Source organism: Leisingera aquaemixtae, assembly GCF_019801145.1.
Classification (GTDB): domain Bacteria; phylum Pseudomonadota; class Alphaproteobacteria; order Rhodobacterales; family Rhodobacteraceae; genus Leisingera; species Leisingera aquaemixtae_A.
The window spans coordinates 389,700-443,996 of the sequence record NZ_JAHVJQ010000004.1 but is presented as its reverse complement, the minus strand read 5'-3'; the positions used below and the strand labels follow the sequence as shown (position 1 = coordinate 443,996).

The following is a 54,297-nucleotide window of genomic DNA, read 5'->3' as shown; positions in this document are numbered from 1 at the left end:
ACCATGGTGCCGTCGGTGCGCTACTCCACCGTTGCAGGCATCCCGCTGCCCGACCTGGTCCAGATGGGCTGGACCACCCAGGAGCGCCTGGACGCGATCCTGCAGCGCACCCGTGACGGCGGCGCCGAGATCGTCGGCCTGCTGAAAACCGGCTCCGCCTTCTATGCGCCGGCCACCTCCGCCATCGAAATGGCCGAAGCCTATCTGAAAGACCAGAAGCGCGTGCTGCCCTGCGCCGCCTATTGCGACGGCGAGCTGGGCGTCAAGGACATGTATGTGGGCGTGCCTACCGTGATCGGCGCCGGCGGCATCGAGAAGGTGGTGAACATCCAGCTGAACGAGGAAGAGCAGTTGATGTTCGACAACTCGGTCAACGCTGTGAAGGGCCTGGTCGAGGCCTGCAAGGGCATCGACGCCTCGCTGGCCTAAGGCCCGCCTCCCGGAACAGACCAAGGGCCCGCGCCGTGCGGGCCCTTTTCTTTTGCCGCGGCGCCCCGCTGTCCGGCGCTGACGGTTTTGATGCATGATGCGGCGGAGCCAGCCTTTGGCCGCCGGTTCGAATCACCCGCACCAGGCTTCCGCCGGTTTGTGATCACACCCCCAAAACCTGTGATCACAAAGTCTGGAAATCTTCGGCATTTCTGCGCTGCCCGTCAAAAAAACCTTTAACACTTGGCTTTAAGACGGCCTATTGAACAACGACAATTGCAGCCAGACGGGACAGTTTCAAATGAACATCCACGAATATCAGGCCAAAGCCCTCCTTCGCAGCTACGGTGCTCCGGTGTCCGACGGACGCGTGGTGCTTCGGGCCGAAGAAGCCAAAACCGCCGCCGGTGAACTCGACGGCCCGCTGTGGGTGGTCAAAGCGCAGATCCACGCGGGCGGCCGTGGCAAGGGCTCCTTCAAGGAGGCTGACGCCGGCGAAAAGGGCGGCGTGCGCCTGACCAAATCGGTGGAGGAAGCGGCCGAGGAAGCCAAGAAGATGCTGGGCCGCACCCTGGTCACTCATCAGACCGGCCCGGCGGGCAAGCAGGTGAACCGCATCTACATCGAGGCGGGCTCCGGCATCCAGACCGAACTGTACCTGGCGCTGCTGGTCGACCGCCAGACCTCGCGCATCTCCTTTGTCTGCTCCACCGAGGGCGGCATGGATATCGAGGAAGTGGCCGCCGCCACCCCTGAGAAGATCCTGTCCTTCTCCGTCGATCCGGCCACCGGCTACCAGGCCTACCACGGCCGCCGCATCGCCTTCTCGCTGGGCCTCGAAGGCCAGCAGGTCAAGCAGTGCGTCAAGCTGATGGGCCAGCTGTACAAAGCCTTCGTCGAGAAGGACATGGAGATGCTGGAGATCAACCCGCTGATCATCGGCGACGACGGCAACCTCAAGGTGCTGGACGCCAAGGTCGGTTTCGACGGCAACGCGGTCTACCGCCACGCCGACGTGGCAGAGCTGCGCGACACCACCGAGGAAGACCCGAAAGAGCTGGAAGCCTCCAAGTACGACCTGAACTACATCGCGCTCGACGGCGAGATCGGCTGCATGGTGAACGGCGCGGGCCTGGCGATGGCCACCATGGACATCATCAAGCTCTACGGCGCCGAGCCCGCCAACTTCCTCGATGTGGGCGGCGGCGCCACCAAGGAGAAGGTGACCGAGGCGTTCAAGATCATCACCTCCGACCCCAACGTCAAAGGCATCCTGGTCAACATCTTCGGCGGCATCATGCGCTGCGACGTGATCGCAGAAGGCGTGGTTGCCGCGGTGAAGGAAGTCGGCCTGAAGGTGCCGCTGGTGGTCCGGCTTGAGGGCACCAACGTCGAGAAGGGCAAGGAGATCATCAACACCTCCGGCCTCGACGTCATCGCCGCCGACAACCTGAAGGACGGCGCCGAGAAGATCGTGAAGGCGGTCAAGGGCTAAGGACCTGATCCGGTGAAAGCGGCTGTCTACCTCATAGGCTTGCAGCAGGCAGTGGGCCGGGCGGAGCTGATGCAGCGGGAGCTGGATCAGGCCGGGCTCACGGCCACGCGGATCGACGCGGTGGACAGCACCGCCGTCAGCCGCGAGGAGATGCTCGAGCAGTGCCGGGACGAGGGCAACTGGGGCTATTTCCAGACCAAGGACATGGCCTGCACCCTCAGCCATGCCAAGGCCTGGGAAGCGCTGCTGGCCTCTGACGCCGATGTGGCGCTGATCCTGGAGGACGACGTTTTCCTGTCGCCCGACACCGGCGCCTGGCTAAACGATCTGTCCTGGTGGCCTGCCGACGCCGGCATCGTCAAGTTCGAACGCTGGCGGGCCAAAAGGCTGCAGGTGGCGCTTGGCAAGGGCGGCTTCACCCATCTCGGCCGCGAGGTGCGCCAGCTGATGTCCCGCCACTCGGGCGGCGCGGCTTACGTGATCTCGCGCCAGGCTGCGCAGCACTTTCTCGACAGCCGCCCGTTCGACATCACGCTGGACAACCTGCTGTTCAACTTCGATGCCTCCAAGCCTGCGCGCGGCATCAAGATTTATCAGGTTCAGCCGGCGCTGGCCGAACAGGGCAATGATGTGCGCGGCGAAAGAGGCATCGGCCCCAAGCGCCACCGGCCCAAGGGCTGGCCGCTGATCCGCCAGAAACTCCGGCGCGGGATTTTCGAGTTCCGCGGCGGTTTCCGAATACTTCCCAATGTGGTCCTGGGGCGGGCCACCCTCGAAAAAATCCGCTTCGACGGCCGATCCCTGGCCACCCCGCAGACCCAACACACACATACCGCTTGAAGGAACCGACAACATGGCAGTCCTCATCGACGAAAACACCAAGGTTATCTGTCAGGGCTTTACCGGCTCGCAGGGCACTTTCCACTCCGAACAGGCCATCGCCTACGGCACCAAGATGGTCGGCGGCGTGACCCCCGGCAAGGGCGGCCAGACCCACCTGAACCTGCCGGTCTTCAACTCCGTGCATGAGGCTAAGGCGGTGACCGAGGCCAATGCCTCGGTGATCTACGTGCCGCCGCCGTTTGCCGCGGACTCGATCCTCGAGGCCATCGACGCCGAGATGGAAGTGATCGTGGCAATCACCGAGGGCATCCCGGTTCTCGACATGATGAAGGTGAAGCGGGCGCTGGAGAACTCCAAGTCGATCCTGATCGGCCCCAACTGCCCCGGCGTGATCACCCCGGACGCCTGCAAGATCGGCATCATGCCCGGCCACATCCACCGCCGCGGCTCCGTCGGCGTTGTGTCCCGCTCCGGCACCCTGACCTATGAGGCGGTGAAGCAGACCACCGACGTCGGGCTCGGCCAGTCGACCTGCGTCGGCATCGGCGGCGACCCGATCAAGGGCACCGAGCATATCGACGTGCTGGAATGGTTCCTGGCCGACGACGAGACCGAAAGCATCATCATGATCGGCGAAATCGGCGGCTCTGCCGAGGAAGAAGCGGCCCAGTTCCTGGCCGATGAGGCCAAGAAGGGCCGCAAGAAGCCGGTTGCAGGCTTCATTGCCGGCCGCACCGCCCCTCCGGGCCGCCGCATGGGCCACGCGGGCGCGATTGTCGCCGGCGGCAAAGGCGGCGCCGAGGACAAGATCGAAGCGATGAAATCCGCGGGCATCGTGGTCGCCGAAAGCCCGGCCGGGCTGGGCGAAGCGGTGCTGAAAGCGATCGGCAAGTAAATGTCTCCCGCAGCGCGTCACGGCAGTGTCCAGCGCCCGTCCCGGCGGGGAGGGTGCGAAGCGCCCGCCCCGTGGGGGGCGGGACGGGCGCTGCCCGGCGCTCTGCGCCGGGCGGGTGCGCTCGCAATTGCAGTTCTACTCAGCACCACCTTTGGAGCTTCGCAAACCAGTGCTGCTCAAGAGCTAACAAACCCCGTTAAGGATGTTGTTGACCTCTGCTCACACCAAGTAGGAAACCGCAAAGCTATCGTCCAATTGTTCGTTGATCGCGGATGGGAAAATGTTGCCAGGCCCGTGCCAACAGCGATGCCAAATTTAATGGCTGATGGTGATCTCATTCACACCTTCGTTTCAAAACAAGCAAACTTCTCAGGCATTGATACAGCAACTGCAACTATTCCAGACATGGCCCCGACAGTGGAGGCATTTCTTAGCACGACAGAGCGCGGTATTTTTGACGCCTTATGGTGGGACGGTTCAAGCAATGCCCTGTTGCTCATCAACGATGGCATCAGTGGAAGTGAAGAACTGAGATGCCGACTATATGGCGGCAAACACGATGGCGCATCTGAATTAGTTGCTGCTATTCGTGATTTCCAAGGTGATGAAGATGAAAAGCAATACGGGCCGGTTTCGGCTATCGACGCACTTTTCTTTGGCGACCCACCCTATCGCCCGTTCTCAGGAGGCTTAGGTTTTCTTGCCAAACTTGGCGTAATTCAAAACCCTCCGCTAACCGAACCGCAAATTGGAGCCGGACGTTCCAACTTCACAATTTATTATTTGAATGCTGATGAATTCGGTGACCGTTTCGAGCGGGAACCACACGCGTCCTACATCCTTTGGGTAATCCGCCCTTCCTCAAAGTGAGGCACTAAAATGACCGAACAAAGCCCCAACGACCTCTTCCACGCCTCTTCCTTCATGCAGGGGCACAATGCGGAGTATCTGGAGCAGCTCTATGCCCAGTACGCCAATGACCCGAACGCGGTGGATGCCGCCTGGGCGGAGTTCTTCCGCCAGATGGGCGACGCCGAACTGGACGTGAAGGCTGAGGCCACAGGCCCCTCCTGGGCGCGCAAGGACTGGCCGCCGGCGCTGGACGACGATCTGACCGGCGCGCTGACCGGCGAATGGCCGGCCCCGGCCGAGGCCAAAGGCGCCGCCAAGAAAATCCGCGGCAAGGCCGCCGCCAAGGGCGTCGAGGTCACCGACGACCAGGTGCAGCGCGCAGTGCTGGACTCGATCCGCGCCCTGATGCTGATCCGCGCCTACCGGATCCGCGGCCATCTGGCCGCCGACCTCGATCCGCTGGGCATGCGCGCCGCCACGCCGCATCCGGAGCTGGATCCCAAGAGCTACGGCTTCACCGATGCCGACATGGACCGGCCGATCTTCATCGACAACGTGCTGGGCCTGCAGGTTGCGACCATGCGCCAGATCGTCGACATCGTGAAACGCACCTACTGCGGCACCTTCGCGCTGCAGTACATGCACATTTCCGACCCTGAGCAATCCGCCTGGCTGAAGGAGCGGATCGAGGGCTACAACAAGGAAATCACCTTCACCCGAGAGGGCCGCAAAGCGATCCTCAACAAGATGGTCGAGGCCGAGGGCTTCGAGAAATTCCTGCACGTCAAATACACCGGCACCAAGCGGTTCGGCCTCGACGGCGGCGAAAGCCTGATCCCGGCAATGGAGCAGATCATCAAGCGCGGCGGCGCGCTGGGGGTGAAGGACATCGTGATCGGCATGCCGCACCGCGGCCGCCTCAACATCCTCGCCAACGTCATGCAGAAGCCCTACCGGGCGATCTTCAACGAATTCCAGGGCGGCAGCTTCAAACCCGAAGACGTGGACGGCTCCGGCGACGTGAAATACCACCTCGGCGCCTCCTCCGACCGCGAGTTCGACGGCAACACCGTGCACCTCAGCCTGACCGCCAACCCGTCCCACCTGGAGGCGGTGAACCCGGTGGTTCTGGGCAAGGTCCGCGCCAAGCAGGACCAGCTGGGCGACAGCGACCGCAGCCAGGTGCTGCCGGTGCTGCTGCACGGCGACGCGGCCTTTGCCGGCCAGGGCGTGGTGGCGGAATGCTTTGCGCTCTCCGGCCTGCGCGGCCACAAGACCGGCGGCACCATGCACCTTGTGGTGAACAACCAGATCGGCTTTACCACCGCGCCGCATTTCTCGCGCTCCTCGCCCTACCCCACGGACAACGCGCTGGTGGTTGAGGCGCCGATCTTCCATGTGAACGGCGACGACCCGGAGGCAGTGGTGCACGCCGCCAAGGTCGCCACCGAGTTCCGCCAGAAGTTCCACAAGGACGTGGTCATCGACATCTTCTGCTACCGCCGCTTCGGTCACAACGAAGGCGACGAGCCGATGTTCACCAACCCCTTGATGTACAAGAAGATCAAGGGCCACAAGACCACGCTCACCCTCTACACCGACCGGCTGGTCAAGGACGGGCTGATCCCGGAGGGCGAGATCGAGGACATGAAGGCCGCGTTCCAGGCTCATCTCAACGAGGAGTTCGAGACCGGCAAGGACTACAAGCCGAACAAGGCCGACTGGCTGGACGGGCGCTGGTCGCACCTGAACAAGAAAGACGCCGACTACCAGCGCGGCAGCACCGCCATTGCGCCGGAAACCATGGCCGAAATCGGCACCGCCCTCAGCCGGGTGCCGGACGGCTTCCCGCTGCACCGGACGGTGGGCCGCTTCCTGGACGCCCGCGGCAAGATGTTCGAGAGCGGCGAAGGCTTTGACTGGGCCACCGGCGAGGCGCTGGCCTTCGGCTCGCTGATGCTGGAAGGCTACCCGGTGCGCCTGGCAGGCCAGGACGCCACCCGCGGCACCTTCTCGCAGCGCCATTCCGGCATCGTCAACCAGGAGACCGAGGAGCGCTACTACCCGCTCAACAACATCCGCGCGGGCCAGTCCCAGTACGAGGTGATCGACTCGGCCCTGTCGGAATACGCGGTGCTGGGCTTTGAGTACGGCTATTCGCTGGCCGAACCCAACGCGCTGACCTTGTGGGAAGCCCAGTTCGGCGATTTCGCCAACGGCGCCCAGATCATGTTCGACCAGTTCATCTCCTCGGGCGAAAGCAAATGGCTCAGGATGTCGGGCCTGGTCTGCCTGCTGCCGCACGGCTTTGAGGGCCAGGGGCCGGAGCACTCCTCCGCCCGCTTGGAGCGCTTCCTGCAGATGTGCGGCCAGGACAACTGGATCGTCGCCAACTGCACCACGCCCGCGAACTACTTCCACATCCTGCGCCGCCAGCTGCACCGCACCTTCCGCAAGCCGCTGATCCTGGTGACCCCGAAATCGCTGCTGCGCCACAAGCTGGCGATCAGCAACGCCGAGGACTTCACCACCGGCTCCAGCTTCCACCGGGTTCTGTGGGATGACGCGCAGAAGGGCAACTCCGTCACCCGGCTGGTGGCGGACGACAAGATCAAGCGCGTCGTCATGTGCTCGGGCAAGGTGTACTACGACCTGCTGGAAGAGCGCGACGCCCGCGGCATCGATGACGTCTACCTGATGCGGATCGAGCAGTTCTACCCGTTCCCGGCCATCTCCATGGTGAAGGAGCTTGAGCGCTTCAAGCAGGCCGAGATGGTCTGGTGCCAGGAAGAGCCCAAGAACCAGGGCGCCTGGACCTTCATCGAGCCCAACATCGAATGGGTGCTGAGCCGCATCGGCGCCAAGCACACCCGGCCGGTCTATGCGGGCCGCGCCACCTCGGCCTCGCCGGCAACCGGCCTGGCCAGCGAACACAAAGCCCAACAAGCAGCCCTCGTGAACGAAGCGCTGAGCATCTGAGGATAAAGAGACATGACAACCGAAGTCCGCGTACCCACTCTGGGCGAATCCGTGACCGAGGCCACCGTGGCCACCTGGTTCAAGAAACCCGGCGACGCCGTCAGCGCCGATGAAATGCTCTGCGAGCTGGAAACCGACAAGGTGACGGTCGAGGTCCCCTCGCCCGCCGCCGGCACCCTGGGCGAGATTGTCGCCGCAGAAGGCGAGACCGTCGGCGTCGACGCGCTGCTTGCAACCCTGTCCGAGGCCAATGGCGCCGCCACCGCCCCGGCCGCTGCTGCGGCTGCACCGGCTCCTGCTGCTGCGCCCTCCGGCGATGCCGGCGCACCGGTGCCGGTCATGGTCCCCTCGCTTGGCGAGTCGGTGTCCGAGGCAACCGTTTCGTCCTGGTTCAAGAAAGTGGGCGACACCGTCGCGCAGGACGAAATGCTGTGCGAACTGGAAACCGACAAGGTTTCCGTCGAAGTGCCCGCGCCCGCAGCGGGTGTGCTGACCGAAATCCTGGCCGCCGAAGGCGACACCGTGCAGGCCGCCGCGCAGCTGGGCGTGATCGCGGGCGGCGCAGCGGGCGCAGCCCCCGCCCCGGCCGCCGCAGCAGCCCCGGCGGCTTCCGCTCCGGCCAAGGATGTCGCCAACGCGCCCTCTGCTGAGAAGGCGATGGCGGAGGCCGGCATCGACGGCTCGCAGGTCACCGGCACCGGCCGCGACGGCCGCATCATGAAGGAAGACGTTGCCGCGGCCCTCGCCGCCGCCAAATCCGCGCCTGCCGCAGCCCCGGCGCCCGCCCAGGTACGCGGCCCGGTAACCGCCGATGACGCCGCCCGCGAGGAGCGGGTCAAGATGACCCGCCTGCGCCAGACCATTGCCAAGCGCCTGAAAGACGCCCAGAACACCGCCGCCATCCTGACCACCTACAACGAGGTGGACATGACCGAGGTGATGGCGCTGCGCAACCAGTACAAGGACCAGTTCGAGAAGAAGCACGGCGTCCGCCTCGGCTTCATGTCGTTCTTCACCAAGGCCTGCTGCCACGCGCTGAAGGAGGTGCCGGAAGTCAACGCCGAGATCGACGGCACCGACATCGTCTACAAGAACTTCGTGCACATGGGCGTTGCCGCGGGCACCCCGCAGGGCCTGGTGGTGCCGGTGATCCGCGACGCCGACCGGATGTCCTTTGCCGAGATCGAAAAGGCGATTTCCGAGAAGGGCAAGCGCGCCCGCGACGGCAAGCTCAGCATGGCCGAGATGCAGGGCGGCACCTTCACCATCTCCAACGGCGGCGTCTACGGCTCGCTGATGTCCTCGCCGATCCTGAACCCGCCGCAGTCCGGCATCCTGGGCATGCACAAGATCCAGGACCGCCCGATGGTGGTGAACGGCGAGATCAAGATCCGCCCGATGATGTATCTGGCCCTGTCCTACGACCACCGCATCGTCGACGGCAAAGGCGCCGTGACCTTCCTGGTCCGCGTCAAGGAAGCCCTCGAGGATCCGCGCCGCTTGCTGATGGATTTGTAAGCTAAAGCAAGGGGCCGCTCGGTTGTATACTGGGCGGCCGTTTTTGCGGAGATAAGTTTTGAGAAATTTTCCAGCAGTCAGCCAGAAGGAGATCCGAAAAGCTTGGTTTCTCCAACTGACAAAATTCCCATTGTATGCCTTTGGGTTGATCTATTCGCTGTCCAATATTTTGTCGGTCGGCCTCTTAGAAACACAGCCTAACGGTCCAAAGTGGTTTACCGTGTACGCGCTCTGCACCTGTGCGTCGATTTTCTGCTACAAATCCGACCTAATGGTGGCCGCTTACAAAGCCCACCATTTTCTAGGGTCCATTTTTGGCGAAGCCCGGCTTTTAGTTGAAATTGCGATCTTGGTTCCCCTGACCTGTGCAGGGCTAGACTATGCATATAACGCAGGCTTATCCGACTCAGTCTTGCTTCCAACTGTGTCAAGTCTGCTTGCAGCACCGTACTTTGCGCTTCTTCTTTATGGCAATATTAACGGCATTTTGACTCCGTTTTTGCCTGCAGCATTTAAAAAGGAACTGAAGTCTTTGGCGCGGAAAAAGAGGACATGACCCTCCCGCTCTGGGGCCTTGTCTGCCTCTCGATCCTCGCCCTGATCCACGTGAGCTGCGACAGCTTCCTGCTGAAACTCTCCGTTGGCAACGCCTGGACCGCAGGTCCGCGCGACAGTTCCGTCAGCCGCAGCGCGCTGGCGGGCCGGGCGCGGCGCGCCTTCACCAATTTCCTGGAAACCGCCCCGGTCTTCATCAGCCTGGCGCTGGTGGCCGAACTGGGTGGTCTGCAAAGTGCGCTGATCACCGGCGGCCTTTACACCTATCTCGGGGGCCGCGCCCTCTACCTGCCCGCCTACCTCAGCGGCGTGCCCTACCTGCGCACCGCCATCTGGCTCATCGCCACCAGCGGCCTTGCCGCAATGCTCGCGGGGGTGCTCCTCGCATGAGCTTTCATCTTTCCGAAAATACTCAAAATGGCTCCGCCCAAGCCGGGGGCAGCGCCCCTTTTCTTCGGAAACTGCTGCAACACCTGCCTTTCTTGAGTGGAATCAAAGCGCTCCTTACCCTTGCCAGGGCATCCTGCCTTCAATACGGAAAAGGAGTATAACCAATGGCAACCCATGTTCTCTGGCAGGCCGATGTGGCCGATTTCGATGCCTGGCTCACCGTGTTCCGGCAGGACAAGCGCAACCGGCAGGCCGCGGGCATCACCGATTTGAACGTCTGGAGCGATCCGGACCAGAAAAACCACGCCGTGGCGCTGTTCGCGATCACCGATCTGGAAAAGGCCCGCGCCTTCTTCGGATCGGAGGAACTGGCCATGCACCTTGAACGCGACGGGGTCATCAATATCTCGATCAAGATGTTGACCCCCGTCTGATCCTAAGACCACTATCCCTTAACGCGTGTTCCGGAAAACGGAACCAGGGAGAACAGAGGAAGACAGACCCATGTCCCAATATGACGTCATCGTAATCGGCGCCGGCCCCGGCGGCTATGTCTGCGCCATCCGCTGCGCCCAGCTGGGACTGAAAACAGCTGTTGTCGAGGGCCGCGAGACCCTCGGCGGCACCTGCCTGAACGTCGGCTGCATCCCCTCCAAGGCGCTGCTGCACTCGACCCACCTGCTGCATGAGGCAGAGCACAACTTTGCCCATATGGGCCTCAAGGGCAAAAGCCCCTCGGTCGACTGGGACCAGATGAAGGCCTACAAGGACGAGGTGATCGGCCAGAACACCGGCGGCATCGAATTCCTGTTCAAGAAGAACAAGATCGACTGGATCAAGGGCTGGGCGTCCATTCCGGCGGCCGGCAAGGTGCAGGTCGGCGACGAGGTGCACGAGGCCAAGAGCATCGTGATCGCCTCCGGCTCGGTGCCCGCCTCCATTCCGGGCGTCGAGATCGACGAGAAGATCGTGGTCTCCTCCACCGGCGCGCTGGAGCTGCCGAAGATCCCGAAGAAACTGGCGGTGATCGGCGCCGGCGTGATCGGTCTGGAACTGGGCTCGGTCTATGCCCGCCTCGGCTCCGAGGTGACCGTGGTGGAATACATGGACGCGGTCTGCCCCGGCATGGACAAGGACGTGCAGCGCTCCTTCAAGCGGATCCTGGAAAAGCAGGGCCTCAACATCATCCTGGGCGCTGCGGTGCAGGGGGTGGAAACCTCCAAGACCAAGGCCAAGGTCAAGTATCAGCCCAAGAAAGGCGGCGACGAGGTGGTGCTGGACGCCGACGTGGTGCTGGTTGCGACCGGACGCAAGCCCTACTCGGAGGGGCTGGGGCTCGATGCGCTGGGGATCAAGATGACCGAGCGCGGCCAGATCGCCACCGACAACCACTGGCGCACCAATATCCCCGGCATCTATGCCATCGGCGACGTGATCGAAGGCCCGATGCTGGCGCATAAGGCCGAGGATGAGGGCATGGCGGTGGCCGAGGAGATCGCCGGCAAGCACGGCCATGTGAACTATGGCGTGATCCCCGGCGTCGTCTACACCACGCCAGAGGTTGCCACCGTCGGCGCCACCGAGGACGCGCTGAAGGCCGAGGGCCGCAAAATCAAAGTTGGCAAGTTCATGTTCATGGGCAACGCCCGCGCCAAGGCGGTGAACCAGGCCGAGGGCGGCTTCGTCAAGATCATCGCCGACAAGGACACCGACCGCATCCTGGGCGCCGCGATCATCGGCCCGGCGGCGGGCGACATGATCCACGAGCTGTGCGTGGCAATGGAATTCGGCGCCTCGGCCGAGGATGTGGCGCTCACCTGCCATGCGCATCCGACCTATTCCGAGGCAGTGCGCGAGGCCGCGCTGGCCTGCGGCGACGGGCCAATCCACAGCTAAGAAAGATGAGGCGGTGCAATTGCACCGCCTCTAATTGTTCACCGGTAGAGAACCGCAGTTCAGGCTTCTTCTTCCGTCGCCTTCGGCTTTTCCGCTACAGGTGCTTGGAACACAATTCCACAATTTTTCTGTATCGAAATCTGCTCAAGTGCTTCGAGCTCGCCTTTCAGACGGGCGAGTTCCGCTGCATTTTCTTTGTTTCCCTTGATAAAGAATGCAGCTGGCCAGAAGAGTACAAGCGCCACGCCTGTTGCGACGGCGTCATTCGAGGCATTCTTATCCTGGATACCTGAAACGGATGCTGCCCGCGAGGAAACACGCCGAGCTTCGGATTCGATCTGGTGGCAACTCAGCCCTTGATAGGCGAGAGGCGAAACATATGCACCTGCTACATTTTCACTTTTTTGGGCACAGCCTGAGGCAAGCATCGCAGAGACGCACGCAGCAGCGCCAATCTTTTTCAGCATCATATTGTTCCATTAATTGATATTTTCCAGCGGTCTTGCACCGCCCCTTCACGTAATTAATCCGAACGGTCAAAATCCAGTTATCAAAAACGCCCAAAAGGAGAAAGTAGAGTTTTTCAACCACTAAGAGCTGTTCTTAAGTAACTTCTTGCATCCGAGACTATTCGCTGAAAACCCATTTTTTCCTTTGGAGCAGCGGAAAACCAACCTACAAGCAGCTGCAGCTTTTCAACCCCCAGGAGACACACCATGGCCATTTCATTGCAAGTCATCTACCCGGCTGCCGAAGGCAAGACCTTCGACCACGCCTACTACGCAGACACCCACATGCAGATCGTGGACCAGCACATGGGGCCGCACATCCAATCGGCTGTGGTGACCAAGGGGCTGGCGGGCGGACCGCATGTCCCGGCGCCGTTCTTTGCCATTGCCACATTCGTCTTTGCCGATCAGGCCGCGATGGACGCGGCGATGCAGGCGGCTGGGCCTGCGCTGGACGACATTCCGAATTTCACCGATGTTCAGCCGCAGATCCTGATCGGCGAAGTGATCCGCTGATCTCCCAGGCGACGCCGGACAGTCCCTGCGCCGCGGCGGTCCGTACCGCGATCATCCGGCATCTGTCCGGCTGCTGGCCCCGGCCGCCTTGCCGTTCCGTTTCAAACGGCGCGCAGCCTTGACGAAGGGGATGGAATAGAGCTTCCAGCAGGTGTCCATCTCCATCGGTTTCATGCCCGCGACTCCGAATTTCACATCGCGGTTGTCCTCCGGCATCTCATAGGTGCCGAAAATCACGTCCCAGACCGGGAACATGAAGGCAAAGTTCTTGTCGAAATGATCCGGGTGGCAGCTGTGGTGCACGTGATGATGGGCGGGCGACGGAAACACCTTGGACCAGACGCCGGGCCAGCGCAGCCAGACGTGGGAATGGCGCAGGTTATAGGCCAGGATGTTGAAGGCAAACATCAGCACGGGCACGCCCAGAATGCTGGGAACGCTCGGCACCACTGCGGCATACTGGTAGACACCGCCCGCTACTGCCCCGTAGCCCGCGCCGATCAGAAGCAGGTAGAAGAAATTGTCCACCGGGTGCTCGCGGTAGTTGGACAGCGGATGCATCACCTCGGCGCTGTGGTGCACCTTGTGGAATTCCCACAGGATCGGCACCTTGTGCTGCAGGTAGTGCACGGTATAGCCGATCAGATCGAGGACAATTGTGCTGACCAGCATGTAGCCGATCACAATCCCCCACCCTGCGGCGCCCTCAGCGGTGGCGGGCAGAGAGGTGATCGCATGGCCGGTGATCCACCGGAACACCGTGGCTGCGGAACCGGCAAAAAGGCCCAGCAGCAGGAAATGGGCCAGCAGTTTGTGAAAGAAGAAATAGCGCACGTCGAGCCAGGCGGAGGGGTGCGACCATACAGACTTGGGAAACAGGAAAGCCAGGAAAGAGCCCCGTCCGGCAGAACGGCTCTGCCTGCGCTGGAACAGGTAAACCCCGTATGCCGCCAGAACGGAGGTCGCGATATACAGGTAAAAAACACGCTGCCCGGGGTCGAGAAAATAAAGGACGACATCTCTGGCATAGGCCAGATAGGAAGCCAGAAAATCGCTCATTCGTTCACTGCCCGTTGTTGGCTCTTGTTGTCCACGGCCGGCCGCGCTGCCGCAAAGCTGCAGCCCGCTGCGCCTTTGCCATGACGCTAACCTGTTTCTGGCAAGGCGTCACCCCGGCAATTCGACAGCTGGTTTGCCCCGGCCCGCCGCCTTGGCGGCAGGTTAGGCCTGAACCGCTGCCTGCTCCGGGTCGAACCCGGCTTCGCGCATCAGATCGTCGGAGCGGTTTTCGACACGCGCTTCCAGCTGCTCCATGAAGTCGCCGCGGGCGATCCCCGGCTGCATCGGCTCCAGAAACTCCACCACCGCCAGCCCCGGCTTGCGGTAGATGCCGGTGCGCGGCCAGAACACGCCGACATTGGTGGCGGCGGGGATGCAAGGCTGCTTCAGCCCCTCGTAAAGCACCGCGGTGCCGATCTTGTACGGCTTCCGGGCGCCGGGGGCCACGCGGGTGCCCTGCGAATAGATGATCAGCTGGCCCGGCTCCTTGGTCTCCTTGGCGACATCCTTGACCATCTTGGCGATCGCCGCACCGCGCTTGCCGCGGTCGACCGGCACGCAGCCCAGCCGCTTGGCATAGACGCCGATCACCGGGGTCCACATCAGCTCGCGCTTCATGATGAACCGGGCCGAGGGCACCGCGTTGAAGATGATGATGATGTCCAGAAAGCTTTGGTGCTTGGCCGCGATGATCACCTCGCCTGAGGGCACCAGCCCGCGCACCTCGGTGCGGATGCCGACCATCCAGCGGGCGGTCCACAGCGCCCAGCGGGCAAAGCTCTTGCAGGCCACGCGCGCGCCTTTGGGGGAGGCCATTGCCCAGGGCGCGAACACGATCCCCAGAACCAGCATCGCCAGGTACATCTGCACGATGAACACAAAGGAGCGCAGCCATTGGACGGGATTTTTCACGACAGTTCCCCCAGACGTTTGGTGGCCGCACGGGTGGTGGCGGCAAAGGCCACCAGCGCGCCCAGCGGCGGTATCAAAAGCGGCACCAGCCAGCCCCAGCCCTGAAAGCCGAGACCGGTGAGGAAGCCGCCCTCATCGGAAGCTTCAGGCATCAGCCAGACGCCGATCATGCCCAGCAGCATGCCCGCGGCAGCGCCGGTCAGCGCCCGCAAGGTGAAGCGGCGGATGAAGGCCTGGGCGATATAGCTGTCCAGCGCGCCGACCAGCCGCAGCACCTCGATCACCTGGGCGTTGGCCGCCAGCGCCGCGTTGGCGGCCAGGGTGATCATTGCCGCAGTTGCGCCGCCGATCAGCAGGATCGACACCCAGGCCAGGCGGCGCAGCGCCCGTGCGGCATCCACCAGCGGCGCCCGCCAGCGGGTGTGGTCATCCAGCACCGCGCCCGGAACCTCGGCCTGCAGCCGCAGCCGCAAACCTTGGGCGTCATAGCCGGCGTCGTCGCCGGTCACCTCAATCAGCTGCGGCAGCGGCAGATCGCCCACCGGAACGCTGGCGCCGAACCAGGGCGCCAGCAGCGCTGCCTGCTCCTCGCCCGTCAGCGCCCGCGCAGTGGCGACGCCGGGCGTCTGGCGCAGGATCTCCAGCACCGCCTCGGTCTGGGCGGCACGCTGCTCTGCCGGGGCGTTGATGCGCAGGGTGGCGGCCCGCGCCAGCTCAGACGCCCATTGATCCGCCAGCCGCCCCGACGCCATCGACAGCGCCAGCGCAAAAACCGTGAGGAAGGCCATGGCGCCGGAGACAAACAGGGTCAGCTGGGCGGTAAAGCCGCTCGGCGGCACCACACGGTCGGCCTGGGTATCGCCCAGGATCAGCTTGCGCAGCCTGCCCTCGCTCATAGGTCGGCCCCCGCCAGTTGCAGCTGCCGGTTGGAAATCCGCAGCACCCGCGCCTGCACCTGGTTCTTGGCGGCCCGGATCAGCGACAGGTCATGAGTGGCGACCAGGATGGTCTTGCCCATCCGGTTCAGCTCCACCAGCAGCTGCAGCAGCCGCTGCGACATTTCCCAGTCGACGTTGCCGGTCGGCTCATCGGCAATGATCACATCCGGCGACAGGATCACCGAGCGTGCCAGGGCAGCCCGCTGGCGCTCGCCGCCCGACAGTTCCGGCGGCAGCGCATGGGCGCGCTCGCTGAGGCCGACCCAGTTCAGCAGTTCCTGAAGGTTGGCCTCCTCATGGCTCAGCTCCCGGCCGGACACCAGCAGCGGCAGCGCGATATTCTCGATCACCGGCAGGTGGTCCAGGAACCGGCAGTCCTGGTGCACCACGCCGACCCGGCGGCGCAGATAGGCCATCTGGTCGCGGTCCAGCCCGTGCACATCCATGTTGAAGGCGCGCACCCGGCCCGCGGTCGGCATCAGCGCGCCGTAGCACAGTTTCAGAAGCGTGGTCTTGCCTGCCCCGGAGGGGCCGGTCAGGAAATGGAAGGAGCCCGGTGCCAGCTGCACCGACACCGCATTCAGCAGCTCGCCGCCGCCGTAATTGTAGCCCACATTTTCCAGCTCGATCACTGCTGCCCCCTGAACGCGCCCGTTATTTGCGCCCGGCTGTTTTGCCCCAAGGGGCCGGCAGTTTCAATGGGGGCTCTGTTGCCGGGAAACCCGGTGCCCGGATGCCGCCGCAAATGGCACTTTCACCAGCCGCTGCGGATGCCTATAGTCCCTTAAAAAACAACCTGCCGCCGCCAGGGCGGCGGGATGGTGCCGAGGAGAGCATGATGCGCCTGACCTGCCCGAACTGTGCAGCCCAGTACGAAGTGCCTGAGGATGTGATCCCTGCCGAAGGGCGGGATGTGCAATGCTCTAACTGCGGCCAGACCTGGTTCCAGCAGGCCGCAGGCTCGGCGGCGGAAGATGCGCCTGCCGGCACCGGCCCCGAAGACGCCTCCCCGCAGCCGGCTGAAGCAGAGCCCGAACGGGAACCCGAGGACATCACGCCGGAACCACAAGCCATTTCGCCGGAGCCGGAGCCGGAGCCGGAGCCGGAGCCGGAAGACAGCGCGCCGGAGGAGGTTTTGCAAGAGGCAGAGGCTGCGCCGCAGGAAGAGCCGGAAAACGCCGGCGCGGCAATGGACAGCTCAGTTGAGGAAGAGGCCGGGCAGCCCGCTACTGCTGCCGAGGACGGCGGCGCGGGTCCCGCCGCGGCGGCGCAACGGCCGCGGTCGCTGGATCCGGCCATGACCGACATCCTGCGCGAAGAGGCCGAGCGGGAAGCCTCGCTGCGGGCTGCGGAACGCCAGAACCTGGAAACCCAGCCCGATCTGGGGCTGGACACCGCCGCGGCCGAGGAAGATGCCGCAGAGCGCAGCCGCCAGGCCCGCGACCGGATGGCCCGCATCCGGGGCGAGGATCCGCGCCAGATCGCCGCTGCCGAAAGCGGCTCGCGCAAGGAACTGCTGCCGGACATCGAAGAGATCAATTCCACCCTGCGCTCCGGCACCGCTGCGGCCCCCGCCCCGCAAGCGCCCACCTATGCGTCGACAGCGCCGCGCAAGAGCAACTTCGCCCGCGGGTTCACCCTGTCGCTGATCGCGGCCCTGGTGCTGGTCCTGGTCTATGACAACGCGCCGCTGATCGCGGAGAAACTGCCGTCGGCGGATCCCGCCCTTCAGAGCTATGTTGTCTGGGTCGATCAGGCGCGGCTGTGGCTGGACGGGCAGGTGAAATCACTGATCAGCGTGCAGTAACACCCGCTTTTCCGCGCTCAGCCTCCCGCGCCCCGCAGCAGGGGCGGCCAGTTGCCGGGGCTCAGAAACGGTCCAGCAGCCGCTGCAGGTAGCTGCGCTCGCGCTCGCTGCGTTCGCGCTCGCCGGCGCGGCGGCGGATGTCCTCCAGAAGATCCCAGGCGCGGCGGTAGGCATTGCCCTCGCCCACCTTGCCGCCGTCATCCACGGTGCCGTTGCCGCGGCCCAGCGGATCCAGCCTTTCGCCCTGCGCGGTGGCGGAAGGCTGCCCCTGGCCGTTGCGCTGCCCGTCATCGCGCTGCGCCAGCGCCTCGCCAAGGCTGCGCATGCCCTCGCGCAATGCCTCCATCGCGTCGGACTGGCGGTCGATGGCTTCGGCATTGTCGCCGCCGCGCAGCGCATCCTCCGCCCCCTCCATGGCGCGACCTGCGCGGTCCAGCGCCTCGCGCGCGGCGTCACCGGCCTCGCCGCCCAGGTAGGGCAGCCCGTCGCGCTGCTGCTGCAGCTGCTGGCGCAGGGCCTGCTGGCGGTCCGCCAGCGATCCGCCCTGCCCCAACTGTTCGCGCCCGTTGCCGCCCTGGCCATCGGGATTGCGGCTCTGTGCCCCTTCGCCGCCCTGGCCGTCCTGGCCGCTGTCACCGCCCTGGCCGCCCTGATGGCTCTGGCCGCGGCCCAATCCGCCGTCGCGGCCCTCGTTGCCCTGGCTCTCGCCGCTGCGGGCGCCGGGGTTGAACTGCTCCTGCAGGTCGCGGAACGCCTCATCCGACAGCCCCTGCTGCTCGCGCAGGGTCTCGGCCAGCCCCTCCATCGCCTGGCGGCCCTCATCGCCCTGGCCCTGGCCCTGCTGCGAGCGGGTCATCCGCATGTTCTCCATCATCTGCTGAAACTCGCGCAGCGCCTGTTCGGCCTCGGCCATGCGGCCCTGCTCCATCAGCTCCTGGATGCGGTCCATCATCGCCTGCAGGTCGTCCTGGCTGAGGGTCATCATATCCCCGGACATCTCGCCCGGGTCCATCATCTCGCCGTTGGCCTCGGCCTGGCGGCTAAGCTGGCGCAGGTAGTCCTGGGTCGCTTCGCGCAGCTCCTGCATCAGCCGGGCGATCTCCTGGTCGCTTGCTCCGTCGCGCATCGCCTGGCTCAGCCGCTCCTGCGCCCGCTGCATCCGCTCCAGCGCGTCGCCGACATCGCCCTCTTCCAGCTGGATCGCCAGGTCCCACAGCGCAGCGGCGATCTCCTCCTGCCGCGGTTCCGGGATCGTGCCCTTCACGGTATAGCTTTCCAGCCGCCGCAGGATGGTGCGCAGCCGAAGGTAATCGCCGTAATCGCGGTAGAGCCCCTCCGGCCGGTGCGACAGGGTGCGCAGGATCTGGGCCACCCGCGGCGCATTGGCGCGCGTCCACAACAGGTCGCGGCGCTGTTCGATCACCGCAGCGGCCAGCGGATCAAAGAAGCGGCGGGTCAGAAGGCTGGCGCCAAAGCCCGCGGCGGCTGCGGACTGCCCCGCTTCATCCACCGCGGAAAAGGTGAAGACCACAGGCAGGTTGGCCCAGGGATGCTCGGCGAAATCCTCGATCAGCTTCTCGGTGAATTCCTTGCGCGAACCGGACAGGGGCAGCGGCAGATCCAGCACCAGCGCCTCGCGCGGGTCCGGGGCGGCGGCCAGACCGTGGCTCCGCTCCACCGCTGGCAGGTCCAGCGTGATCCGCACCTGCCCGGCGGCAACGCCGTAGTCATCGCGCGCAGCAAAGGCCAGCGAGGTGTAGCCGTCGTTTTCCAGTTCCGGCTGGCCCGCAACCGCCACCTTGGGCGGGCTGTCGGGGATCACTTCCACCTGCCAGCTGCGGCCGCCGCTGCCTTCGATTGAGACGGCGCCGCTGCGGGCGACGTCAAACTCCATAGCGGCCTGAGGGGTTTCCGGTTCGCCTCCGCCCTGGCCCGACACACTTTCCGCCAGCTCAAGCGCTCCTGCCTCGCCATAGAACCGCAGGGTCACGCGGCTGCCTTCCGGCAGATGCAGAAGGCCGCCGTCCTGGTCGTTCAGGTAAAGCACCGGCAGCCGGGTGTAGGCGGGCGGCTCCGCCCAGCCCTCCCACGCCGGGCCGTTCAGCGCGGCACCGCTGCCCGAACCCAAGTCCTTCACCGCGGCCACCTGCCAGATCGAGCCGAACAGCACCGCCACCGCCAGCAGCAGCCCGGCCATATAGCGCAGGGCGTAGGGATCATTGGACGCAATATTCAGATCAGGCGCCGGCGCTCTGGCCTTGGCCGCAGCTGCGGCCATCCGGCGCTGGTGCGCCCGCCACAGCGCGGCTGAGGCGGCATCCTCTGCGCCGATGGCCTGGGTGTCCAAGAGTGCGGTGACCGGGCGGCCCGGCAGGGTGCTGTCAAGCCGCTCCAGCGCCGCGGCCCGGCTGGGCCAGCGAAAGCGCCAGAGGCCCCGCCCCAGCGCCGCAGTGGCGGCAATCAGCACCGCCATCGCGCCGGTCCAGACCAACCGCTCCGGCAGCATCTGGTGCAGCCCCAGCATCAGCGCCGCCAGCGCCGCCATCAGCACCGAGGCCAGCGGCCAGAAGGCGCGCAAGGCACGTTCCGCCACCAGCCCGGCCCGCGTCAGGCGCAGGGGCCAGCCCAGCTGTTTCAGAACCGGATCGGCCTGCTGGCCGGCCCGGCGGTCAGTTCGGCGAAGAAAGGGCATTCGGGCCTCATGATCTGATGGCCCGCGCCGGATCGCGCCCGGATCGCTTCAGAGCCACTCCGGGATGGTATCGCGGTTTATCATCTCTTCATAGTCCGGCCGCCGGCGAATAACCGCGAATTGATCCCCGTGCACAAGCACTTCGGGGATCAGCGGGCGCGAATTGTACTCGCTCGCCATCACCGCGCCATAGGCGCCGGCGCTGCGGAAGGAGACCAGATCGCCGGCAGCAAGCGGCGGCAGATCGCGCTGCTTGGCAAAGGTATCGCCGGTTTCGCAGACCGGGCCGACGATGTCATAGGGCTGGCTTTCGGTGCCTGCCGCAGGTTCCTGCACAGGGATGATGTCGTGATGCGCCTCATACATCGCCGGGCGGATCAGGTCGTTCATCGCGGCATCCAGGATCAGGAAATCGCGCCCCTCGCCCGATTTCACATAGATCACTTTCGACACCAGCTGGCCCGCGTTGCCCGCGATCAGCCGCCCCGGCTCGATCTCGATTTCGCATCCCAGGTGGCCCAGAGTCTCCTTGACCATCTGGCCGTACTCCACCGGTAGGGGCGGTGCCGAATTGGAGCGCTCATAAGGAATGCCAAGCCCGCCGCCCAGGTCGAGGCGGCGGATATCGTGGCCATCGGCGCGCAAGGTTTCCGTCAGCTCGGCCACCTTCTGATAGGCCAGACGGAACGGCTCCAGATCGGTCAGCTGCGACCCGATATGGACGTCGATCCCCACCACCTCCAGCCCCGGCAGCGCGGCAGCGCGGGCGTAGACCTCGCGGGCGCGGGCAATCGGGATGCCGAACTTGTTCTCGGATTTTCCGGTGGCGATCTTGGCGTGGGTCTTGGCGTCCACGTCCGGATTGACCCGGATGGTGACCGGGGCCACTGCGCCCAGTTCCACAGCCACGGCGCTGATCACTTCCATTTCCGGCTCGGATTCCACGTTGAACTGGCGGATACCGCCGGTCAGAGCTGTGCGGATTTCCTCTGCCGTCTTGCCGACGCCGGAAAACACGATCCTGTCACCCGGCACGCCTGCCGCCTTGGCGCGCAGGTATTCGCCCTGACTGACAACGTCCATGCCCGCGCCTGCCTGCGCCAGGGTCTTCAGGATCGCCTGGTTGGAGGCCGCTTTCATCGCAAAGCAGACCAGGTGGTCGGTGCCTTCCAGCGCCTCGTCGAACAGGCGGAAATGGCGCAAGAGGGTGGCGGTGGAATAGACATAGAACGGGGTGCCCACCGCCGCGGCGATCTCGGAGATGGGAACGTCTTCGGCGCAGAGCGCGCCGTCACGGTAGAGAAAATGATCCATGACCCCGCGTTTAGGGCAAAAGGGGCAGATGGATCAAATGATTCCGACCCGCGCGCCTTGCCGGAAACAAAGCGGCTCTCCCGCCCGCCGCAGACGCATCAAAGATGCGCCCCCGCCGGTTGGGCCCGCCGCCGCGCTGGTGCGCGGCGGGCCGCATCCCCCGCTGGCGTTCCGTTCCGCGCGGGCGGCAGTATTTGAGTATTTGGGGAAAGATGAAAACACCGGGCCTGCGCCTTCATCTTTCCAAAAATACTCACTGCGCGGCATCAGCGGCACACGCGGCGCCTGTGGTGTTGCGCATCCGGCGCACGCCGCTGTCACGGCATATTAAGCCCGGGTTGGCATAGTAACCTCTGATCGCGATCACCGCCGGGCCTGACAAACCCGGCACTTTGGAACAGGGCCCATTGGCACGGGCACGCACAGACGACGTTTCGCGTGCGGGAGAAACCCTCCCGTCCCACCTCCGCCCCTTGGCGGCGCCGCCACTCCTAACTGCTGATGTTCAGCATATCAGATACGGAACACACCAAAGCAGGCTGCAACCGGACGGGAAAGATACCCGCTCCGGCCATTATCTGTGTTTTTTAGAACGTTCCGGACACCCCGGCGCGGGCATAACCGGACACTTTGATACCGGTTGCCGCGGGTTCATGCTTTTGCGGCGGGTTTGCCGCCGGCGCGCCGGTTTCACAGGCCGCCAGGCCAATAAGGGCCAGCACAGCAAACGTTGTTTTCATCGCAACATCCTCAAATGAAAACCGCCCCGGCACAGCGGCGGGGGCGGTTCTGAAGTGGTTGTTCAGCTGCGCTGCATCAAGGGCGCCGGGCGCTAGAAGCCCAGAAAGACGCTGAGCGGCCCCTTGTGCAGTCCCACAGCGCCGCCGACGTGGACGCCGCCGCCGCTGCCGACGCCAACACCTGCGTTCAGGGTCGGCTGCACCGGCTCGCCGTCCGCCCCGCAGGCGGACAGCACCATCAGCCCCAGCAAAGCAAAGATCATGTTGCGCATTGTCTGCCTCCTTGCCGAGATCCGGCCTTCAACGGGCGGCCCTTGCGGGCTCAGCCTGCCAGCACCTCTTTCCAGCGGGCGATCTGCGCGCGCACCTGGGCGGGCGCGGTGCCGCCGTAAGACATACGCGAGTTTACCGAGTTTTCGACGCCGAGCACAGAGAAGATGTCCTCGGTGATGCCTGCGTGCACGCCCTGCATGTCCGCCAGCGAAAGGTCCGGCAGGTCGCAGCCGCGCTGCTCGGCCATCGCAACCAGGGTGCCGGTCACGTGATGGGCATCGCGGAACGGCACCTTCAGCACCCGCACCAGCCAGTCGGCCAGGTCGGTGGCGGTGGAGAAGCCGGAGCCCGCCGCAGCGGCCAGCGACTCGCGGTTGCCGGTCATGTCCTTGACCATGCCTTCCATCGCCGCCAGTGCCAGCATCCAGTTGTCGGCTGCATCGAAGACCTGCTCCTTGTCTTCCTGCATGTCCTTGGAATAGGCCAGCGGCAGGCCTTTCATCACCATCATCAGCGCGGTGTTGGCGCCAAAGATCCGGCCCACCTTGGCGCGGATCAGCTCAGCCGCATCCGGGTTCTTCTTCTGCGGCATGATCGAAGAACCGGTGGAGAAGCGGTCGCTGAGCGTCACGAAGCGGAACTGGGCGGAGGACCAGATCACCAGCTCCTCGGCAAAGCGCGACAGGTGCACGGCGCTGATCGAGGCGGTGCTGAGGAATTCCAGCGCGAAGTCGCGGTCGGAAACCGCATCCAGAGAGTTGGCGGCGGGGCGGTCAAAGCCCAGCGCCGATGCCGTCATCTCCCGGTCGATCGGGAAGGAGGTGCCGGCCAGCGCCGCTGCGCCCAGCGGCGATTCGTTCATGCGCGCGCGGGCGTCGCGGACGCGGGACAGATCGCGGCCGAACATCTCGACGTAAGCCATCATATGGTGGCCCCAGGTCACCGGCTGCGCGGTCTGCAGATGGGTGAAGCCCGGCATCACCCAATCGGCGCCGGCCTCGGCCTGCGACAGAAGCGCGCGGATCAGCGCCAAGAGGCCGCTTTCGGCTGCGTCCAGCTGGTCGCGCACCCAGAGTTTGAAATCGGTTGCGACCTGGTCATTGCGGCTGCGGCCGGTATGCAGGCGGCCCGCAGGCTCGCCGATGATCTCCTTCAGGCGGGCCTCCACATTCATGTGGATGTCTTCAAGTGCTGTGGAAAACTGGAAGGTTCCGCCCTCGATCTCTGACAAAACGGTGAGCAGCCCTTCCCGAATGGCCTCAGCATCATTATCCGTAATGACGCCTGTGGCGGCCAGCATCGCCGCATGGGCCCTGGAGCCGGCAATGTCCTGTGCTGCCATCCGCTTGTCGAACCCGATCGAGGCGTTGATCGCCTCCATGATCGCGTCCGGGCCAGCGGCAAAGCGGCCGCCCCACATCTGGTTCGAGGATTGATCTGTCATGGTGTGGAACCCCGGAGATAATATGCGTCTGTTTCGTCAGCTTTCCCTTTATATGGCCCTGACCTTGGGTGCAAATGCCGCCTTTGCGGCGGATCAGGCGCAGCTGGAAGCGCTGCGCGACGGCTCGATGAAGAAACTGGTGGTGCATGCCGAGCCCAAGCCGGTTTCCGCCACAGCCTTCAACCTGGAGGACGAACAGGGCACCGCAACCCTGGGAGATTACCAGGGCAAGATCGTGCTATTGAACTTCTGGGCCACCTGGTGCGCCCCCTGCCGCAAGGAAATGCCGCAGCTGGAGGAGCTGCAGCAGGAGTTTGGCGGCGAGGATTTCCAGGTGCTGACCATCGCGACAGGGCGCAATTCTCCGGCAGGCATCCAGAAATTCTTTGACGAGAACGGCATCAACAGCCTGCCCCGCCACCAGGACCCGCAACAGGCGCTGGCGCGGGAGATGGCGGTGATCGGTCTGCCCATCACGGTGCTGCTGGACCGTGACGGCAACGAGGTGGCGCGGCTCTTGGGCGATGCCGAGTGGAACTCTGACAGTGCCAAGGCGATTTTGAAGGCGATGATCGCCTCAAAGTAGCTTGCGCTTGAAATTCAATTGAGTAGCTTGGGGCCGGAATACCGGCTCCAGGAGACTACTTTGGAAAAGCACTTCTTAAAAACCGCATTGACCACAGCTGCATTTCTTTCAGTTTCCGTCGGCGCTTGGGCAGAAGAGATTTTGCTTGAAGGTTTTCGACCCAAACTCACCATTCATTCCGATGAACGTTTAAAGGGCGGCGTTAAAAGAGAGTTCGGCTACTTCAAAAAAAATGCTGACTTCTATGGTGCCCTGTATGTCAACTTGCAAGAAGACATAGCCGCCGAGTTTTGGAACGCCCCAAACATGGCGATGGCCAAGCAAAGCGCCAAGAAATCTTGTGTCCTGAAATCCCAAGATCCCTCTCTTTGCAAACTTTACGCCACCGTTGGCCCCAAGCACCCGGCAACCGGAGAGGGTATCACTCTGAGCCAAACCGGGAACCGCTACTTCAAAAAGTACCAGCAGAGCCAAAAAGCCGGCAAATATGGTGCTTTCGCAACGTCCGGGTACGGAGCGCCTGGGTATAGCTGGGGATATGCTTCTGAAATCGAAGCGAAAACGTCAGCTATACGGGCCTGCGAATCAAAAGTCGAACAGATGAACAGTGATACTTCTGCGCATATCGTACGGAATGTCATTGAAGCAGAAGACCTCACTTGTCGAGTAATACATGTGACCAAGTCATAACAGCAGCAGGGACTGACCCGGCAGACTTTCGCACTACCCTTTAACCGAGGGGCGCCCGCACAGGGTGCCCGGCTGTATGGTGGAGAGTGATATGAAACCTGTTGTGTTACTGATCGGAAAGCTGCCGCATGTGATCGGCAATGTGGCCGAGCAGCTGGACCATCTGCCGATCCAATGGCTGGGCGCGCATGACCATTCCGAAGTGGTGCGCCAGCTGGAAACCGAGCCGCGCATCGGCTGCGTGATCATGGGGGCCGGGCTGGACGACCAGATCCGCGGCGATCTGATCGGCATCATCGCGTCGCTCAGGCCCGATGTCTGCATCCACCTCAAGGACCGCGCCTCCGGGCCGGAGGGGCTGGTGCCCTTTGTCGAACGGGTGGTGCAAATGGAAGTGCTGCCGCAGTACCATCACGCAGTCACGGCGCCGGACTAGGCAGCACCGCCCTTCGCCTGACTGCTTGACCCCACGCCACCTTTGACAGCTTCCCGGCGGGCCGCCAGTCTGCCTGCGGGAGGACGCGATGCCGCTGGAACTGCTGCTGGCCCTGGTTCTGGGCGGGATATCTGGAATTGCCGTGCTGCTGCATCTGACCGGGTGTTCCCGGCAGGTGGTTCTGACCGCTGCCAGCGCCCGCGCCGCCTGGCTGCGCCACTTTCCCGGGGACAGTGTGATCACCGTGCTGCCCGCCGCCAGCGGACGGGCCGCGCTGGTGCAGACCGAAGGCGGGCCAGGGCTGCTCTGGGCCTTTGGCGCCGACACCGTTGGCCGCCATCTGGCCGTCGGCCAGGTCCGCGAAACCGGCACCGGTCTGCGCTTTGATTTCAATGACTTCGCGGCCCCCGGCCTCTCGCTGCCCTTGCCGGAGCGCGAACGCCGAACCTGGCTGGCGCAGATTGCTACCGCAGCGGAGGCCGCATGACCGATCCCGTCCATTACCCCGATGCGACCCAGCTGGCGGTGCCGTTCTTCATTGCCGCGATCCTGGCTGAGTTCCTGTGGATCGCCCTGAAAAAGCGCGGCGGCCGGTACGAGACCCGCGATGCCGTGACCTCATTGATCATGGGGGCTGGCAGCGTTGCCGAGGGGCTGTTGCTGGGTTTCGTCGCCTGGGCGCTGTTCATGTTCCTGTGGCAGCTGACGCCCTTGGACATGGGAACCTCGGTCTGGGCATTGCTGGCCTGCTTCGTGCTGGATGACCTGCGCTATTACTGGGTGCACCGGTTCGGCCACCGGGTGCGCTGGGTCTGGGCGTCCCATGTGAATCACCACTCCAGCCAGCACTACAACCTGACCACCGCCCTGCGGCAGACCTGGACCGGCACCTTTACCTTCATGATGATCGTGAAGGCGCCGATGGTGCTGCTGGGGTTCCACCCGGCGCTGGTGCTGTTCTGCGGCGGGCTGAACCTGATCTACCAGTTCTGGATCCACACCGAAGCGGTCACACGCCTGCCGCGCTGGTTCGAGGCGGTGATGAACACCCCCAGCCACCACCGCGCCCACCATGGCAGGAACCCGCGCTACCTGGACTGCAACTATGCCGGCGTCTTCATCATCTGGGACAAGATGTTCGGCACCTTCGTGCCGGAGCAGGACCACGACCGCCCCGATTACGGCCTGGTCCATAACATCGCCACCTTCAATCCGCTGCGCGTCGCCTTCCATGAATGGGCGGGCATTTTCAAGGACATGAGCCAGCCCGGCCTGACCCTGAAGCAGCGGTTGCTTTATGCCTTTGCGCCGCCCGGCTACAGCCACGACGGCAGCCGCGACACCTCGGCCGGGATCAAGGCCGCGCATCTGGCGCGCCACCCCGAGGATGCGGGCACCCCCGGCTTCGGCGGCTGACCGCCGGCGCCGCCGCGGGCAGATCATTCAAATTCGATCTTTAATCCTGCCTCAACCCTTTTGCGGCAGGCTGCCGGGAGCATCATACTGCCCCCAATCTTGCCGCAAACAGGGTCCCGGAAACACATGAGCAAACGACATGCGATGGCAGATCTTCCCGAAGGCGCCGAAAGCCCGCTGAACGCGGCGGTTGCGGGCCGCGACCGGTCGACCCTGGACATGGTCGCGGAGGCTGTGCGCCACAATCAAACCGTGCTGGCCTATCAGCCCATCATGCAGGCGATGCCGCCGCACGGCGTCGCCTTTTACGAGGGCTACATCCGGGTGCTGGATCCAACCGGCCGGGTGATCCCCGCGCGCGAATTCATCCATGTGGTCGAGGACAAGGAAATCGGCCGCGAAATGGACTGCCTGGCGCTGCAGCACGGGCTGCGGGCGCTGGAGAAATATCCGCAGATCCGCCTGTCGGTGAACATGTCCGCCCGCTCAATCGGCTATCAGCGCTGGAACAAAGTGCTGGACCGCTTCCTGAAACGCGACGCCACGCTGGGCGAACGGCTGGTGCTGGAAATCACCGAGGCCTCTGCCATGGCGGCGCCGGAGCTGGTCACCGATTTCATGGGCCGGATGCAGCCGCACGGGATCTCCTTCGCGCTCGACAACTTCGGCGCCAGCACCACCGCGATCGGGCATTTCCGCCAGTTCTTCTTCGACGCGGTCAAGATCGACGGCCAGTTCGTGCGCGGCATCCACGCCAGCCACGACAACCAGTCGGTTGTCCGCGCCCTGATCGGCATTGCCAAGCAGTTCGACATGTTCGTGGTCGCGGAATCAGTCGAAAGCCGCGAGGACGCGGAGTTTCTGGTGGAAAACGGCGTCGACTGCCTGCAGGGCTACTTGTTCGGCGCGCCCTCGGTCTCGCCGCCCTGGATCGAGGACATGAAGCAGGGCAAGAAAGCCGGCTAGGCGCCGCGCCGGGGCCAACGCGCGGGGCGACATCGCCTGCCAGCGCGAACTGTGCCGTGCGGCCTGCCGCCGCAGCCGCGGCCCAAGCCCTGGCCCGCCCCGCTGACCGGCTGAGCGGGTATCAGCGTATCAAAAACGCGCCGCCAACTGCAGTTTGAGGCTGGCACCGCCTATCCCGCCTGCGGCCAACCCGATGTTTTCCCATAGGCTTTCCGGCAGCCCACCCGGTCACTGGCTGCGGCGGCCCCGGCCGTTTTGCCGCCCGCCCGCCCCGGCTGACGGAAATCCTGCAAGCCATGGCGTATCTCGCGGTTGACTCTTCCGCCCCGCCTGAGACAGGCTGTCAATTGCTGCAGGTGCAGCAATAGATTATGTCGGCACCCGCAGGACTCGGGAAAGATTCTTGCGCAAACACCGCATATTTGTTTGCGCGGCGCTCGCCGTGAGACCTGAATTGATGGCAGAGGACCAGAAATCAATGACCAATGTTGTAATCGCATCCGCCGCGCGCACCGCCGTCGGCTCCTTTGGCGGCTCGTTCGCCAACACCCCGGCCCATGACCTGGGCGCTGCGGTGCTGGAAGCCGTGGTGGAACGCGCCGGCGTGGATAAATCCGAGGTGTCCGAGACCATCCTCGGCCAGGTGCTGACCGCGGCCCAGGGCCAGAACCCGGCCCGCCAGGCGCACATCAACGCAGGCCTGCCCAAGGAAAGCGCCGCCTGGGGCATCAACCAGGTCTGCGGTTCCGGCCTGCGCGCCGTGGCGCTGGGTGCACAGCACATCCAGCTGGGTGACGCCTCCATCGTGGCGGCCGGCGGCCAGGAGAACATGACCCTGTCCCCCCATGCCGCGCATCTGCGCGCCGGCCACAAGATGGGCGACATGAAATACATCGACACCATGATCCGCGACGGGCTGTGGGACGCCTTCAACGGCTACCACATGGGCCAGACCGCCGAAAACGTGGCCGAACAGTGGCAGATCTCCCGCGACATGCAGGACGAGTTTGCGGTTGCTTCGCAGAACAAGGCGGAAGCAGCGCAGAAGGCTGGCAAGTTCGCCGATGAGATCGCCGCCTTCACCGTCAAGACCCGCAAGGGCGACATCGTGGTGGATCAGGACGAGTACATCCGTCATGGCGCCACCATCGAAGCGATGCAGAAGCTGCGCCCGGCCTTCACCAAGGACGGCTCGGTCACCGCGGCCAACGCCTCCGGCCTGAACGACGGCGCCGCCGCCACCCTGCTGATGAGCGCCGATGAGGCCGAGCGCCGCGGCATTGAGCCGCTGGCCCGCATCGCCTCCTATGCCACCGCGGGCCTGGACCCGTCGATCATGGGCGTCGGCCCGGTCTATGCCTCCCGCAAGGCGCTGGAAAAGGCCGGCTGGTCGGTCAATGACCTGGATCTGGTCGAAGCCAACGAAGCCTTTGCCGCTCAGGCCTGCGCCGTGAACAAGGACATGGGCTGGGATCCGTCGATTGTCAACGTGAACGGCGGCGCCATCGCCATCGGCCACCCGATCGGCGCTTCCGGCTGCCGGGTGCTGAACACCCTGCTGTTCGAAATGAAGCGCCGCGGCGCCAAAAAAGGCCTGGCCACCCTTTGCATCGGTGGCGGCATGGGCGTTGCGATGTGCGTTGAGCGCCCGTAATCGGCGCAAAACCGCAAAAAGTGAAGGACGCCCTCGCGGCGTCCTTTTTCTTTTACAATCAAAGGCTATAATGCAACTGCAGCAAGACCTGCGCGGCGGGTGCGACAATTTTTACGCGGCACCGCAGCGAATGCCCTGCGCAATATTGTTGCTCCCCGGCAGTGAAAACTGTAGCAAGATTACCAAGTGACCAATACTGGAGGATTCTCGAATGGCACGTACTGCACTCGTCACCGGCGGTTCCCGCGGCATCGGCGCAGCAATTTCCCAGGCGCTGAAGGCGCAGGGCTGCAACGTCGCTGCGACCTATGCCGGCAATGACGAAGCCGCGGCTAAATTCACCGAGGAAACCGGCATCAAGACCTACAAGTGGAACGTCGGCAGCTATGAGGACAGCGCTGCGGGCATCGCCAAGGTCGAAGAGGAAATGGGCCCGATCGACATCGTGGTGGCCAATGCCGGCATCACCCGCGACGCGCCGTTCCACAAGATGACGCCGCAGCAGTGGCAGGAGGTGATCGACACCAACCTGACCGGCGTCTTCAACACCGTGCACCCGATCTGGCCCGGCATGCGCGAGCGCAAGTTCGGCCGCGTCATCGTGATCTCCTCGATCAACGGCCAGAAAGGCCAGTTCGCGCAGGTGAACTATGCCGCCACCAAGGCAGGCGACCTGGGCATCGTGAAGTCGCTGGCCCAGGAAGGCGCCCGCGCCGGCATCACCGCCAACGCGGTCTGCCCCGGCTATATCGCCACCGAGATGGTGATGGCGGTGCCGGAGAAGGTGCGCGAAGCGATCATCGGCCAGATCCCGGCCGGCCGCCTGGGCGAGCCGGAAGAGATTGCCCGCTGCGTGGCTTTCCTGGCGTCCGACGACTCGGGCTTCATCAACGGCTCGACCATTTCCGCCAACGGCGCGCAGTTCTTCGTCTGATCCAATTCATCAGCAGAAACGGCAAGGGCCGGTCCAGATGGACCGGCCCTTTTCCTATCCCGTAAGGACGCTTGCGCGCTCAGGCCCAGCGGGAAACCTTGGGGCGGAGGGCTGGCACCGGGCGCTTGCCGAACAGCCAGGTCCAGGCCCGTTTCAGCGCCTGGCCGCGTTCATCGTGGGCGCGGGCCATGGCGGACTTCACGGCGGCATCAGCAGAATATTCCAGCATTTCAGGCCTCCTTTCGGATCAGTATCCTTTACCTGGACCCAATATGAGGACGTTCCGTCAAAGTGACAAACGAGACTTTGCAGAGCTTCAGTTAAGGTATACTTATGTGAAATGTCTGACCGCCTGCCCCCTCTCACTGCCTTGCGCGCCTTTGACGCTGCAGCCCGCCACATGTCCTTTGCCAAGGCGGCGGAGGAGCTGAACGTGACCCCTGCCGCGCTGTCCTTTCAGATCAAATCGCTTGAGGAGCATCTGGGACAGCCGCTGTTCCGCCGCCTGAACCGCGCGGTGGAGCTGACCGAGGCGGGCCGGACGCTGGCGCCCGGCGCGGACGAGGGGTTCCGCCTGCTGAGCCAGGCCTGGCAGGACACCCGGCGGCTCTTGGACGAAACCACGCTGACGGTGACCGCAGGGCCCGCGCTGACGGCAAAATGGCTGGCGCCGCGGCTGTTCGAATTTGCCCGCAGCCATCCGGAGATCGAGCTGCGGCTGTCGGCGTCGCTCAAGGTGGTGGACCTGCGCCGCGGCGATGTAGATGTGGCGATCCGTTTCGGGGTGTCGGATGACGCGGGACTCGCCTCCTATGGCACCCGGCCGGACTGGCTGACGCCGGTGATGACGCCAGAACTGCATGAACAGTTTCCCACCCCCGAGTCGCTGATGGGGGCGCCGCTGATCTTTGACGATTCCATCAGCAAGGTGGCCCCGGGCTGCGACTGGCCGACCTGGTTCCAGGCGGCGGGGGTTGGCTTCACCCCCACCAGCGGCACCCATTTTTCCGCCCCCGATCATGCCATCGATGCGGCCTGCGCAGGGCTGGGCGTTGCGCTGGGGCGGCGGCCGCTGATCATCAAGGACGTGCGGGAGGGGCGGCTGGTGGCCCCCTTCAAGATCGCCATCCAGTCAGACGCGCGGTTCCGCTTCCTGTGCCTACCGGAAGCCAAGGACCGGCCGCAGATCGCAGCCTTCCGCGAGTGGTACTTTGCGGAGATCGAGAAAACCGCGCATATGTGGGGCGACATCAAGATTATCCCGATTCAGGATCTGCAATCCCAATGACCAAGACCCGTGCGACCGCCATCGGTTTCATCGCTGTATTGCTGTGGGCGCTGCTGGCGCTTTTGACCGTCGGCTCGGAACCAACCCCGCCGCTGCTGCTGAATGCGCTGTGCTTCACCATCGGCGGCACGCTGGGGATGATCTGGACCGCGGCGGCGGGCAAGCTGGGGCAGCTGCGCCATGTGCCGCTGAGGGTCTATCTCTTCGGCACCCTGGGGCTGTTCGGCTATCACGCGCTCTATTTCTCGGCGCTGCGGCTGGCCCCGGCGGCGGAGGCCGGGCTGATCGCCTATTTGTGGCCGCTGCTGATCGTGCTGTTTTCCGGCCTGCTGCCCGGCGAGAAGCTGAAGGCGGGACATCTGATCGGGGCTGGCTTGGGTTTTGCCGGGGCGGCCACCATCATTTCCGGCGGCGGAGGCGGGTTTGAGGCGCAGTATCTGCCGGGCTACGGGCTGGCGCTCTTATGTGCGCTGACATGGTCCGGCTACTCGGTGCTGTCGCGGCTGGTGGGCGGGGCGCCGACCAGTTCGGTCGCGGTGTTCTGCCTGGCCACTGCCGTGGCTTCCTGGGGGCTGCATTTCGCGCTGGAGGAGACCGTGTGGCCCGATGGCACGCTGGGCTGGGTCTCGACCCTGCTGCTGGGGCTCGGCCCTGTCGGGCTGGCGTTCTATGTCTGGGACATCGGCGTCAAGCAGGGCGACATTCAGATGCTCGGCACCAGCTCATACGCTGCGCCACTGCTGTCGACGCTAATCCTGGTGCTGGCGGGGATTGCCGCGGCATCCTGGGGGCTGGCGCTGGCAGCGGCGCTGATCACTGGCGGCGCGCTGATTGCGGCACGGGCGAGCGCCACCAAGTAACTCCGGAAACGAAAGGAGGGCCGCCGCGCTGGCAGGCCCTCCGTTTTGCTGTGCCGGTTATCCGCACCGGCGGGAACTCTTTAGACTGCTTCGGCTGTCAGGCGCGTAATCTCTTCCTTCAGCTTCAGCTTCTGCTTTTTCATTGCTGCGATTTCTAGATCGTCGCTACTAGGCGATCGTTGGGCCTGTTCCACTTCCATGCTCAGATGCTCGTGCTTCTTCTTAAGTTCGGTCAGATGCGAGCTGAGGCTCATGGCAACCCTCCTTTATTGAGCTAGATGTGTTTGACAGAAAGAGTGGAGCACATGTTTACGCGTCTGTCACGCTGCAGCCGCACTATTTTTGTCATGAAATTTTCATATCGGCTATGCGCCGCGCATTTTGCCGCAGGCGGCGGCGCATTCCGGCAGAAACCAGCTGATTTTGATTCGCCAAAGGTTGAAACCGGCAGAGCGCGCGCCTAACTTTGCGCCGCCGGAAAACTGCGCCTCAGAGGGGCCAGGGCAAGGGGGCCGCGTCGCGCAGAACGGCGCGGATTCCGGGCCGGTAGCTGTCCCCGTCGCGTTCGTGCCGGGCGCCTTCATGCAGAATCAGCGGCGCATGCAGCCGGAAATCCGCCCGCCCGCCCTTGCGCGCGCGCAGGATCACCAGCTCCGCTGCGCGGGCCTCGCGCGGCGCCAGCGGCAGCACCTCTACCGAGCCAAGCACGCTGCCGCAGCCCGCCAGCATGTCCGGCAGCCGGTCGGCGCGCTGGATCATGTGCAGGTAGCCCTTGGGCGCAAGGCGGCGGGCGGCGGCGGCGATCCAGTCCGCCAGCGGCGTGCCCTCCCCCAGTGCAACCTTGCGGCCGTCGTCGCGGGCCTGGCTGTGGGCGCCGGCCTTGTAATAGGGTGGGTTGGCGATGACGTGGCCGAACTGGCGCTGTTTCAATGCCTCCGGCAGGGCGGAAAGGTCGGCCTCGAAAACTTCGATATCCTGACCGTTGGCTTGGGCGTTGCGCCGGGCAAGGTCCGCATAAGGCGCCTGCAGCTCCACTCCGGCCAGCGTCAGTCCGGGCACGCGCGCGCCCAGGCACAGCAGCGCCTGGCCCGCGCCGCAGCCAAGCTCCAGCACGGCTTCCCCTGCCCTTGCGGGCACCGCCGCTGCCAGCAGCACCGGGTCCACCCCGGCGCGGTAGCCGCGCACCGGCTGCCACAGCTGCACCCTGCCGCCGAGGAAACCGTTGCGGGTCAGCTCATCCTCGCGGAAGCCGGTCATCGCACGGGCCTCATCTGCCAAGCGGGATTTCATTGTCGCGCATCACGATCACGGCAGCGTCGTAGTCATCCTCGTGAACCATCAGACGGCGCGGGAAAATTCCGATCCCGCCTTCCAGGATGCTCATATTTACGTCCATTTGAAAGCAGTCTATATCCTCACCCTCAAGGAGGGCGGAGGCAAAGGCCATGATCGTCGGATCGGTGCTGCGCAGAAGCTCTTTCATGGGGATGGATCTAAGGGCAAGGCGTCCCCCTTGTCGAGACTTGCGAGCGGGAAAGTGATGGACCAAGTGATGACCAGGAAACCGCATGAGATGCTGGCCGCAACGCTGAGCCAGGAGCTGGACGCGGTGAACGCGCTGATCCGCACTCGGATGGCCTCCAAGCACGCGCCGCGCATTCCCGAGGTGACCGCGCATCTGGTCGAGGCGGGGGGCAAGCGGCTGCGGCCGATGCTGACGCTGGCCGCGGCGCGGCTGTGCGGCTACGAGGGCGACCATCACCTGAAACTGGCGGCGACGGTCGAGTTCATCCACACCGCCACCCTGCTGCATGACGATGTGGTCGATGAAAGCGCCCAGCGGCGCGGCCGGCCGACCGCAAACCTGCTGTGGGACAACAAGAGCTCAGTACTGGTGGGCGATTACCTGTTTGCCCGCAGCTTCCAGCTGATGGTGGAGACGGAAAGCCTGCGTGTGCTGGATATTCTGGCCAATGCCTCTGCCACCATTGCCGAGGGCGAGGTGCTGCAGATGACCGCGGCGTCGAACTTGAAGACCGACGAGGAGGTCTATCTGCAGGTGGTGCGCGGCAAGACCGCGGCGCTGTTCTCGGCCGCGACCGAGGTGGGCGGGGTGATTGCCGGCGCACCAGAGGATCAAGTAAAGGCGCTGTTCGAGTACGGCGACGCGCTGGGGATCGCCTTTCAGATTGCCGATGACCTGCTGGACTACCAGGGCGACAGCAAGGCAACCGGCAAGAACGTCGGCGACGATTTCCGCGAGCGCAAGCTGACGCTGCCAGTGATCAAGGCAGTGGCGCAGGCCACGGACGAGGAGCGCGCTTTCTGGACCCGCACCATCGAGAAGGGCAAGCAGGAAGACGGAGACCTGGAGCAGGCGCTGGCGCTGATGGCGAAATACAAGACGCTGGAAGCCACCCGCGAGGACGCCTATGGCTGGGCCGCCAAGGCGCGGGCTGCGTTGGAGGTGCTGCCCGACCACGAGATCCGCACCATGCTGAGCGATCTGGCCGACTACGTGGTGTCGCGGCTGAATTGACACCGGGCCAGGGGGCGCTGCCCCCTCGGCCTTTCGGCCTCACCCCCGGAGTATTTCCACAAAGGTGAATAGGCATGGCCGTGCCGCGCCGTGCGTTAGCGCGGCGCCGGGTCCAACGGCGGGCAAGCATCTGTGATGCGCCGGCCCGCAGGCGGGAGGGCCGTGTCCACGGCAAGCCGCGGATTGTCAGCTCAGGGTAACAGCGCTGCACCACCACTCGGGATGCTCTGCGCCGATTTCATAGGCGGCCATATGGGCCGCCTTTTTCGTAGGATAGAGCGCAAAGCAGGTGGCGCCCGAGCCGGACATGCGTGCCAGCAAGGACTGGCGGGAGCTTTGCAGGTCCGCGAGGGTCCGGTCGATAACGGGGGCGAGCTTCCGGGCCGGGGCCTCCAGGTCGTTGCGCTGCTCTGCCAGCCAGGCGGCACACTCTTCAGCCGAGCTGAAGGACGGGATGAAGTCCGGCATTGGCGGGTTCTCGCGCGAGGCGAGTGCGGAAAACACCGGGCCGGTGGGCACATGCACGCCCGGATTGACCAAGAGCGCGTGCAGCTGGGGCAATTCCACCGGAGTGACCTGTTCGCCAATGCCCTGCATCCGCGCCGCGCGGGCTGCCATGCAGACCGGCACGTCGGCGCCCAGCGACAAGGGCAGTGCTTCGGGGATACTGGCGCCCTGCCCAGCCAGCGTGCGCAGGACTGCGGCGGCATCCGATGATCCGCCGCCGATACCCGCACCGTGCGGCAATTGCTTGTCCAGGCTGATCCGGCCGGTCCAGCCCGCGCCGGCAGCGGCCTTCCAGACCAGATTTCTGCGATCTGCGGGCACGCCCTCTGCAAACAGGCCGGAAACCTCAAGCGACAGTTCCGGTCTCGGCTTAAGCTGCAGGCGGTCACCGGTATCCGCAAAGACCACGAGCGAGTCCAGCAGGTGGTAGCCATCATCGCGGCGGCCAGTCACATGCAGGGTCAGGTTGATCTTGGCGGGCGCAAAGACCTCAGCCGCCATTGGCGACCTTCAGGGGCTGGGCGCCTTCCTCTGCCAGCACTGCATCGAGGCCCACTTCCAGCTTGCGGCGGATGCGCTCGGGGTCGGCTTCGCCGTCGGTATCCTCCGGGTCGATGAAGGAGAGCGCCCGCTTCCACTGGAACTCCGCCTCGCGGGCGCGGCCCACGGCCCAGTAGACATCGCCAAGGTGGTCATTGACCACCGGGTCGACCGGCATCAGCTCCACCGCGCGCTCCATATGGGCGACAGCCTCGTCAAAGCGGCCCATGCGGTAAAGCACCCAGCCCAGGCTGTCGACGATGAAGCCGGAGTCGGGCCGGGCCGCGACGGCGCGTTCGATCATGTCCAGCGCTTCGTCCAGCTTGCTGCTCTTCTCGACCAGAGAATAGCCGAGGTAGTTCAGCACCTGCGGCCGGTTCGGATCCAGCGCCAGGGAGGCGCGGAAGTCGGCCTCGGCCTGCTCCCACTGGTCCAGGCGCTCGTGGCAGATTCCGCGGGCGTAGAGCAGGAACCAGCGGCTGCCGGAATCTTCGGGCGTATTGGCGAGCGCCTTGTCATAGGCGCGGGCCGCGGCGGCGTAATCCTCCTGCTGGCGCAGCAGGTCGCCGAGGCTGATGTAGACGCTGGACTGCGCCGGGAAGTCGCGGGCCAGCTTCTCCAGCACCTCGATGGCCGCATCCGGCTTGGCGGCGCGGCGCAGCGCCTCGGCGCGGCCCATTTCGGCGGCGTGGTAGTCCGGGTGGTGGCTCGGCACCTGCTTGTAGGTGGCGACCGACAGCTCATAGCGGCCCAGCTGGTCCAGCAGGCCCGCGCTGAGCAGGATGGCGTCCACATGGTCAGGGCGCAGCGAGGCCGCCATGCGGGCATACATCAGCACATAGTCGTTGGCGGTATCGCCGTTCAGCGCCGCGCCGAGGGTGAAGAACACCTCGGCAATGCCGTCTTGCGGGCTGGGGGCAATGGTAAAGGCCAGGGTTTCACCGGCGGCGAGCTGCGCGTCCAGCGCCTCAAGCCCGGGGTCGAAACTGCTGCCGAAGGCGGCCTTGAGCGCGCCGCGGGCGTCTTCATTGCGGCCCAGCTGCGACAGGATCTGCACCCGCGCAACCGCGGCGCGTCGGCTGAGGGTTGCAAGGCGGCCGTCCTCGGCTGCAAACAGCTCCTCTGCCCCGCCGTAGTCGCCGGCAGAGGCCAGCGCCAAGGCGCGGTGGTAGAGCACAAAGGGTTTCAGGCTGCCGTCCTTGGCGAGCCGGTCAAAGGCGGTCAGAGCACTGGACACGGAGCCTGCGCCGATATGCGCCCAGCCCTGCAGCAGGCCATCGACCAGCGGGTGAATCGCCTCCTGTTCCAGATCCCGGTCCAGGATTGCCTGGTAGTTGCCTTTGGCAGCATAGCCGCCGGCAATGACGATATTGGCCACCTGGCTGCGGGCGCCGGTCTGGCGCAGCCGTTCGGCCACCGGCACCGCCAGGTCGGCCTTGCCCATGGCGAGCTGCGCAAACACCACGTTTTCCATCAGGAGCGGGTTCTGCGGATCGCGCGCCAGCGCCTGGGTGTAATAAAGCGCCGCGGCGGCAAAGTCGCTGTCGTAGGTCGCGGCCCGCCCGGCCAAGTAGGATCCCGCCAGTCCTTCGGCCTGCACGGCGGGTGCGGCGGCGGCCATCAGGGCCGCACAGGACAGGGTGCGAAGAATGGATACGGGCACTGGGAACCCCCTTACGGTTTACTGCTCTTTGCTCTTCTAAGAAAGCGTAGTGCGGCGCCCGTCAACACGCAATGGGGCGGTCCAAGGACCGCCCCATAAAATCCGGCAAAAGCCCGCCGGAAACCTAACGTTCCCGTTACATGTTCGGGTAGTTCGGGCCGTCGCCGCCCTGCGGCGTGGTCCAGGTGATGTTCTGGGACGGGTCCTTGATGTCGCAGGTCTTGCAGTGGACGCAGTTCTGGAAGTTGACCACGAACTCCGGCTTGCCGTCCTTTTCGACCACCTCGTAGACGCCGGCCGGGCAGTAGCGCTGCGCCGGTTCCGCGAACTTCGGCAGGTTGACCTGGATCGGGGTGTCCGGGTTGCCCAGGCGCAGGTGGCAGGGCTGGCTTTCCTCGTGGTTGGTCATCGAGAAGCTGACGTTGGTCAGGCGGTCAAACGACAGCACGCCATCGGGCTTGGGGTAGTCGATGGGCTTGTGCTTGGAGGCTTCCTCGGTCGACTGGGCGTCGTTCTTGCCGTGGCCCAGGGTGCCGAAGAAGGAGAAGCCGAACAGGTTGTTGGTCCACATGTCCAGGCCGCCCAGCGCCAGCGAGGCGGTGAGACCCCACTTGGACCACATCGGCTTGACGTTGCGGACCATCTTGAGGTCCTTGCCGATGGCGCCGTCGCGCACGTCGGCCTCATAGGCGGTCAGTTCGTCGCCCGAACGCTCCGCCTTGATCGCGTCATAGGCGGCTTCGGCCGCGGCCTTGCCCGACAGCATCGCGTTGTGGTTACCCTTGATGCGCGGCACGTTGACCATGCCCGCGGAGCAGCCCAGCAGCGCAACGCCCGGCGCCACCAGCTTCGGCATCGACTGCCAGCCGCCCTCGGTGATGGCACGGGCGCCGTAGGCCACGCGCTTGCCGCCCTTCAGCAGGTCGGCAACCACCGGGTGATGCTTGAAGCGCTGGAATTCCATGTAGGGGAACAGGTGCGGGTTCTTGTAGTTCAGGTGCACCACGAAACCCACGTAAACCTGGTTGTTGTCCAGGTGGTAGATGAACGAGCCGCCGCCCGCGTTGGAGCCCAGCGGCCAGCCCATGGTGTGGGTGACAGTGCCTTCTTTGTGCTTGGCCGGGTCGATCTCCCAGATCTCTTTCATGCCGACGCCGTATTTCTGCGGCTCCTTGCCGTCCGACAGGCCGTATTTGGCAATCACTTCCTTGGAGAGCGAGCCGCGCACGCCTTCGCCCAGGAAGACGTATTTGCCGTGCAGCTCCATGCCGGGCTCATAGGCCGGGCCGGGGGTGCCGTCGGGGTTCTTGCCGAACTCGCCGGCAACCACGCCCTTCACTTCGCCGTTGTCGCCGTAGACCAGCTCGGAGCAGGCCATGCCCGGGAAGATCTCGACGCCCATTTCCTCAGCCTGCTCTGCCATCCAGCGGCAGACGTTGCCCATGGAAACGATGTAGTTGCCGTGGTTGTTCATCAGCGGCGGCATCGGGAAGTTGGGAATGCGGACCTTGCCGGCCTCGCCCAGCATCAGGAAGTTGTCTTCCTTGACCTCGACGTTCAGCGGCGCGCCCTTTTCCTTCCAGTCGGGGATCAGCGCGTTCAGGCCGCAGGGGTCCAGCACCGCGCCGGACAGGATGTGCGCGCCCACTTCGGAGCCTTTTTCCAGGACCACGACCTGCAGGTCGGCGTCCAGCTGTTTCAGGCGGATGGCCGCAGACAGACCAGCAGGGCCGGCCCCGACGATCACCACGTCGTATTCCATCGCTTCGCGTTCAATCTCGGCCATTTGCGGCGCTCCTTGGCTTTCTATTCGCTACCGGCCCCACAACAGTCTGCGGGCGCAATTTTCTTTCGCGGTGCTTAGCGTTTGGCGCCCCCATGGGTCAATCCAAACTCCGCGTCAAACACCTGTAAAACAGGCAACTGAGACAAAAAGTGCGTCCATTTTCGTCACTCAAGGAGCATTTTCCGCCTCAGCTTCTGTCTCAGGCCGGTCTCCCATCAGGTATCGGGGTCCCTGCCCCTTCTGTGCCGCCCGGTCTTCGGGGTTGTAAAGTTTGCAATTCGGAAGCGAAAGACAGCCGCAGCCTATGCAGCCGTCCAGATTGTCGCGCAGTTTGACCAGGGTTTCGATTCGCTGGTCCAGGTGGCTGCGGAAGGTGTCCGAAATGCAGGCCCAGTCCTCCTTGGTCGGGGTGCGGCTGCCCGGCAGACTTTTGAGAAAGCCGCGGATTTCCGGCAGCGAGAAACCGAACTGCTGGGCGATCATGACGAAGCTCAGCCGCCGGATGTCGGCCCGGTGAAAGCGGCGCTGGCCGCCTGCGTTGCGCCAGGGCTCCACCAAACCTTGCGCCTCGTAGTAGCGGATCGCGGACACCGCGAGGCCGGTGCGTTCGGCCAGATAGCCGATGGAAATCCCGGCGGACTGGGGCATGGCAACCTCCCTGAAGAAATCTCTTGAGCTAAAGTTAGGTTTAGGAATTACGGTGAGTCGCATCAACAGGATTGCTCAAGCCGAAAAGGAGTTTTTCAATGAGCGCAGTATTGGAACACGCAAATGTCACCGTGGCAGACCCCAATGGCACCGCCGCCTGGATGGAGAAGATCTTTGGCTGGCATGTGCGCTGGCAGGGCGAGGCCAAGAACGGCGGCTATACCGTGCATGTGGGCGGGGAAAACAGCTACCTCGCGCTTTACACGCCGCGCACTGCGGCAGGCCAAGCGCCGGAAAGCTATGGCATCATCGGCGGGCTGAACCATCTGGCGGTGATCGTCGAGGATCTGGACGCCACAGAGGCTGCGGTGAAGGCCGCCGGGTTCACCCCGATGAACCACGGCGATTACGAACCGGGCCACCGGTTCTACTTTCACGATGAGAACGGCATCGAGTACGAGGCGGTGCAATATGACTGAGCTGTTGCGGCCGGCGGCGGCGCCTGCCGCCGCCCCGCACGGCATTTTTTCGCGCAAACCTGTGGAAAACCCGCATAATCTGCACGGTTAGGCGGAATTGCGTCCGGCGGGCCTCTGCGGCCACTTGAAATCGGGCGCAGGATTGGGTCAGGTAATTGTCAACCGGACCGGAGGCCCCGCGGCTCATGCTGCGGGGCTGCGGTTTTCATAGAGACAAGAACAATAGAGCGACCTGGACCAATCACATGGAAAAGATCCCGATGACCCCGGCGGGTTTCTCCGCCCTGGAAAGCGAACTGAAGAACCTCAAATCCGTGGAGCGCCCGGCCATCATCCAGGCGATTGCCGAAGCCCGCGAGCTGGGCGATCTGTCGGAAAACGCCGAATACCACTCGGCCCGCGAAAAGCAGTCTTTCATCGAGGGCCGCATCAAGGAGCTGGAAGGCATCCTGTCTCTGGCCGATGTGATCAACCCGGCCAAGCTGTCCGGCGCCATCAAGTTCGGCGCCAAGGTGACGGTGGTGGACGAGGACACCGACGAGGAAAAGACCTGGCAGATCGTGGGCGAGCATGAGGCCAACATCGAAGCGGGCCTTCTGAACATCAAATCCCCGATCGCGCGCGCCTTGATCGGCAAGGACGAAGGCGACAGTGTGGAAGTGCGCACGCCCGGCGGCGAGCGCGCCTATGAGATTCTCAAGATCGTCTATTCCTGATCCGAGAGGCCGAGTGGTGATGACAGGCTCCAGCAGCAGTCCCGGCTCCGGTTCCCGTCCCGCAGGCGGCAGCCCGCTGCGGCGGCTCGAGGGGCCTGCCGGCAATGGGCTGGGCGGGGCCGAGATGGCCGCCATCGCCCTCGGCGCATTGTGGCTGCTGGCGGCGGTGGGCTTCTATGTCCTTGCGCCGGAAGATACCGGCCTGTCGCAGTGGGCGGATCTGATCACCAGCGTGCTGGCGGTGGTGCTGCCGCTGGCGATGCTTTGGGTCGCGGCCTCTGCTGCGCGTTCGGCCCGGGTGATGCGGGAGGAGAGCGAGCAGCTGCAAGCCGCCATCGACGGGTTGCGCCAGAGCTACCTTGCCCAGGCCCAGCAGCATGCGGCGGTGGCCGAGACCTCGGTCGCGAAGCGGCTGGAGGAAATCGCCGAAGCCACCCGCAAGACCGAGACCGCGCTGGCGACCTTCCACACCAGCCGCCGCGCCAACCCGCTGCGCCCGGCCATCCCGGCCGAGGCTGCAGAGATGACCGCTGCCGAGCAGGGCTCGCTGGCGCTGGGCACCCAGGCGGCGGACACCGTGCCGCCGCTGCCCGCCGAGCAGTTCATCCGGGCGCTGAACTTCCCGGAAACCGCCGAGGACGAGGAAGGTTTTGCCGCCCTGCGCGCGGCGCTGCGCGACCGCAAGGCGGCGCAGGTGATTCAGGCGGCGCAGGATGTGCTGACGCTGCTGAGCCAGGACGGCATCTACATGGACGACCTGCGCCCCGACATGGCCCGGCCCGAGATCTGGCGCCAGTTCGGCCAGGGCGCCCGCGGCCGCGCGGTGGCGGCGCTCGGCGGCGTGCGCGACCGCACCTCTCTGGCGCTGACCGCGGCGCGGATGAAGCAGGACCCGATCTTCCGCGATGCGGCGCACCATTTTCTGCGCCGGTTCGACCAGATGTTTGCGGATTTCGAGGCCGAGGCCACCGACGGCGAGATTTCGGCGCTTGGCAACACCCGCACCGCCCGCGCCTTCATGCTGCTGGGCCGGGTGGCCGGGACGTTCGACTAGAAAGGAAGCGCCTTTCAGGCGCTGCCTCCCCTATCGGCGGCAAAGCCGCCTGCCGGGCAGCGGGACGCAAGTATTTTTGGAAAGATGAAAGAGCGGCGCCCCGCGCCAGCGCTGCGCCCGGCCCAAAGGCGGGCAAGCATCTGTGATGCGCCGGGCCGCGGGCGGGAGCGCTGCGCCTACATCGCGAAACTGCCGTAAGGAATGAAGCGGACCGGATCGCCGGGCTTTATCTCAGCGGCACCGTCGCCAAGCTCCACCAGCCCTTCCGCCCAGCTGAGGCCGCTGATGCGGCCGGAACCCTCGGACTTGAACACCTCCGCACGGCCGTCCCGCACCCGCGCCCGCAAGTACTCGCGGCGGCCCGGTTTCTTGCGCTTTTCGAAAGCGGCGGGCACCTCGAAGCCTTGCGGCTCTTGCCAGCCGGCACCGGCCATCAGCCCCATGGCAGGGCGGGCAAAAATCAGTGTGCAGACCAGCGCCGCCACCGGGTTGCCCGGCAACCCGAAAACCGGCGTGCCCTGCCACATGCCCAGCGCCAGCGGCCGGCCGGGCTTCAGCGCAATGCGCCATTCCTGCATCGCGCCCGCCTCGCGCAAGAGCGCCGACATGTGGTCCTCGTCCCCGGCGGACGCACCGCCGGAGGTCAGGATCACATCCGTTTGCGCCGCAGCGCCATCCAGATGCGCCCGCAGCGCCTCGCGGTCGTCCTCCGCCTTGCCCAGGTCCACCGGCGCAAATCCCAGCTGGCGGATCAGCGCCAGCAGCATTGGCCGGTTGGCATCGAAAATCTGCCCCTTGCCTGCGGGTTCCCCGGCTTCGACCAGCTCGTCGCCGGTGGAGAGCACACCCACGCGCAGCGGCAGCCGCACCGTAAGCTCTGCCAGCCCGGTGGCTGAGGCCAGGGCGAGATCGGCAGGGGTGATGACCCGGCCTGCGGGCAGGATGACCTCATCTGCGCAGACATCCTCGCCCGCCTTGCGGGTGTTGGCGCCGTGTTTCAAGGGGCCGTTGAATGCGATCCGGGTGCCGTCGGTGTTGACGTCTTCCTCCAGGATCACCGTGTCGACGCCATCGGGCAGCGCCGCGCCGGTCAGGACCCGGATGGCGTGGCCTTCGGGCACCGTGCCGTCAAACGGCACCCCGGCAGCGGCCCGGCCCTGCACCAGCGGCAGCACATGCGGACCCGCCTCGCGGCCGCCGGCAAAACCGTAGCCGTCCACCGCCGTGTTCGGCAACGGCGGGTTGGAGCGCTTGGCCAGTGCATCCTCTGCCAGAACCCGGCCCAGCGCATCAGCCAGCGGCAAGGACTCTGCGCCGGTCACCGGCCCCAGCCTGTCCCGGAGCAACGCTAGCGCGTCATCGACCGGGGTCCAGTCCACGCCCGCAGGCAGGGCAAAACAATCGTTGCTGAGCGGCGGCGGCGTCAGCCCGCCCGCCTCATCCGCAGCCAGTGCATTCAAGCGGTCCTCGTGCCCCGTGCCCAATATCCAGGCCTCCTCTTGTGCTTCGTCAGGCGCTGCAGCCAGCATTGCGGCCAGCTCCGCTGCCGGCAGGCGGCTGAGCGCCAGCGGCAACAGCCGCATTTGCACCCGGTCGCGTATTTCTTCGCGGCCTGCAACGGCCATTGCGGCCTTGACGGCTGGCTCAATCAATCCTGGCCATATTTCCGCGAACACAATTTGCGCCTTCGCAATGTTTTCGAAAGGCCAGACAGCGGCCTTGTGCCGGAGCCGCAACCGCTGCAGGACCGGCAGTCCCATCAGGACCTGGCTGCCAACCGTCGGGTTGAAAAACAGCTGAAAACAGGAGGAGGCCGCCTTGGCTGCCAGATCCGCGCTGCGCCGTTCTGCCACGTCCGCATAGGTGATCCCGGACTTGCGATAGGGAATGTCCGGCCAGCGCGCCGGGTCCGGTTTACCCCAGAACGGACCGGCGCCAACAAACTGCCGGTTCATTTCGGAGGCGACGCCGAACCGGTTGTTGCTCCCGTCCTCTGCGTCTTCGATCCGTTCTTCCAGCCATTGCCAAAGGGCGAAGGGGTCATCCGATCCGGTAATCCGGCGCGCAAATCCCCGCGGGTATCCGAAGGGGAAATCAAAAGCCGCCAGCACCCGCCGCCCCGCAGCCTGCTCCGTGGCGAGAAAGCTGCTGATCCATGCCTCTGCCTCCATCCGGCTGCGGCAGTAAACCGGCTGCTCCGCGGTGCCGCCGCGCGCCACACCGAGCCAGATCGCGTCCTTGCTGGGGCGCCGGGGCCTGCGCTTGGCCGCGGACCAGTCGACGGCCAGGACGGTATCAAAGGGGGTCACAGCCCCAATTCCGCCTGGACGAAATCCGCGATCGCTGCCGTGTCGTTCAGATCGAACACCGGGCGGTCCAGCTCCAGCCGGGTGTCGCTGGCAACGGCCCGGATGCTGGGGTCCTGCGGGGCGATCAGTTCGGTGCCTGCCGCCTGCCGGAAGGCCTCGATCTTGGGATGCGGTTCGCGCTTGTAGCCCTCCACCAGCACCAGATCGACCGGATTGAGACGGGCCAGCAGCTCCGCCAGCGGCGGCTCTGCCGCGCCGCGCAGTTCCTGCATGATGGCGACGCGGCCGGCTGAGGCCAGCACCACCTCTGACGCGCCGGCCTGGCGGTGGCGGTAACTGTCGGTGCCGGGCTGGTCCACATCAGTGGCGTGGTGAGCGTGCTTTATGGTGGAAACGGAGAATCCGCGGGCGCAGAACTCCGCCACCAGCCGTTCCATCAGCCCGGTCTTGCCGTTGTTCTTCCAGCCCGTGACGCCGTAGATCTTCATTTCAAGAGCGCCTCGGCCTTGGCCAGATCATCCGGCGTGTTGATGTTGAAGAACGGGTCGAAGGGGTCTGCCTCAAACAGCGCTTCGCGGCCGCCGTGCTGGTCGGTCCAGAGCACGACCTTGCGCAATCCGTCCTGCAACGCCGCGCGCAGGTCATCGCGCAGGGCGACGGGCCAGAGGCCGAAGGCCGGGTGCCGGTTGATGCGCTTGCCGCCGCCGGATTTCAGCGCCTCGTCGCCGGTGCGCGGGGTGGTGGCGAGCACCAGCGGTTGATCCATGCCCTCTGCAGCAGCGGTGAGCCGGGCGACCAGATCCCGCGGGAAGAAGGGCGTGTCGGCGGCGGCGGTGACGATGGTGTCGGCCCCCTGCTCTGCCGCCCAATCGAGACCTGCGAGCACACCCGCCAAGGGGCCGGCAAAGCCTTCGATCGAGTCGGCAATGACCGGCAGTTCCAGGTCGGCAAACCGCTCCGGATCGCCATTGGCGTTGAGCGCCAGGCCCGCGACCTGCGGCGACAGCCGGTCAACGACACGGGACAGGAGGCTTTGGCCGCTGACTAGCAACCGCCCCTTGTCGCCGCCGCCCATCCGGGTGGCAAGGCCGCCTGCGAGGATAACGCCCAAAGGCTTCTGTTCTGTCATTTATTCTCCTCCAGGGCCGGCCTCCGGTTAGCCGTCCGCACTCTTCCGCCTGTGTTTCTTCTCCTCCAGCGGCGCGTCCTTGGGGTCCATGTCGCGCACCAGGCGCTCCTCGCCCGAGAGGCAGATAAACCGCTGGCCGCGCATCCGGCCGATCAGGGTGAGGCCAACCTCGCGCGCAATCTCCACGCCCCAGGCTGTGAAGCCCGAGCGAGAGGCCAGCACCGGGATGCCCATCATCGCGGTCTTGATCACCATCTCAGAGGTCAGCCGACCTGTGGTGTAGAGGATTTTGTCCGCGGCCTCGGCTTGCTCCGACAGCATCCAGCCGGCGATTTTGTCCACCGCGTTGTGGCGGCCGACGTCCTCCATATAGACCAGCGGGCGGTCCTGCTGGCACAGCACCGTGCCATGGATGGCGCCGGCCTCCAGATAGAGCGAAGGCGTGCGGTTGATCTTATGCGCCAGCGCGTAAAGCCAGGAGGTGCGGACCTCGGCCCGCGGCAGGCGCACGTCCTCCAGCCCTTCCATCATGTCGCCGAAGACGGTGCCGACCGCGCAGCCGGAGGTGCGGGTCTTCTTCTTCAGCTTCTCCTCGTGGCTGGTTTCCACCGCGGTGCGCACCACCACTGTTTCCAGGTCCTCGTCATAATCGACGCGGGTCACCTCATCCTCGTCGCGCAGCATACGCTGATTGCGCAGGAAACCGAGCGCCAGGTATTCCGGGTAATCGCCGATGGTCATCGCGGTGACAATTTCCTGCGAGTTCAGGAAGATGGTCAGCGGGCGTTCCTCGACCACAGCGATCTCGCTTTGCTCGCCATTCTGGTCGACACCGGTGACTGCGCGCGTGAGCCGCGGGTCGGAGACACCGGGGGCGATCAGATATTCTGACGTGATATCCATACTCACCAATTGCATTCCTTCTGCGTCCGCCGTAGGGCGGTTCAACGCAATCTAGGACGCGCAGATGGCAATCACCACCACCAAATCGGCCTTCTGGAAGGGGTTTCGCGACAGCGCGCCTTTCCTGTTCATGGCTTCGCCCTTCGGCTTTCTGTTCGGGGTGCTGGCGGCAGAGGCCGGGCTGATCGTGCCGGAGGCCTTTGCCTTCTCGCTGACGGTCTTTGCCGGCGCCGCCCAGTTCACCGCGTTGCAGCTGATGCAGGAAAACGCGCCGCTGATCATCATCTTGATTTCGGCGCTGGCGGTGAATCTGCGGATGGCGATGTATTCGGCTTCGCTGACGCCATACCTCGGCGATGCACCAATGTGGCAAAGGGCGATTGCCGCCTATTTCATCGTCGATCAGTCCTATGCGCTGTCGGTCGTGCAGTTCGAGACAGAGCCGGAAATGCCACTGCCGCAGCGGGTCGCGTATTTCTTTGGCACCAACGGGCTGATCACCCCGGCCTGGGTGATTGCAACTGCTCTGGGGGCGCTGGTCGGCACCCGGATCCCGGAGAGCTGGGGGGTGGATTTCGTGCTGCCGCTGGCGTTTCTGGCAATGATCGGGCCGATGCTGCGCACACCTGCGCATGTCGCAGCGTGTTTTGTCGCGGTGGCCGCCTCGCTGCCCGCGGCAGCCCTGCCCTATAACCTGGGGCTGATTGTGGCGGGTATTGCCGGCATGGTCGCGGGCGCTCAGGCCGAACTGTGGCTGGAACGGCAAAAGGCCAAGGCGGAGGGCGCAAAATGAGCAGTATCCCCACACCCGTCTTGTGGACCGTGATCATCGGGCTGGCGCTTGGCAGCTATGGCTTGCGGTTTGCCTTCATCGGTTTCATGGGCGGAAAGCCAATCCCCGAGTGGCTGATGCGGCATCTGCGCTATACCGCCGTGGCAATCATCCCGGCCCTGGTGGCGCCGCTGGTGGTCTGGCCTGCCCCGACAGGCGGCGACCCAAGCCTGATGCATTTTGCCGCCGCCGCCGCGACCTTTGCCGCGGGTTATCTGACCCGCAACGTGCTGATCGGCCTTGGGACCGGCGGGCTGAGCCTACTGCTTTTGTATCTCGCTGCCTGAGCGCTGCCTGACGGGTCAAGGGACGCGCAAGCGTCCGCGCCCATAAGCGCGGCTTGCCCTTGAGGCGGCGGGGAATGCGGTAGACTTGGTAACGGCCTTGAGGGCAAACCTGCCCTTCAAGGCCTTCTCAGAAAATCCCAGCCGTGCGCAGCGTGGCCCGCGCTTGCAACAGGGGAAGGGTTACTCAGCCTCGTTCAGCGCAGCATCGCTCTTGGTGATACCCGCCTGCAAATCTGCGCTGTCGTTTTCGTAATAGCGTTCGGTCACCACGCCAGGAAGCTGACCAAACTGTTCTGCCAGCTTCTCAGGATAAAAGGTGCGGTCCAGGCTTTCGAACCCCGGAACCTGCTGCAGGATGCCAATTGTCGCCTGGGCACAGAAAGCGCCGGGAACCCGGCCATTGTTTATCGCCAGCTGATAGGCTTTCTCCGCCTGTTCCGGAGCAACCTCGATACGCTGCACGACAACGTGATAAGTGCTGCGTGCATGCGCCCCGCGGTAGGCCTTTTCTACAGCCGGTGTAATGCCGTGAATAACGTCGTCTCGTTCCGGCACAACGGAAGCATAAAAAGACCCGGCCGGATCGAAAATCACCCGCTCGGAGGCATTGATCATGAGCGATGTGTGGCCGCCCCGCCCGGTGCGGTTGTTGATCATCGTATACAGGGTGAGCGCGGGCGGGCCGGGGTGGCGGTAGGCCACCTTGGCCAGGGTTTCGGCATCAGCGTTGGGCTGCTGCGGTGCGGCGCAACCCGCAAGCGCCAGCATCACCGCGCCGAAGCAGAGCAGATTGCGCATCAAGGCGTCCTTAATTTCAGGAAGCGAAAACGGCCAGGAACAGCGCCAGGAAGACCATCGCAATGCAGAAGCGGGTCACAAAGGTCAGGAAGCTGGAGTAGGTCTTTTCCTGAACGGTGGTGTCCATGGTGCCGTGCTGATGTTCAGCCATGTGAGTTATCCCTCGAATTCACGTGCATTTTCACGGTGATTACCGGATTTGCCGCGCCCTGTCACCACGTCATTCGGGCGCATCCGGGTGAAATGCCCCTGGAAAACCGCGGAAAACCGGCCGGTTTTCCGCGGCGGCTGCCCGTGCGGCGAATCGCGCGGCCCGCTGCGGGTCAGTCCTGCTGCAGGTCAGAGGCCAGGCGGAAGCCGATGCGGTTGGCAGGCGCTTCCTCGCGCGCTTTCGGCACCGCGCGCAGCATCACATTGAGCTGGCTCACGTGCTGCACCAGCTGGGTGCGGGAGCCGTTTGGTTCGCTGCCGTAGAAAGTGATGACATCAGGGTCGAAATACCCCATCCCCTCGATCCTGAGCACACCGGTATTGCCGCCGGTAAAACCCATCGCGACCTCGTGTTCGGCGTCCAGCTGCTGTTCGAAGTTCTGGATATAGAGGATCAGCCGTTCGTAGGCCCAGCGGGCCGGGCTTTTGGCGGCATCCGGTTTCTGCAGCTTCTCCGGCACCTTGCTGAGGCCTGCGCAGGCATCGGGATCGGAGTGGACTTCATGCACGCAGGGCAGCACCGCCGCCTCTGCCGCCTCGGCGCTGGTGGAAATCTCGTCGCCCATGGTGCTTCCCCTTCCTGCGGGGTGCGCATCACCCCTTGTTCTGATACAGCCAGGCGCCGTCGTTGCGCTTCCAGCGGTCCACCTGGCCAGTATGGTACAGATGATTTACATGGGCCACCGCCTCGACCAGTGCAAGCCCGTACTCGCCCTCGCCGATTGTGCGCTTGAACAGGGGCGCAAAGCAATCGGCGGCAGTGCGGGGCTCGGACAGGTGATCCATCAGCCGCTCCAGCGCGCCGTGGTGGTTGCCGATCAGCTGCTGCATCCTGAGCGGAAGGCGTGAAAACGGCAGCTTGTGGCCGCCCAGGGCAAGATGATCCGGGCGCGCCAGTTTCGACAGCCGCTCGCAGCTTTCCAGCCATTCGCCCAGCGGGTCGGCCATCGGCTCGGTCGCGTAGACGCCGATGTTGGGGCTGATGGTCGACAGGATCTGATCGCCGGTGATCACCAGATTGTCATCCCGGCTCCAGAACGTTGCGTGCTCTGGCGCGTGGCCGTTGCCGGTGTGCACATCCCAGTCGCGCCCGCCCATGCGGATCACGTCGCCCTGCTTGATACGGGTGAAGCCCAGCGGCATCGGATGCACGGTGTCGGCAAAATTGAAGGGCCGGTCCTTGACGCGCTTGCCATAGACCTCCGGCGCCATGCCGGCGCTGCGGTAGTAGGCCAGGGTTTCTTCCGGCCACACCTCCTGCACGTCCAGCGTCAGCATACGGGCAAACAGCCAGGCGGTGCGCGTGGTGACCAGCTCGGCGCCGTGTTCGCTCTGAAACCAGCCGGCAAGGCCGATGTGATCGGGATGATGGTGGGTGCCTACCACCCGCGTAACCGGCTTGCCCTGCAGCGGGCCGGCCATCAGGCTCTCCCAGATCCCGCGGCTCTTGCGCGAGTTGAAGCCGGTGTCGATCACCGTCCAGCCGTCGCCCTCGTCCAGCGCATAGATGTTCACATGATCGAGCTTCATCGGCAGCGGCTGGCGCATCCAGAGGACGCCCTCGGCCACCTCAATCGCCTCGCCCTGCGCGGGCGGTTCTTCCCACGGGGTGCGGGGGGAGACGTCGGGGATGTCGGTCACGGCTGTCAGCCCGCCAGTTCGTCGAGGCAGAGGGCGAAGGTGCCCTCTGCCCCGGCCTGCGCATGGGCCAGCAGCGCCGCATGCTCCGGCAGCATCCGGGTGATGTAGAAGCGCGCCAGCTTCTCGCGCGCACCGCCCCGGTCCGCCATTGCGGCAGACAGGTGGTAATGGCCGCCCAGCACCCGGGCAAAGGCGCGCAGGTACGGAACTGAGCCGGCGAAACGGTCCTGCATGTCCTGCTGCGCCACCAGCCATTCGGTGGCTTCGCGCAGGGACTCGCAGGCCTGCCAGACGGCTTCGGCCATGTTCGGATGGGTGGCGCGGGCGCGTTCGGCCTGTTCCTCGATCTCGTCGATCAGGGCAAAGGCCATTTCGCCGCCGTCCATCATCTTGCGCGCCACCAGGTCCATCGACTGGATGCCGTTGGTGCCCTCGTAGATCGCCGTCACCCGCACGTCGCGGTAATACTGCGCGGCGCCAGATTCCTCGATGAAGCCCATGCCGCCATAGACCTGCACCCCGGTTTCCGAAACCCGCATGCCGGTGTCGGTGCCAAAGGCTTTGGCAATCGGCGTCAGGAACGCCGCGCGGGCGGCCCAGCTGCTGTCGCCGGTGGCGGTCTGCATGTCGATGGCGCGGGCGCAGGCCATGAGGATCGCGCGGGCGGCGAACAGGTCCGCCTTCATCTCCATCAGCATCCGGCGCACGTCGGCATGGTCGGCGATGAAGCCGCTGGCAGTCTTGCCCTGCTTGCGTTCCAGCGCATAGGCCAGCGCGTGCTGATAGGCGCCCTCGCCCGCGCCGACACCTTGTCCGCCGACGCCGACGCGCGCATTGTTCATCATGGTGAACATCGCAGCCATGCCGCCGTGCTCCGGCCCGACCAGCCAGCCGGTGGCGCCGTCGAACTGCATCACGCAGGTGGGGGAGCCGTGCAGGCCCATCTTGTGTTCGAGGCTCACGACCTTCAGATCATTGGCCTTGCCCGGGTTGCCGTCCGCGTCCGGCAGGTATTTCGGCACCAGGAACAGCGAGATCCCCTTGGTCCCCGGCACCCCGTCGGGCAGCCGCGCCAGCACCAGGTGGCAGACGTTGCCGCAGAAGTCGTTGTCGCCCCAGGAGATGAAGATCTTTTGCCCCGAAATGGCGTAGGTGCCATCGCCATTGGGCTCCGCCTTCGATGTAAGTGCGCCGACATCGGACCCGGCCTGCGGTTCGGTCAGGTTCATGGTGCCGGACCATTCGCCCGAAATCAGCTTGGGCAGGTACAGCTCCTTGATTGCATCCGCGGCATGGTGCTCCAGCGCTTCGATCTGGCCCTGGCTCAGCAGCGGTGCAAGCTGCAGCGACAGGCAGGCGCCGGCCATCATTTCATAGACTGCGACCGCAACTGTCTGCGGCAGCCCCATGCCGCCGTGCTCCTCCGCTGCGCTGATGCCGACCCAGCCGCCCTCGCGAATGGCCTGGTAGCCATCGGCAAATCCGGGCGAGGTCCGCAGCACGCCGTTTTCCAGATGCGCGGGATGCAGGTCGCCGTTGCGCTGCAGCGGAGCCATTACCTCGTCGCACAGCTTGCCTGCCTCTGTCAGGATTGCGCTCACGGTATCGGGCGTGGCCTCGGCAAAGCGGTCAGTGGCGGGGATGCTGTCATAGCCCACAACGTGGTTCAGCAGAAATTCATACTCGGAAACGGGGGCGCGGAAAGTCATGGGCGTCCTCTGACGGGGGTTTCTGGGGCGTGCGGTCACGGGCAGTCTTGGCTTCCCGGCGCGGGCCTATTATTGTCTGTGGCTTGTCCGATTACCTAACCGGGCGCCCAATTCAATCAACCAAAACGCCGCGTCACCCGGAATGCCCCAGCAGAGCACTGAAATTCTTGCCGCAACGGCAGGCGGCATTGCCCGCGCCGCGCAGCTTCTGCAGGCCGGGCAGCTGGTCTCTTTCCCGACCGAGACGGTCTATGGCCTGGGCGCCGATGCCCGACAGGGCAAAGCGGTCGCCGCGATTTACGAGGCCAAGGGGCGGCCCTCGTTCAACCCGCTGATTGCCCATGTGCATTCGGCGGAGGCTGCGCGGCGCCACGTGGAATGGAATGACGTTGCGGAACAGCTGGCAGAGGCGTTCTGGCCCGGGCCGCTGACCCTGGTGCTGCCGCTGCGGGAGGGCCACGGGATCTCGCCGCTGGTCACCGCCGGGCTGGAGACGCTCGGCGTGCGGGTGCCCGCGCATCCGGCGGCGCAGGCGCTGCTGCGGGAGCTGGACGGGCCGGTGGCAGCACCATCCGCCAACCCCTCCGGCAAGATCAGCCCGACCACGGCGGCCCATGTGAAGGCCGGGCTGGACGGCCGGATTGCCGCGATCCTGGACGATGGCGCCTGCGGGGTCGGGCTGGAGTCCACCATCATCGGGCTGGCGGGGCCGGAACCGGTGCTGCTGCGCCCCGGCGGGCTGGCGGCAGAGAAGATCGAGGCAGTGCTGGGCCGCAAGCTGGCAGAGCGGGATGTGCACGACCCGCTGACCGCCCCCGGGCAGCTGCTGTCGCACTATGCCCCTGGCGCGCCCGTGCGACTGAATGCTGACGCGCCCGGCGAGGGCGAGCTGTATCTCGGCTTCGGCCCCGGCCCCTGCGACCTGAACCTGTCCGAACATGGCGATCTGGCGGAGGCCGCCTCCAATCTCTTCGGCCATCTCCACCAGCTCGACGCTCTTGGCAAGCCGATCGCTGTCGCCCCGGTGCCGGAGCACGGGCTGGGCGAAGCCATCAACGACCGCCTGCGCCGCGCCGCCGCACCGCGGGACTGAACAACTCCGGCCGCGGCAGCGCCCATCGCAGATGGGCGCCCGGCCCAAGGGTTTTGGGATTATCTCCGATAATCAGAAAACGCGCGGGAGCCTTCCCCCAGCACGGGCTTTGCCTTGTGCGGTCAGGCGTGGCCGGCGCTGGCCGAAAGGGTCAGCGGATCAACGCCAAGGGTCTTCAGGGCCGCCTCCCATTTGCTGTCATCCGCGAGGCCGAACACCAGTTCCGGGCTGGCATCCGTTGTCAGCCAGCCGTTCATGGCGATCTCCGATTCCAGCTGCCCCGGCCCCCAGCCGGCATAGCCCAGCAGGACCAGCAGGTCCTGCGGCCCCTCGCCGCGGGCAATGTCCTCCAGTATATCCAGCGTTGCTGTCATCGAGAACCCGCCCGGCACCTTCAGCGAACTGACATCCGATTCGTAGTCCGGCGTGTGCAGCACGAAGCCGCGCTGGGTCTCCACCGGGCCGCCGAACCGCACCGGCAGCGCCGATGCTGCGCTGCCTTCACCGCCCATGTCCAGCTGCTCCAGCAAATCCCCCAGCGCCACCCCGTCCGCGGGCTTGTTGACGA

General features: G+C 64.9%; 58 protein-coding genes (2 of these 58 running past the window's edge). 30 read left to right on the top strand and 28 right to left on the bottom strand.

Annotated features, from left to right (window positions below):
- The 11 genes from mdh to lpdA form a co-directional block, all read left to right on the top strand.
- Positions 1-429, top strand: partial view of a malate dehydrogenase gene (gene mdh, locus KUW17_RS12515; RefSeq protein WP_222479523.1) — the final stretch only. It extends 534 nt beyond the left edge of the window; only the last 429 of its 963 coding nucleotides appear in the window; the start codon falls outside the window, past its left edge; it ends in the stop codon at positions 427-429.
- 301 nt (positions 430-730) lie between these two features.
- Entirely contained in the window at positions 731-1,924 is a 1,194-nt protein-coding gene (sucC, locus tag KUW17_RS12510) for an ADP-forming succinate--CoA ligase subunit beta (RefSeq protein WP_222479521.1), read from the top strand.
- Positions 1,925-1,936: 12 nt separating this feature from the next.
- Complete coding sequence (locus tag KUW17_RS12505; protein ID WP_222479518.1) at positions 1,937-2,764, top strand: glycosyltransferase family 25 protein; 828 nt, start codon at positions 1,937-1,939, stop codon at positions 2,762-2,764.
- A 13-nt stretch (positions 2,765-2,777) separates the two neighbouring features.
- Positions 2,778-3,662: a succinate--CoA ligase subunit alpha gene (gene sucD, locus KUW17_RS12500; protein ID WP_222479516.1), complete on the top strand. Its 885-nt coding sequence runs from the start codon at positions 2,778-2,780 to the stop codon at positions 3,660-3,662.
- A gap of 318 nt (positions 3,663-3,980) precedes the next feature.
- Positions 3,981-4,532: a hypothetical protein gene (locus KUW17_RS12495; protein WP_222479514.1), complete on the top strand. Its 552-nt coding sequence runs from the start codon at positions 3,981-3,983 to the stop codon at positions 4,530-4,532.
- Between the two features lie 9 nt (positions 4,533-4,541).
- Positions 4,542-7,493: a 2-oxoglutarate dehydrogenase E1 component gene (locus KUW17_RS12490; protein WP_222479512.1), complete on the top strand. Its 2,952-nt coding sequence runs from the start codon at positions 4,542-4,544 to the stop codon at positions 7,491-7,493.
- Between the two features lie 12 nt (positions 7,494-7,505).
- Complete coding sequence (gene odhB / locus KUW17_RS12485; protein WP_222479510.1) at positions 7,506-9,011, top strand: 2-oxoglutarate dehydrogenase complex dihydrolipoyllysine-residue succinyltransferase; 1,506 nt, start codon at positions 7,506-7,508, stop codon at positions 9,009-9,011.
- Between the two features lie 58 nt (positions 9,012-9,069).
- Positions 9,070-9,567, top strand: coding sequence for a hypothetical protein (locus tag KUW17_RS12480; RefSeq protein ID WP_222479509.1), 498 nt, complete (start codon positions 9,070-9,072; stop codon positions 9,565-9,567).
- Positions 9,564-9,956 carry an MAPEG family protein gene (locus tag KUW17_RS12475; RefSeq protein WP_222479507.1) on the top strand — a complete coding sequence of 131 codons (393 nt, stop codon included), beginning with the start codon at positions 9,564-9,566 and terminating at the stop codon, positions 9,954-9,956. Before KUW17_RS12480 ends, KUW17_RS12475 begins: the two co-directional genes overlap by 4 nt.
- Before the next feature lie 164 nt (positions 9,957-10,120).
- Positions 10,121-10,390, top strand: coding sequence for a hypothetical protein (locus tag KUW17_RS12470; RefSeq protein WP_222479505.1), 270 nt, complete (start codon positions 10,121-10,123; stop codon positions 10,388-10,390).
- Between the two features lie 70 nt (positions 10,391-10,460).
- Positions 10,461-11,852, top strand: a complete 1,392-nt coding sequence (lpdA, locus tag KUW17_RS12465) for a dihydrolipoyl dehydrogenase (protein ID WP_222479503.1) — start codon at positions 10,461-10,463, stop codon at positions 11,850-11,852.
- 59 nt (positions 11,853-11,911) lie between these two features.
- Here the strand turns inward: lpdA and KUW17_RS12460 are convergent, their stop codons facing one another.
- Positions 11,912-12,319 carry a hypothetical protein gene (locus tag KUW17_RS12460; protein WP_222479501.1) on the bottom strand — a complete coding sequence of 136 codons (408 nt, stop codon included), beginning with the start codon at positions 12,317-12,319 and terminating at the stop codon, positions 11,912-11,914.
- Positions 12,320-12,568: 249 nt separating this feature from the next.
- On the opposite strand from KUW17_RS12460, the gene KUW17_RS12455 reads away from it, so the two are divergent.
- A complete protein-coding gene (locus tag KUW17_RS12455) occupies positions 12,569-12,877 on the top strand; it encodes an EthD family reductase (RefSeq protein ID WP_222479499.1) in 309 nt (102 codons plus the stop codon).
- 51 nt (positions 12,878-12,928) lie between these two features.
- On the opposite strand, the gene KUW17_RS12450 is transcribed toward KUW17_RS12455, so the two are convergent.
- The 4 genes from KUW17_RS12450 to KUW17_RS12435 all read right to left on the bottom strand — a co-directional run bounded on the left by KUW17_RS12450 (position 12,929) and on the right by KUW17_RS12435 (position 16,418).
- Positions 12,929-13,936, bottom strand: coding sequence for a sterol desaturase family protein (locus KUW17_RS12450; RefSeq protein ID WP_222479497.1), 1,008 nt, complete (start codon positions 13,934-13,936; stop codon positions 12,929-12,931).
- Between the two features lie 162 nt (positions 13,937-14,098).
- A complete protein-coding gene (locus tag KUW17_RS12445) occupies positions 14,099-14,848 on the bottom strand; it encodes a lysophospholipid acyltransferase family protein (RefSeq protein WP_222479495.1) in 750 nt (249 codons plus the stop codon).
- A complete protein-coding gene (locus tag KUW17_RS12440) occupies positions 14,845-15,744 on the bottom strand; it encodes a cell division protein FtsX (protein WP_222479493.1) in 900 nt (299 codons plus the stop codon). Before KUW17_RS12440 ends, KUW17_RS12445 begins: the two co-directional genes overlap by 4 nt.
- Positions 15,741-16,418, bottom strand: a complete 678-nt coding sequence (locus KUW17_RS12435) for a cell division ATP-binding protein FtsE (RefSeq protein ID WP_039181773.1) — start codon at positions 16,416-16,418, stop codon at positions 15,741-15,743. The genes KUW17_RS12440 and KUW17_RS12435 overlap by 4 nt, the downstream gene beginning before the upstream one ends.
- A 206-nt stretch (positions 16,419-16,624) precedes the next feature.
- Here KUW17_RS12435 and KUW17_RS12430 point away from each other — a divergent pair, with 206 nt between their 5' ends.
- Positions 16,625-17,593: a zinc-ribbon domain-containing protein gene (locus KUW17_RS12430; protein ID WP_222479491.1), complete on the top strand. Its 969-nt coding sequence runs from the start codon at positions 16,625-16,627 to the stop codon at positions 17,591-17,593.
- Positions 17,594-17,654: 61 nt separating this feature from the next.
- Here KUW17_RS12430 and KUW17_RS12425 read toward each other — a convergent pair whose 3' ends face one another.
- The 5 genes from KUW17_RS12425 to argH all read right to left on the bottom strand — a co-directional run bounded on the left by KUW17_RS12425 (position 17,655) and on the right by argH (position 24,056).
- Entirely contained in the window at positions 17,655-20,285 is a 2,631-nt protein-coding gene (locus KUW17_RS12425; RefSeq protein ID WP_222479489.1) for a TIGR02302 family protein, read from the bottom strand.
- Positions 20,286-20,333: 48 nt separating this feature from the next.
- Entirely contained in the window at positions 20,334-21,599 is a 1,266-nt protein-coding gene (gene lysA, locus KUW17_RS12420) for a diaminopimelate decarboxylase (RefSeq protein ID WP_222479487.1), read from the bottom strand.
- A gap of 587 nt (positions 21,600-22,186) precedes the next feature.
- Entirely contained in the window at positions 22,187-22,339 is a 153-nt protein-coding gene (locus KUW17_RS12415; RefSeq protein ID WP_222479485.1) for a hypothetical protein, read from the bottom strand.
- A 92-nt stretch (positions 22,340-22,431) separates the two neighbouring features.
- Positions 22,432-22,611 carry a hypothetical protein gene (locus KUW17_RS12410; RefSeq protein ID WP_222479483.1) on the bottom strand — a complete coding sequence of 60 codons (180 nt, stop codon included), beginning with the start codon at positions 22,609-22,611 and terminating at the stop codon, positions 22,432-22,434.
- 50 nt (positions 22,612-22,661) lie between these two features.
- A complete protein-coding gene (gene argH / locus KUW17_RS12405) occupies positions 22,662-24,056 on the bottom strand; it encodes an argininosuccinate lyase (protein WP_222479481.1) in 1,395 nt (464 codons plus the stop codon).
- Here argH and KUW17_RS12400 point away from each other — a divergent pair.
- From KUW17_RS12400 to phbB, 8 genes are all read left to right on the top strand, one after another.
- Positions 24,055-24,642 carry a TlpA disulfide reductase family protein gene (locus KUW17_RS12400; protein WP_261397171.1) on the top strand — a complete coding sequence of 196 codons (588 nt, stop codon included), beginning with the start codon at positions 24,055-24,057 and terminating at the stop codon, positions 24,640-24,642. The genes argH and KUW17_RS12400 overlap by 2 nt on opposite strands.
- Positions 24,643-24,702: 60 nt before the next feature.
- Positions 24,703-25,332 (top strand): DUF4189 domain-containing protein, encoded by a 630-nt coding sequence (locus KUW17_RS12395; protein WP_222479477.1) that lies wholly within the window; start codon positions 24,703-24,705, stop codon positions 25,330-25,332.
- Between the two features lie 91 nt (positions 25,333-25,423).
- Positions 25,424-25,768 carry a hypothetical protein gene (locus KUW17_RS12390; protein WP_222479475.1) on the top strand — a complete coding sequence of 115 codons (345 nt, stop codon included), beginning with the start codon at positions 25,424-25,426 and terminating at the stop codon, positions 25,766-25,768.
- A gap of 88 nt (positions 25,769-25,856) precedes the next feature.
- Positions 25,857-26,255 (top strand): hypothetical protein, encoded by a 399-nt coding sequence (locus KUW17_RS12385; RefSeq protein ID WP_222479473.1) that lies wholly within the window; start codon positions 25,857-25,859, stop codon positions 26,253-26,255.
- The gene (locus KUW17_RS12380) at positions 26,252-27,184 is read left to right on the top strand and encodes a sterol desaturase family protein (protein WP_222479471.1); all 933 of its coding nucleotides are present in this window, start codon (positions 26,252-26,254) and stop codon (positions 27,182-27,184) included. Before KUW17_RS12385 ends, KUW17_RS12380 begins: the two co-directional genes overlap by 4 nt.
- Positions 27,185-27,310: 126 nt before the next feature.
- Positions 27,311-28,150, top strand: coding sequence for an EAL domain-containing protein (locus KUW17_RS12375; protein WP_222479469.1), 840 nt, complete (start codon positions 27,311-27,313; stop codon positions 28,148-28,150).
- 478 nt (positions 28,151-28,628) lie between these two features.
- Positions 28,629-29,804, top strand: a complete 1,176-nt coding sequence (locus KUW17_RS12370) for an acetyl-CoA C-acetyltransferase (protein WP_222479467.1) — start codon at positions 28,629-28,631, stop codon at positions 29,802-29,804.
- 211 nt (positions 29,805-30,015) lie between these two features.
- Complete coding sequence (gene phbB, locus KUW17_RS12365; protein ID WP_222479465.1) at positions 30,016-30,738, top strand: acetoacetyl-CoA reductase; 723 nt, start codon at positions 30,016-30,018, stop codon at positions 30,736-30,738.
- A gap of 79 nt (positions 30,739-30,817) precedes the next feature.
- Here the strand turns inward: phbB and KUW17_RS12360 are convergent, their stop codons facing one another.
- Entirely contained in the window at positions 30,818-30,967 is a 150-nt protein-coding gene (locus KUW17_RS12360) for a hypothetical protein (protein WP_222479463.1), read from the bottom strand.
- Between the two features lie 111 nt (positions 30,968-31,078).
- On the opposite strand from KUW17_RS12360, the gene KUW17_RS12355 reads away from it, so the two are divergent.
- Entirely contained in the window at positions 31,079-32,026 is a 948-nt protein-coding gene (locus KUW17_RS12355; RefSeq protein WP_222479460.1) for a transcriptional regulator GcvA, read from the top strand.
- A complete protein-coding gene (locus KUW17_RS12350; RefSeq protein WP_222479458.1) occupies positions 32,023-32,886 on the top strand; it encodes a DMT family transporter in 864 nt (287 codons plus the stop codon). Before KUW17_RS12355 ends, KUW17_RS12350 begins: the two co-directional genes overlap by 4 nt.
- 80 nt (positions 32,887-32,966) lie before the next feature.
- Here the strand turns inward: KUW17_RS12350 and KUW17_RS12345 are convergent, their stop codons facing one another.
- From KUW17_RS12345 to KUW17_RS12335, 3 genes are all read right to left on the bottom strand, one after another.
- On the bottom strand, positions 32,967-33,140 hold the full coding sequence (locus tag KUW17_RS12345; RefSeq protein ID WP_222479456.1) for a YdcH family protein: 174 nt from the start codon (positions 33,138-33,140) through the stop codon (positions 32,967-32,969).
- A 235-nt stretch (positions 33,141-33,375) separates the two neighbouring features.
- Entirely contained in the window at positions 33,376-34,143 is a 768-nt protein-coding gene (locus tag KUW17_RS12340) for a tRNA1(Val) (adenine(37)-N6)-methyltransferase (protein ID WP_222479762.1), read from the bottom strand.
- Between the two features lie 10 nt (positions 34,144-34,153).
- On the bottom strand, positions 34,154-34,369 hold the full coding sequence (locus tag KUW17_RS12335) for a DUF2007 domain-containing protein (protein WP_039181733.1): 216 nt from the start codon (positions 34,367-34,369) through the stop codon (positions 34,154-34,156).
- 57 nt (positions 34,370-34,426) lie between these two features.
- On the opposite strand from KUW17_RS12335, the gene KUW17_RS12330 reads away from it, so the two are divergent.
- Positions 34,427-35,425 (top strand): polyprenyl synthetase family protein, encoded by a 999-nt coding sequence (locus tag KUW17_RS12330; protein WP_222479454.1) that lies wholly within the window; start codon positions 34,427-34,429, stop codon positions 35,423-35,425.
- A 186-nt stretch (positions 35,426-35,611) separates the two neighbouring features.
- Here the strand turns inward: KUW17_RS12330 and KUW17_RS12325 are convergent, their stop codons facing one another.
- The 4 genes from KUW17_RS12325 to soxR all read right to left on the bottom strand — a co-directional run bounded on the left by KUW17_RS12325 (position 35,612) and on the right by soxR (position 40,569).
- Positions 35,612-36,433 carry a 4-(cytidine 5'-diphospho)-2-C-methyl-D-erythritol kinase gene (locus KUW17_RS12325; protein ID WP_222479452.1) on the bottom strand — a complete coding sequence of 274 codons (822 nt, stop codon included), beginning with the start codon at positions 36,431-36,433 and terminating at the stop codon, positions 35,612-35,614.
- Positions 36,423-38,135, bottom strand: coding sequence for a tetratricopeptide repeat protein (locus KUW17_RS12320; RefSeq protein WP_222479450.1), 1,713 nt, complete (start codon positions 38,133-38,135; stop codon positions 36,423-36,425). The genes KUW17_RS12325 and KUW17_RS12320 overlap by 11 nt, the downstream gene beginning before the upstream one ends.
- Positions 38,136-38,271: 136 nt before the next feature.
- Positions 38,272-39,921 carry an electron transfer flavoprotein-ubiquinone oxidoreductase gene (locus tag KUW17_RS12315; protein ID WP_222479448.1) on the bottom strand — a complete coding sequence of 550 codons (1,650 nt, stop codon included), beginning with the start codon at positions 39,919-39,921 and terminating at the stop codon, positions 38,272-38,274.
- 168 nt (positions 39,922-40,089) lie between these two features.
- Positions 40,090-40,569: a redox-sensitive transcriptional activator SoxR gene (gene soxR, locus KUW17_RS12310; protein WP_174146155.1), complete on the bottom strand. Its 480-nt coding sequence runs from the start codon at positions 40,567-40,569 to the stop codon at positions 40,090-40,092.
- A 98-nt stretch (positions 40,570-40,667) separates the two neighbouring features.
- On the opposite strand from soxR, the gene KUW17_RS12305 reads away from it, so the two are divergent.
- The 3 genes from KUW17_RS12305 (at position 40,668) to KUW17_RS12295 (ending at position 42,818) form a co-directional block, all read left to right on the top strand.
- Complete coding sequence (locus KUW17_RS12305) at positions 40,668-41,048, top strand: VOC family protein (RefSeq protein WP_222479446.1); 381 nt, start codon at positions 40,668-40,670, stop codon at positions 41,046-41,048.
- A 245-nt stretch (positions 41,049-41,293) separates the two neighbouring features.
- Positions 41,294-41,764, top strand: coding sequence for a transcription elongation factor GreA (gene greA / locus KUW17_RS12300; protein ID WP_222479444.1), 471 nt, complete (start codon positions 41,294-41,296; stop codon positions 41,762-41,764).
- A 19-nt stretch (positions 41,765-41,783) separates the two neighbouring features.
- Positions 41,784-42,818 carry a hypothetical protein gene (locus KUW17_RS12295; protein WP_222479442.1) on the top strand — a complete coding sequence of 345 codons (1,035 nt, stop codon included), beginning with the start codon at positions 41,784-41,786 and terminating at the stop codon, positions 42,816-42,818.
- A 176-nt stretch (positions 42,819-42,994) separates the two neighbouring features.
- Here the strand turns inward: KUW17_RS12295 and glp are convergent, their stop codons facing one another.
- From glp to KUW17_RS12275, 4 genes are read right to left on the bottom strand one after another with little or no spacing between them, the layout of a single operon-like run.
- Entirely contained in the window at positions 42,995-45,127 is a 2,133-nt protein-coding gene (gene glp / locus KUW17_RS12290) for a gephyrin-like molybdotransferase Glp (RefSeq protein WP_222479440.1), read from the bottom strand.
- Entirely contained in the window at positions 45,124-45,615 is a 492-nt protein-coding gene (gene mobB / locus KUW17_RS12285) for a molybdopterin-guanine dinucleotide biosynthesis protein B (RefSeq protein WP_222479438.1), read from the bottom strand. Before mobB ends, glp begins: the two co-directional genes overlap by 4 nt.
- Positions 45,612-46,256, bottom strand: coding sequence for a molybdenum cofactor guanylyltransferase MobA (gene mobA, locus KUW17_RS12280; protein ID WP_222479436.1), 645 nt, complete (start codon positions 46,254-46,256; stop codon positions 45,612-45,614). The genes mobB and mobA overlap by 4 nt, the downstream gene beginning before the upstream one ends.
- A 27-nt stretch (positions 46,257-46,283) precedes the next feature.
- Positions 46,284-47,159, bottom strand: a complete 876-nt coding sequence (locus tag KUW17_RS12275; protein ID WP_261397190.1) for a formate dehydrogenase accessory sulfurtransferase FdhD — start codon at positions 47,157-47,159, stop codon at positions 46,284-46,286.
- A gap of 64 nt (positions 47,160-47,223) precedes the next feature.
- Between KUW17_RS12275 and KUW17_RS12270 the strand changes: the two genes are divergently transcribed.
- Both KUW17_RS12270 and KUW17_RS12265 read left to right on the top strand, forming a co-directional pair.
- On the top strand, positions 47,224-47,952 hold the full coding sequence (locus tag KUW17_RS12270; protein WP_222479432.1) for an AzlC family ABC transporter permease: 729 nt from the start codon (positions 47,224-47,226) through the stop codon (positions 47,950-47,952).
- Positions 47,949-48,278 carry an AzlD domain-containing protein gene (locus KUW17_RS12265; protein ID WP_222479430.1) on the top strand — a complete coding sequence of 110 codons (330 nt, stop codon included), beginning with the start codon at positions 47,949-47,951 and terminating at the stop codon, positions 48,276-48,278. The genes KUW17_RS12270 and KUW17_RS12265 overlap by 4 nt, the downstream gene beginning before the upstream one ends.
- Positions 48,279-48,458: 180 nt before the next feature.
- On the opposite strand, the gene KUW17_RS12260 is transcribed toward KUW17_RS12265, so the two are convergent.
- From KUW17_RS12260 to KUW17_RS12240, 5 genes are all read right to left on the bottom strand, one after another.
- Positions 48,459-49,076: a hypothetical protein gene (locus KUW17_RS12260; RefSeq protein WP_222479428.1), complete on the bottom strand. Its 618-nt coding sequence runs from the start codon at positions 49,074-49,076 to the stop codon at positions 48,459-48,461.
- Positions 49,077-49,092: 16 nt separating this feature from the next.
- Positions 49,093-49,227, bottom strand: coding sequence for an aa3-type cytochrome c oxidase subunit IV (locus KUW17_RS12255; RefSeq protein WP_222479427.1), 135 nt, complete (start codon positions 49,225-49,227; stop codon positions 49,093-49,095).
- A 172-nt stretch (positions 49,228-49,399) separates the two neighbouring features.
- The gene (locus tag KUW17_RS12250; protein ID WP_222479425.1) at positions 49,400-49,852 is read right to left on the bottom strand and encodes a DUF6173 family protein; all 453 of its coding nucleotides are present in this window, start codon (positions 49,850-49,852) and stop codon (positions 49,400-49,402) included.
- 28 nt (positions 49,853-49,880) lie between these two features.
- A complete protein-coding gene (locus tag KUW17_RS12245) occupies positions 49,881-50,927 on the bottom strand; it encodes an MBL fold metallo-hydrolase (RefSeq protein WP_222479422.1) in 1,047 nt (348 codons plus the stop codon).
- 5 nt (positions 50,928-50,932) lie between these two features.
- The gene (locus KUW17_RS12240) at positions 50,933-52,636 is read right to left on the bottom strand and encodes an acyl-CoA dehydrogenase (RefSeq protein ID WP_222479420.1); all 1,704 of its coding nucleotides are present in this window, start codon (positions 52,634-52,636) and stop codon (positions 50,933-50,935) included.
- Between the two features lie 142 nt (positions 52,637-52,778).
- Between KUW17_RS12240 and KUW17_RS12235 the strand changes: the two genes are divergently transcribed.
- Positions 52,779-53,729, top strand: a complete 951-nt coding sequence (locus tag KUW17_RS12235; protein WP_222479418.1) for an L-threonylcarbamoyladenylate synthase — start codon at positions 52,779-52,781, stop codon at positions 53,727-53,729.
- Between the two features lie 122 nt (positions 53,730-53,851).
- Here KUW17_RS12235 and KUW17_RS12230 read toward each other — a convergent pair whose 3' ends face one another.
- Positions 53,852-54,297: the 3' portion of a YqgE/AlgH family protein gene (locus KUW17_RS12230; RefSeq protein WP_222479416.1), read on the bottom strand. The gene runs 112 nt beyond the window's last position; only the last 446 of its 558 coding nucleotides appear in the window; the start codon falls outside the window, past its right edge — the gene reads right to left on this strand; its stop codon occupies positions 53,852-53,854.

What these genes read in the sequence shown, in the direction of transcription:
- lpdA (WP_222479503.1), top strand. Translation starts at nt 10,461, where the DNA reads ATGTCCCAATATGACGTCATCGTAATCGGCGCCGGCCCCGGCGGCTAT.
- KUW17_RS12270 (WP_222479432.1), top strand. Translation starts at nt 47,224, where the DNA reads ATGGCAATCACCACCACCAAATCGGCCTTCTGGAAGGGGTTTCGCGAC.
- KUW17_RS12460 (WP_222479501.1), bottom strand. Translation starts at nt 12,319, where the DNA reads ATGCTGAAAAAGATTGGCGCTGCTGCGTGCGTCTCTGCGATGCTTGCC.
- KUW17_RS12240 (WP_222479420.1), bottom strand. Translation starts at nt 52,636, where the DNA reads ATGACTTTCCGCGCCCCCGTTTCCGAGTATGAATTTCTGCTGAACCAC.
- KUW17_RS12375 (WP_222479469.1), top strand. Translation starts at nt 27,311, where the DNA reads ATGAGCAAACGACATGCGATGGCAGATCTTCCCGAAGGCGCCGAAAGC.
- KUW17_RS12385 (WP_222479473.1), top strand. Translation starts at nt 25,857, where the DNA reads ATGCCGCTGGAACTGCTGCTGGCCCTGGTTCTGGGCGGGATATCTGGA.
- KUW17_RS12315 (WP_222479448.1), bottom strand. Translation starts at nt 39,921, where the DNA reads ATGGCCGAGATTGAACGCGAAGCGATGGAATACGACGTGGTGATCGTC.
- KUW17_RS12295 (WP_222479442.1), top strand. Translation starts at nt 41,784, where the DNA reads ATGACAGGCTCCAGCAGCAGTCCCGGCTCCGGTTCCCGTCCCGCAGGC.
- KUW17_RS12470 (WP_222479505.1), top strand. Translation starts at nt 10,121, where the DNA reads ATGGCAACCCATGTTCTCTGGCAGGCCGATGTGGCCGATTTCGATGCC.
- KUW17_RS12495 (WP_222479514.1), top strand. Translation starts at nt 3,981, where the DNA reads ATGGCTGATGGTGATCTCATTCACACCTTCGTTTCAAAACAAGCAAAC.
- KUW17_RS12265 (WP_222479430.1), top strand. Translation starts at nt 47,949, where the DNA reads ATGAGCAGTATCCCCACACCCGTCTTGTGGACCGTGATCATCGGGCTG.
- KUW17_RS12260 (WP_222479428.1), bottom strand. Translation starts at nt 49,076, where the DNA reads ATGCGCAATCTGCTCTGCTTCGGCGCGGTGATGCTGGCGCTTGCGGGT.
- mobA (WP_222479436.1), bottom strand. Translation starts at nt 46,256, where the DNA reads ATGACAGAACAGAAGCCTTTGGGCGTTATCCTCGCAGGCGGCCTTGCC.
- KUW17_RS12360 (WP_222479463.1), bottom strand. Translation starts at nt 30,967, where the DNA reads ATGCTGGAATATTCTGCTGATGCCGCCGTGAAGTCCGCCATGGCCCGC.
- KUW17_RS12355 (WP_222479460.1), top strand. Translation starts at nt 31,079, where the DNA reads ATGTCTGACCGCCTGCCCCCTCTCACTGCCTTGCGCGCCTTTGACGCT.
- KUW17_RS12250 (WP_222479425.1), bottom strand. Translation starts at nt 49,852, where the DNA reads ATGGGCGACGAGATTTCCACCAGCGCCGAGGCGGCAGAGGCGGCGGTG.
- KUW17_RS12305 (WP_222479446.1), top strand. Translation starts at nt 40,668, where the DNA reads ATGAGCGCAGTATTGGAACACGCAAATGTCACCGTGGCAGACCCCAAT.
- sucC (WP_222479521.1), top strand. Translation starts at nt 731, where the DNA reads ATGAACATCCACGAATATCAGGCCAAAGCCCTCCTTCGCAGCTACGGT.
- KUW17_RS12335 (WP_039181733.1), bottom strand. Translation starts at nt 34,369, where the DNA reads ATGAAAGAGCTTCTGCGCAGCACCGATCCGACGATCATGGCCTTTGCC.
- mobB (WP_222479438.1), bottom strand. Translation starts at nt 45,615, where the DNA reads ATGAAGATCTACGGCGTCACGGGCTGGAAGAACAACGGCAAGACCGGG.
- KUW17_RS12330 (WP_222479454.1), top strand. Translation starts at nt 34,427, where the DNA reads ATGGACCAAGTGATGACCAGGAAACCGCATGAGATGCTGGCCGCAACG.
- sucD (WP_222479516.1), top strand. Translation starts at nt 2,778, where the DNA reads ATGGCAGTCCTCATCGACGAAAACACCAAGGTTATCTGTCAGGGCTTT.
- KUW17_RS12400 (WP_261397171.1), top strand. Translation starts at nt 24,055, where the DNA reads ATGGTGTGGAACCCCGGAGATAATATGCGTCTGTTTCGTCAGCTTTCC.
- KUW17_RS12415 (WP_222479485.1), bottom strand. Translation starts at nt 22,339, where the DNA reads ATGAAAACAACGTTTGCTGTGCTGGCCCTTATTGGCCTGGCGGCCTGT.
- greA (WP_222479444.1), top strand. Translation starts at nt 41,294, where the DNA reads ATGGAAAAGATCCCGATGACCCCGGCGGGTTTCTCCGCCCTGGAAAGC.
- KUW17_RS12340 (WP_222479762.1), bottom strand. Translation starts at nt 34,143, where the DNA reads ATGACCGGCTTCCGCGAGGATGAGCTGACCCGCAACGGTTTCCTCGGC.
- lysA (WP_222479487.1), bottom strand. Translation starts at nt 21,599, where the DNA reads ATGGATCATTTTCTCTACCGTGACGGCGCGCTCTGCGCCGAAGACGTT.
- KUW17_RS12450 (WP_222479497.1), bottom strand. Translation starts at nt 13,936, where the DNA reads ATGAGCGATTTTCTGGCTTCCTATCTGGCCTATGCCAGAGATGTCGTC.
- soxR (WP_174146155.1), bottom strand. Translation starts at nt 40,569, where the DNA reads ATGCCCCAGTCCGCCGGGATTTCCATCGGCTATCTGGCCGAACGCACC.
- KUW17_RS12440 (WP_222479493.1), bottom strand. Translation starts at nt 15,744, where the DNA reads ATGAGCGAGGGCAGGCTGCGCAAGCTGATCCTGGGCGATACCCAGGCC.
- KUW17_RS12430 (WP_222479491.1), top strand. Translation starts at nt 16,625, where the DNA reads ATGCGCCTGACCTGCCCGAACTGTGCAGCCCAGTACGAAGTGCCTGAG.
- KUW17_RS12255 (WP_222479427.1), bottom strand. Translation starts at nt 49,227, where the DNA reads ATGGCTGAACATCAGCACGGCACCATGGACACCACCGTTCAGGAAAAG.
- KUW17_RS12350 (WP_222479458.1), top strand. Translation starts at nt 32,023, where the DNA reads ATGACCAAGACCCGTGCGACCGCCATCGGTTTCATCGCTGTATTGCTG.
- argH (WP_222479481.1), bottom strand. Translation starts at nt 24,056, where the DNA reads ATGACAGATCAATCCTCGAACCAGATGTGGGGCGGCCGCTTTGCCGCT.
- KUW17_RS12275 (WP_261397190.1), bottom strand. Translation starts at nt 47,159, where the DNA reads ATGGATATCACGTCAGAATATCTGATCGCCCCCGGTGTCTCCGACCCG.
- KUW17_RS12345 (WP_222479456.1), bottom strand. Translation starts at nt 33,140, where the DNA reads ATGAGCCTCAGCTCGCATCTGACCGAACTTAAGAAGAAGCACGAGCAT.
- KUW17_RS12490 (WP_222479512.1), top strand. Translation starts at nt 4,542, where the DNA reads ATGACCGAACAAAGCCCCAACGACCTCTTCCACGCCTCTTCCTTCATG.
- KUW17_RS12475 (WP_222479507.1), top strand. Translation starts at nt 9,564, where the DNA reads ATGACCCTCCCGCTCTGGGGCCTTGTCTGCCTCTCGATCCTCGCCCTG.
- KUW17_RS12370 (WP_222479467.1), top strand. Translation starts at nt 28,629, where the DNA reads ATGACCAATGTTGTAATCGCATCCGCCGCGCGCACCGCCGTCGGCTCC.
- KUW17_RS12380 (WP_222479471.1), top strand. Translation starts at nt 26,252, where the DNA reads ATGACCGATCCCGTCCATTACCCCGATGCGACCCAGCTGGCGGTGCCG.
- KUW17_RS12410 (WP_222479483.1), bottom strand. Translation starts at nt 22,611, where the DNA reads ATGCGCAACATGATCTTTGCTTTGCTGGGGCTGATGGTGCTGTCCGCC.
- KUW17_RS12235 (WP_222479418.1), top strand. Translation starts at nt 52,779, where the DNA reads ATGCCCCAGCAGAGCACTGAAATTCTTGCCGCAACGGCAGGCGGCATT.
- KUW17_RS12425 (WP_222479489.1), bottom strand. Translation starts at nt 20,285, where the DNA reads ATGCCCTTTCTTCGCCGAACTGACCGCCGGGCCGGCCAGCAGGCCGAT.
- KUW17_RS12390 (WP_222479475.1), top strand. Translation starts at nt 25,424, where the DNA reads ATGAAACCTGTTGTGTTACTGATCGGAAAGCTGCCGCATGTGATCGGC.
- KUW17_RS12455 (WP_222479499.1), top strand. Translation starts at nt 12,569, where the DNA reads ATGGCCATTTCATTGCAAGTCATCTACCCGGCTGCCGAAGGCAAGACC.
- odhB (WP_222479510.1), top strand. Translation starts at nt 7,506, where the DNA reads ATGACAACCGAAGTCCGCGTACCCACTCTGGGCGAATCCGTGACCGAG.
- KUW17_RS12325 (WP_222479452.1), bottom strand. Translation starts at nt 36,433, where the DNA reads ATGGCGGCTGAGGTCTTTGCGCCCGCCAAGATCAACCTGACCCTGCAT.
- phbB (WP_222479465.1), top strand. Translation starts at nt 30,016, where the DNA reads ATGGCACGTACTGCACTCGTCACCGGCGGTTCCCGCGGCATCGGCGCA.